The organism is Streptomyces maremycinicus (assembly GCF_001184025.1).
In the GTDB taxonomy this organism is placed as follows: Bacteria; Actinomycetota; Actinomycetes; order Streptomycetales; family Streptomycetaceae; genus Streptomyces; species Streptomyces maremycinicus.
Genome location: NZ_BBYG01000015.1, coordinates 280,650 through 338,320 on the forward strand (window position 1 = coordinate 280,650; position 57,671 = coordinate 338,320).

The following is a 57,671-nucleotide window of genomic DNA, read 5'->3' on the forward strand; positions in this document are numbered from 1 at the left end:
GGTGCTCCCTGGCGCTGCTGGGGCTGCTCGCCGGCGCGGCGACGGCGGTCCTGCTGCCGCCACCGCCCACCGCGGTGACCAAGGTGCTGGTCGCGCATCAGGAGGACCAGCCGAACGACCCCGGAACGCTGATCCGCACCGACGTCGCGCTGCTGCACACCACGCGGATCGCCGGCACGGCCCTGCGGTCCCTCGGGTCCCAGGAGGACCCGGCGGACTTCATGGAGGAGTACGGGGGTGTCGGCCTGACCAACAACCTGCTCCAGATCACGGTGACGGCCGACAGTGACGCGGAAGCGGTGGCCCGCGCCGAGGCGCTGGCCGACGCGTTCGTCGCGGACCATGTCCGGCGGATACAGGCGGCCGCGAACGCCGAGGCCAAGGCGCTGCTCGACCAGCGTGACCGGCTGCGGGACGAACTCGCCGAGGTCGACGGGCAGATCGGGGACGCGTCGACGGAGAGCGGGCCGAAGGCGTCGGCGAACCTGGAGTCGCTCTTCGCCCGCCGGGCCGAACTCACTTCGCGGATAACGGACTTCGGCCAGCGCGCCGCGGAGGCGCGCATCGGCACGCCCCAACTCGTCGCCGGTACACAGATCGTGGACGCTCCGCGCGCGGTGCGGCACTCCGTGCCCAGGACCGCCGCCACCAACGCCGCGATCGGGCTCGTCCTCGGACTGGTGCTCGGGCTCGCGGTGGCCGCGGTCGGCACCGTGGTGGCGGACCGGCCCGTGCTGCGCCGGGAGATCGCGGCGAACCTCGGCGCCTCCGTCATCTCCGAGCTGCCCCTGCGGTCGGCCCGGCTGTGGCGGCGCCGCCGGGTCCGGGCGGCCCGGGAACGGCTCACCGCTTCCCTGGCCCGTACCGTGCGCGGCTCCGCTGATCCGGTGTCGCTGCTGGAACTGGGCTGCGCGCGCGGCGCGAGCAGGATCGCCCTGGACCTCGCCGGGGCGCTGGCGGCGGACGGGCCGGTGGTCGTCGTCGACGGTCTGCCCGGCCGGCAGCTCTCGGGCCGCCGCGCGAAACCGGGAGACCCGACCGTGGTGCGCGGCGAGCAGGCCGCGGCGGCGGTCCAGGAGCGCCGGCTCGGGGTCGGCTCGGTGGCGCCCGGCACGGCCTGGACCGACCTTCAGTACCTCGGCACGCAGACCGTGCTCGTCGTACGGGCCGGACACGGCAGCGCCGCCTGGCTGCACACCGTCGCGCGGCAACTCGCGGACCAGCGCATACCGGTGATCGGTGTGGTGCTGATCGACCCGGATCCGCGGGACCGGACCGACGGCACGCTGTGGGACGGGCTGGACACCGCGCTGCGCGGCCAGAACGAGCGGCTGGCCCGGCACAACGGTGGGGGTACCGCCCACGGCGTTCAGGCAGTGGGGGAAGGCCGGCGACGGGCGGAGCGGCTGCCCATGTGGGCGGCACGGGTCCCGGACAGCGAACAGGAGACGCGCTAGCACATGTGTGGCATCGCAGGCACTTACCGATGGCCGGACGGGAAGGCCGTCACCGACCGGCTCACCGATATCCTCGCGCACCGCGGTCCCGACGGGGCGGGCCGCTACAGCCACTCCGTCGGTGACGGCGAGGTGCACCTCGGGCACCGCCGACTGGCCATCATGGACCTGTCCGACACGGGCGCCCAGCCGATGGTCTCGGACGGCCTCGTCCTGACGTACAACGGCGAGCTGTACAACGCGCCCGAGCTGCGTGCCGAACTGGCCGCCGCCGGGGTGCGCTTCCGCGGCACCTCCGACACCGAGGTGCTGCTGGAGGCCTGGCGGCGCTGGGGCACGGACTGTCTTCCCCGGCTGCGCGGGATGTTCGCCTTCGGGGTGTTCGACGAGCGGACCGGTGAGCTGGTGCTCGTCCGCGACCAGCTGGGCATCAAGCCGCTGTTCCTGCTGCGGCGCGGCGAGGGCCTGGTGTTCGCCTCCGAGCTGAAGGCGCTCGCCGCCGTGACCGGCGGTTCGCTCCAGGTGGACCATGCGGCGCTGGTGGCCTCGCTGCTGTACTACTGGGTGCCCGACTCCCGGTGCGCGTTCCGCGAGGCGGAGAAGCTGCCGCCGGGCAGCTGGCTCCGGTGCCGGCCCGACGGCCGGGTGGAGCGCGGCCGGTTCTGGCACCTGAGGGACGTCGCCGCCGAGGGCCGGGACCGGGCGCTGGCCGGCGAACTGCCGGATGTCGCCGCCGTCGTCGAGGAGTCGACCCGGCACCATCTGCTCTCCGACGTGCCCGTGGCGACGTTCCTGTCCGGCGGGCTGGACTCCAGCTACCTGACCGCGCTGGCGGCCCGCGACCGGCCAGGGATCTCGGCCTACACGATCGGATTCCGCGCCGAGGACGCCCGGTTCGAGGCGATGCCGGACGATCTGCGCTACGCCCGGCAGGTGGCCGAGCGGTTCGGCGTCGACCTCCGGGAGATCGAGATCGCTCCGAACGTACTCGACCTGCTGCCGCAGATGACGTACCACCTGGACGAGCCGATCGGCGACCCCGCCGCGATCAACACGTTCCTGATCTGCCAGGCCGCGCGGGAGGCCGGGGTCAAGGTGATGCTCTCCGGGATGGGCGCCGACGAGCTGTTCGCGGGCTACCGCAAGCACCTGGCCAACCTGCTCGCGCTGCGCTACCAGCGCGTCCCGCGGCCCCTGCGGCGCGGCCTGTCCCGGGCCGTGGACCGGCTGCCGGTCGCCACGGCCCGCCGGGGGTACCGGTCGGTGCGCTTCGCGAAGCGGTTCCTCTCCTTCGCCGACCTGCCGGAGGAGACCGCGTTCCGGCGCAGCTACACCATGTACGACCGGGACGAGCTGCTCGCCCTGATCGATCCGGACCTGGCCGGGACGGTCGACGACGTGCTGACCGAGCACGCGGACGTCTACCACGACAACGACCTCGACGACTTCGTCAACCGCATGTGCCTGGGCGACTCCCGGATGTTCCTGCCGGGCCTCAACCTCGCCTACACCGACCGGTCGAGCATGGCCGCCTCGACCGAGGTGCGGGTGCCGTACGTGGACGTCGAGGTGGTCAAGGCGGCGTTCGCCGTGCCCGGTGACCGCAAGATCGCCGGGCGGCAGGGCAAGGCCGTCCTCAAGGAGGCGGCCGCCTCGGTCCTGCCCAAGGAGATCGTGTACCGGCCCAAGGGCCTGTTCAGTGCCCCCCTGCGCGCCTGGATGAGCCGGGACCTGGCACCGCTGGTCCGCGAGGTGGTGCACGACGGGCTGCTCGTCAGCTCCGGTCTCCTGCGCCGCGACGCGCTGGCCCGCATGGTCGCCGAGGACGCCGCCGGGCAGCGGGACTTCTCCAAACATCTGTGGCACGTGCTGACCCTCGAGTACTGGTACCGCGGCGCGACCACGGGCGCCGCCCAGAACTCTCACTGACGGCGTAGAGACAGCAGAGACTGAGGACTTCGGGTGAAACAGGTTGTTCAGAACTACAAGAGCGGCGAGCTCGCGGTGCTCGACGTGCCGGTGCCGGGGTGCAAGCCGGGCGGTGTGCTGGTCCGCAGCGCCTACTCGCTGATCTCCACCGGCACCGAGTTGATGAAGGTGTCCGAGGCCGGCATGTCGATGCTGGGCAAGGCCCGCTCCCGGCCGGACCAGGTGGCCAAGGTCGTGCAGAGCGTGGCGACCAACGGGGTGCCCGCCACCTATCGCAAGGTGATGGGCAAGCTGGACTCCTACACACCGCTGGGCTACTCGCTGTGCGGGGTGGTCGAGCAGGTCGGCGCCGGGATCGACGATGTGAAGGTCGGCGACCTCGTGGCCTGCGCCGGCAACGAGCACGCGCTGCACGCCGAGCTGAACTGGGTGCCGAAGAACCTGTACGCCCGGGTGCCGGAGGGCCTCGCGCCGCGGCACGCGGCCTTCGGCACCGTCGGTTCGATCGCGATGCAGGGCGTCCGCCAGGGCGAGTCACGGCTCGGCGAGGTGGCGCTGGTCGTCGGCCTCGGGCTGATCGGGCAGCTGGTGGTGCAGCTGCTGACCGCTTCGGGCGTCCGCGTCGTCGGGGTCGACCCCGACCCGGCGCGCTGCGAACTCGCCGAGCGCCTGGGCGCGGCGGCCTGCGCCGACCCCTCCTCCACGGCCGTGGAGACCGCCGTCGCCGAACTCACCGGCGGTCACGGCGTGGACCAGGTGTACCTGGCCGCCGGCGGTGGCAGCAACCAGCCCGTCGAGCTTGCCGCCCGGATGTGCCGGGACCGCGGCCGGGTCGTCGACATCGGCAAATGCCGCCTGGACCTGCCGTGGAACGCGTACTACGAGAAGGAGCTCGACGTCCGGTTCTCCCGTTCGTACGGCCCCGGGCGCTACGACCCGGAGTACGAACTCGAGGGCCGGGACTACCCGATCGGCTACGTGCGCTGGACCGAGCGCCGCAACCTCGCGTGCTTCCTCGACCTCGTCGCCCGCGGCCGCGTCGACGTGGAGCCCCTGATCTCGCACATCGCCGACTTCGACGACGCCGTCGAGACGTACCGGAGCCTGAAGGACGGCGATCTGAAGGCCGTGGCCGTGCTGTTCCGGTACCCCGGACGGACGGTCGAGGCGCAGGCCCCGGAGGCCGTGCCCGAGGTGGCCGTGCCCGAGGTGCGGCGCGGCGACCGAGTGCCCCCGTCGGGCCGGGCCGCCGGAACACCGGTGCGGCTGGCGTTCGTCGGCGCCGGGAACTACGCGACGTCGATGCTGCTGCCGCATCTGGCGCGGCGCGAGGGCGTCGAGCTGTCGACCGTCGTCACCACGACGGCGCTGTCGGCGGCCAACGCGCGGCGCAAGTTCGGCTTCGCCGGGGCGACCACCGATCTCGACGCCGTGCTCGGCGACGACTCCGTGGACGCGGTGTTCGTGGTCACCCGGCACAGCTCGCACGCCGAACTGACCCGCAGGGCGCTGCTGGCCGGCAAGGCGGTCTTCGTCGAGAAGCCGTTGGCGCTGACCGAGGACGAACTCGCCGGGGTGCTCTCCGCGGTGGAGGAATCCGGCAACGACCGGCTCCAGGTCGGCTTCAACCGCCGGTTCGCGCCGCTGCTCCAGGAGGCCAGGCAGCGGTTCGGCGCCCGGACCGGTCCGGCGAGCCTGCGCTACCTGGTCAACGCGGGCCGGCTGGGGCAGGGCAGCTGGTATCTCCAACAGGGCACCGAGGGCTCGCGGTTCGCCGGCGAGGGCGGGCACTTCATCGACACGGCGAGCTGGCTGCTCGACGCCGATCCGGTCTCGGTGTACGCGGTCGCCTCGCCCGGCAACGACGATCTCCAGGTCGTGCTGCGCTACCCGGACGGGTCCACCGCCACCGTCAGCTACGTCACCACCGGCGCGCCCGGCTTCCCCAAGGAGACGTTGGACCTCGTCGCGGACGGCAAGGTGCTGCGGCTCGACGACTTCGTCCGTGCCTCGGTGTACGCCCGCAAGCGGTGGGTGAGTTCGCGGCTGCCCAAGGCCCGGGACAAGGGCCAGGAGGCCCAACTGGCCGCGTTCGTCCGGGCCGTGCGCACCGGTGGCCCGATGCCGGTGCCGCTGGAGTCGCTGGTCGCCACCACGGCGGCCACCCTCGCGGTGCAGGCCGGCCTGGCCGGGGGCGCGCCCGTGACGTTGGCGAGAACGCGATGACGGTGAACGCGGGGAGTCCGGGCTGGTACCTGCGGCGGCTGTCCCGGATGGGACCGCGGGAGATCGGCGGACGGGCGGGCGACGCGGTACGCAGACGGCGGTGGCGGACGGCACGGCCGGACAGCCCCGACGTGACCGGCGCCGGGTTCACCGCGGTCCTGCCCGCGGGGACGGTCGCCGCGGTGCCACCGGACGCCGTGAAGCGTCTGCTCGCCCAGGCCGACCGGCTGATGGCCGGGCACGCCGAGTACTTCGGGGTGGGCCGCGACGATCTGGCCGACCCGGACTGGTGGTTCGACCCGAAGACCGGGCGCCGTGCGCCGTGGGGCTATGCCTTCGACGTGCCGTACCGGGACGAGGACCGGGTCGGTGACATCAAGCAGATCTGGGAACTGTCCCGGCACCAGTACCTCACGGTGCTCGCCGCCGCCTACGCGGTCACCGGTGACGAGCGGTACGCCGAGCGCGTGGCGGAGCACCTGAGGTCCTGGTGGAGGTCCAACGCGCCGCTGCGCGGGGTGCACTGGACCAGTGGCATCGAGCTGGGGATCCGGCTGCTGTCCTGGGTGTGGATCCGCCGGCTGCTCGACGGCTGGCCGGGGGCGGCCGCCCTGTTCGAGGACAACCCGGTGGCGCTGGACCAGATCTGGCACCACCAGCACTGGCTGGCCGCCTTCCCCAGCCGGGGTTCCTCGGCGAACAACCACGTCATCGCCGAGGCCGCCGGGCAGTTCGCCGCGGCCTGCGCGTTCGGATGGTTCCCCGACTCGGCGCGCTGGCGGGCCGACGCGCTGCGGTCGCTGGAGCGGGAGCTGCGCGCCAACACCTTCGACTCCGGCCTCAACCGCGAGCTGGCCACCGAGTACCACGGACTGGTGCTGGAACTCGGCCTGGCCGCCGTGGCCGAGGCGGATGCCGCCGACGTGCCGGTCCCCGCGTCGGTGCGGTCGGTGCTGCTGCGGATGACCGACGCGCTCGCCGCCGTCGTGGACGGCCGGCTGCGGCCCCCGCGCCAGGGGGACTCGGACGACGGGCACGGTCTGGTCGTGGACGGTGCGGGCACCGACCGCTGGGCCTCGCTGCTGGCCACCGGGGATGCCGTGTTCGGCCGGCTCGCCTGGTGGCCCGCGGTGACCGGCTCCGATGTGCGCACCCCGCTGCTGGCCGCGCTCATCCGGCCGTACCCGGGGACGGGAGCAGCCGCGCCGGCCGTGTCGCGCCCCGCAAGCCGGCCGGACCATTTCGCCGACGCGGGCATGACCGTCCTGCGGGGTGCCGGGGAGATCTGGTGCCGCTGCGACGGCGGCCCGCACGGCTTCCTGTCCATCGCCGCGCACGCTCACGCGGACGCGCTGTCGTTGGAGGTCCGGCAGGACGGGGTCGACGTGCTCGCCGACCCGGGGACGTACTGCTACCACGGTCAGCCCGAGTGGCGGCGGTACTTCCGGTCGACCCTCGGCCACAACACCCTGGAACTGGACGGCGGTGACCAGTCCGTCTCCGGCGGTCCGTTCCTGTGGACCCGGCACGCCCGCAGCCGCGTCCTGGTCGCCGACACCCGCGACGCCTCCGACGGGGGCACGGCCCGCTGGTGCGCCGAACACGACGGCTACCAGGGCTCCGTGCATCGCCGCCGGGTGGAACTGTCGTCCGCCGAGCGCGCGTTGACGGTGGTCGACGAGGTGCGCGGCCCGCGCCGGGCCGTGCGCCTGGCGTTCCATCTCGGCCCGGAGGTCACCGCGGAGCTGACGGGGAACCGGGCGGTGCTCAGCTGGACCCGGGACGGTGCGGACCGCGGGGCGGAGCTCGACCTGCCGGGGCAGCTGCGCTGGCGGGCGCACCGCGGGGAGAGCGACCCGCCGCTGGGCTGGTACTCCGCCGGCTTCGGGCGCAAGGAACCCGCCACCACGCTGGTCGGCACCGGCTTCACCGACGGTACGGAGGGGTTCACCACCGTGCTCAGGTTCCGTGGTTAGGGAGGCAGACGCTTGGGGATCAAGTGGCGGCACCGGGTCTGGCAGTCGGCACCGCTGGCGCTGGCCCTGCTGGCGGCGACCGGCTGTGAGAGCACGCCGGGCGCGCGGCCCGAGCCGGCTCCCGCGCCGTCCACGGCCGTGGCCCGGGTGTGCGCCGAGCCCGCGGCCGGCCCGGCGAAGGCGCCGGCGGGTGCGGTGACGGTCGACCCCGCGGTCGCCGGTGATCTGGCCGCGAAGACCAAGAGCAGCCCCCCGAACACCACGTTCTGGCTCCGCCCCGGCAAGCACCGGCTCGACCCGGACCGCTACGCGCAGGTCATCCCCAAGAAGGGGGACACCTACCTCGGCGCGCCGGGTGCGGTGCTCGACGGCCGCAGGACCAACCAGTACGCGTTCGGCGGCACCGCCCCCGACGTGACGATCCGCCACCTGACCGTGCAGGGGTTCGTCGCGCCGCACGACGAGGGGGTGGTCAACCATGACTCGGCCGACGGCTGGGTGATCGACCACGCCACGATCCAGAACAACTCCGGCGCCGGGCTGATGGCGGGGGCCCGCCAGCAGGTCCGCTCGAGCTGTCTGCGCGGCAACGGTCAGTACGGCATGAACGCGTACAAGGGCAACGGCCGGATCAGCGGTCTGGTGGTCGAGGGCAACGAGATCGTGGGCAACAACAGCGACGACTGGGAGCGGCGGCGGCCGGGCTGCGGCTGCACCGGAGGCGTCAAGTTCTGGGCCGTCGACGGCGCCGACATCCGGGGGAACTGGGTGCACGACAACCGCGGAGCCGGGTTGTGGGCGGACACCAACAACAACGACTTCCTCATCGAGGACAACGTGCTGGAGGCCAACGACGGTGCCGCGCTGATCTACGAGACCAGCTACAACGCGGTCGTCCGGAAGAACATCATCCGGCGGAACAACTGGGTCGAGGGCCGCCGGTACGCCGACCGGGGGGACAACTTCCCGTTCGCGACCGTGTACCTGTCCGAGTCCGGCGGCGAACCCCGGGTCCGGGCCCGCACGGACAAGATCGAGATCTACCGCAACGTGCTGGAGAACAACTGGTCCGGGATCACCCTGTGGGAGAACGCCGACCGGTTCTGCAACAGCCCGGCCAACACCTCGTCCGGCGACTGCACGTTGCTCGTGAAGAACACCGACCGCTGCGCGCAGCCGGCGATCGCCACCGCACCGCTCTACGCCGACTGCCGGTGGAAGACCCAGCGGGTGGACATCCACGGCAACCGCTTCGTGCTGGACAAGTCCGTCGTCGACTGCACGGTGAAGTGCGACCGCATGGCGGTGCTGGCCAACTACGGCACCTATCCGGACTGGTCGCCTTACCAGGGCGAGCGGGTGGCCGAGGCGATCACCCGCGAGCAGCACAACCGCTGGCACGACAACGTCTATCTCGGACCGTGGAAGTTCGTCGCCCACGACCCGAGCCGGATACTCGACTCCGGGCAGTGGCAGGGCACGCCGTACCAGCAGGACGCGGGCAGCACCTTCCGCGCACCGGACGGTGGTTGAGATGCGCACGGACCACACGTCGAAGATCGTCGGGACGGTCTGGGGACTGCTGATCCTCAACACGCTCGGCTCCGCCGGGGCGAAGACCATCGTTCCGCTGCCCCGCTCGCTCATCCAGATGGTCACCATGGGCGCGCTGGTCGCCGCGTTCGCGCTGGCGCTCGCGGTCAACCTCCGGCTGCGCGTGCGGGCCAGCGCCTTCCTGTTCCTGCTCACCCTGCTGCTGGTGCCGAGCGTGATCTCCAGCGCGAACCTGGAGTCCGGGTTCGGCGCGCTGTTCCGGTGCGCCCGGCTGGCCCTGTTCATCGGCACGCTGTGGCTGCTCAGCCGCTGGTGGGACGGCGGCCCGACCTTCGTCCGGCACCACATCCGGATGTACTTCCTGGTCCTCGGCTCGGTGGCCGCCGGCGCGGTCATCTCACCGGGCGCCGCCCTGCCCGAGCTGTACGGCGGGCGCTTGGTCGGCGCGTTGTGGCCCCTCACGCCGCCGCAGATCGGACAGTACGCCGCGGTGATCATCGGGCTCACCGTGCTGCTCCTGCTCGGCCGCAGGACCGACCGGGGCAGCGCTGCGGTGGTCGTCGTGCCGTCGCTCGTGCTGCTCGCGCTGACCCATACCAGGACGGCGACGCTCGGCCTGCTCATCGGGCTGGCGCTGGCGATCTGCTCGCTCGTCCTGACCAGCGCCGCCGCCCGCCGGTTCTTCGTCTGGGCGGTGCTGTGCGCCGCCGTGGCCGTGGTGGGGTTCGGCTCCGCGCTCCAGGCGTGGTTCCTGCGCGGCCAGAGCCAGGAGAACTTCTCCAGCCTCACCGGCCGGGCCAAGGTCTGGCACGCCCTGCTGGCGGCACCGCGCACGACCTCGGAGTACCTGTTCGGCGCGGGTCTGGGCGACAAGTCGTTCGGCGGACTGCCGATCGACAACAGCTGGCTGGCCGTCTACCACGAGCAGGGGATGACCGGCGTGGCCCTGGTGGCGGCGATCATCGTCGTGCTGGGCGGTGTCGCGCTGCTGCGGCCGCCGTCGCTGTCGAGGGCCTGCGCGATCTTCCTGATCAGCTACTGCGCGATCGCCTCGTACACCGAGGCCGGGCTGGGCGACGCCTCGCCGTATCTGCTGCATCTGGCCGTGGCCGCCTCGCTGCTGGCGGCGCCTGCCGCGGAGCCGCCCCCGCCGCCGCCCGACGTCGATCGACGCGGCGTCCCGCGAGGGGCCCGAAGTCCGGAGGTGATCTGAGCATGCACGTCCTCGTGGTGCACAACCGCTACGCCTCGGCCCAGCCGAGCGGGGAGAACAAGGTCGTCGACCAGGAGGTGGCGCTGCTGCGCGGGGCCGGCCACCGGGTCGGGCTGTTCGAGCGGCGCAGCGACGACATCGCCGCGCGGTCCCTGCCCGCCAAGGCGGCGATACCGCTCCTGGTGCCGTGGAACCCGGCGGTCCGCACGGAGCTCGCCGCCCGGCTGCGCGCCGAACGGCCGGACGTGGTGCATGTCCACAACGTCTTCCCGCTGCTGTCGCCGGCGGTGCTGGCCGCCTGCGCCGACGCCGGTGTGCCCGCCGTCGCCACGCTGCACAACTACACCCAGGTCTGTCCGCCGGGCACGCTCCAGCGGGACGGCCGGCCGTGCACCGAGTGCGTCGGTTCCACGCCGCTGCCCGCCGTCCGGCACGGCTGCTACCGCGGCTCCCGGCTGGCGACGGTGCCGCTCGCGGTCAGCCTGTCGGTCAACCGGCGGCGGTGGTGGTCCGGCGTGGAGCGGTTCTTCTGCATCTCCGCGGCGCAGCGCGACGTCCTGGTGCGGTCCGGCATGCCGGCCGGGCGGCTGTCGGTGAAGCACAACTTCGTGCCCGACCCGGACGTCCGCCGGACGGGCACCGGCGAGCATGTGCTCTATCTCGGCAGGCTCGCCGAGGCCAAGGGCGTACGGCTGCTCATGGCCACGTGGGACGAACTCGCCGCCGGCGGCGGGGTGGGCGTCCCGCTCGTGATCGCCGGCACGGGACCGCTGGAGGCGGAGGTGACCGCCTGGGCGGCGGGCCGGGACGACGTGCGCTACGTCGGCCTGTGTGACACGGCGGAGTGCCAGAAGGCCATCGCGGGGTCGGTCGCCGTGGTGGCTCCCTCGACCTGGCTGGAGGCGTTCGGTCTGGTGGTCGTGGAGGCGATGGCGGCCGGGGTCCCGGTCGTCGCCGCAGGTCACGGCGCCTTCGTCGAACTCGTCGAGGACGGGGTGACCGGGCTGCTGCACCGGCCGGGCGAGGCCGCCTCGCTCGCGTCCTGTCTGCGCCGGATCACGGCCGGGCCGGACCACAACCGGGAGATGGGCCTGGCGGCCCGGATCCGTTACGAACAGGGTTTCAGCCCGTCCGTCGGGCTGGAGCGTCTGGTGGAGGGGTACCGCACCGCGATCGCGGGACGGTACGGCGGCGGGGACAGCCCGTCGCCGGCAGGGGAGCAGAGTACTGGCTCGCGGCAGGGACACCTGCGCGAGCGGGATGGGGGGAACACGAGATGACACGATGCCGACTGTGCGGCTCGGCGGCGCTGGTGAGCGTCGTCGACCTGGGGGCGACCCCGCCGTGCGAGAGCTTTCTCGCCGCGGACCGACTGGACGAGCCGGAGCCGGCGTACCCGCTGCACCTGCGGGTCTGCACCGACTGCTGGCTCGCGCAGATCCCTCCGCTCATCACGCCGGAGGAGACCTTCAAGGAGTACGCGTACTTCTCCTCCTACTCCACCTCCTGGGTGGAGCACGCACGGACGTTCGTCACCGACGCCGTGGAGCGGGTGGGTCTGGGCACCGACGCCTTCGTGGTGGAGGTGGCGAGCAACGACGGGTACCTGCTGCGGCATGTGGTGGACCGGGGGATCCGCTGCCTCGGCATCGAGCCGTCGGTGAACGTCGGCGCCGCGGCCCGGGACGCGGGGGTGCCCACGCTCACGGAGTTCCTGAGCCCGGAAACGGGCTCGGCCGTCCGCGCCGAGCACGGCCCGGCGGACCTGGTCGTGGCCAACAACGTGTACGCGCACATCCCCGACGTCATCGGGTTCACCCAGGGGCTGCGCGCCCTGGTCGCCGACGACGGCTGGGTCTCCATCGAGGTGCAGCACCTGCTGACCCTGATCGAGGAGAACCAGTACGACACGATCTACCACGAGCACTTCCAGTACTACACGGTCGCGTCCGCGGCCCGGGCGCTGGCGAGCGGCGGACTCACGCTCGTGGACGTCGAGTTGCTGCCCACGCACGGCGGGTCGATCCGGCTGTGGGCCCGGCCGGCCGAGGTGGCCGGCGAGCCGGCCCGGCGGGTGGCCGACGTGCTGGACCGGGAGAAGGCCGCCGGGCTCCAGGAACTGTCCGGCTACACCGAGTTCTCCGCCCGGGTGGCCAAGGTCCGCCGGGACCTGCTGAAGTTCCTCATCGAGGCGGCCGAACGCGGCGAGACCGTCGTCGGCTACGGCGCCCCCGGCAAGGGCAACACCCTGCTCAACCACTGCGGCATCCGGCCCGACCTGCTCCCGTACACGGTCGACCGCAACCCCTACAAGCACGGCAGGTTCACCCCGGGCACCCGCATCCCGATCCTGTCGCCCGAGCGGATCGCCGCCGACGAACCGGACTACGTCCTCGTCCTGCCGTGGAACCTGCGGGCCGAACTGGTCGAGCAGCTGTCCTTCGTGCACGCCTGGGGCGGCCGACTGGTCTTTCCCATACCGGAACTGAGCATTGTCGAGGTCAAGGCATGAAGGTCGTTCTGTTCTGCGGCGGCTACGGGATGCGGATGCGCAACGGCGCCTCCGACGACGTGCCCAAGCCGATGGCGATGGTCGGCCCGAGACCGCTGATCTGGCATGTCATGCGCTACTACGCGCACTTCGGGCACACCGAGTTCGTCCTGTGCCTCGGCTACGGGGCGCACCACATCAAGGAGTTCTTCCTCAGCTACGAGGAGACGACGTCCAACGACTTCGTGCTGCGGGGCGGCCGGACGGAGCTGCTGTCCACCGACATCTCGGACTGGACGATCACGTTCGTGCAGACCGGCATCGAGTCACCGATCGGGGAGCGGCTGCGCCGGGTGCGGCACCACCTGGACGGCGACGAGATGTTCCTCGCCAACTACGCCGACGTGCTCACCGACGCCCCGCTGCCGGAGATGATCGACCGGTTCGCCCGTCGCGACGCCGGGGCGTCGATGATGGTGGTGCCGCCGCAGTCCTCGTTCCACTGCGTCGACCTGGGCGAGGACGGCCTGGTGGGGGGCATCACCGCGGTGAGCGACATGCCGCTGTGGGAGAACGGCGGCTATTTCGTGCTCCGCCAGGAGATCTTCGACCACATCCCGGAGAACGGGGACCTGGTCGCCGACGGCTGCGCCCGACTGGCCAAGGAGGGACGGCTGGTGGCGCATCAGCACCGCGGCTTCTGGAAGCCGACCGACACCGTGAAGGAGCGGGCCGCGCTGGACGAGGCCTACGCCCGGGGCGACCGCCCGTGGGCCGTGTGGGAGCACGGCGTCGGCGTGGGTCCGGGCGCGACCGGCAGCCGGGACGGCTCGGGAGCGCGGGCGTGATCCGGATCGGGGCCGGGCGTCTGGACCGGATCGTCGCCGTGGGCGCGCACTGCGACGACATCGCCATCGGCGCCGGCGGCACCCTGCTGACGCTGTGCCTCGCGCGGCCGGGTGTCCGCGTCGACGCGCTGGTGCTCTCCGGCGGCGGCGGCGACCGGGAGCAGGAGGAGCGGGCCGCGCTCGCCGCCTTCTGCCCGGGCGCCGACCTGCGGCTGACCGTGCACAAGCTGCCGGACGGCCGGCTGCCCGCGCACTGGGAGGAGGCCAAGGCCGCGGTCGAGGAGCTGCGCGCGGAGACCGAGCCCGACCTGGTCCTCGCCCCGCGCACCGACGACGCGCACCAGGATCACCGCGGCCTGGCGCGGCTGATGCCCACCGCGTTCCGCGACCACCTCGTGCTCGGCTACGAGATCGTCAAGTGGGACGGCGATCTCGGCCGTCCGTCGGCGTACCAGCCGCTGTCGCCGGAGATCGCCGAACAGAAGGTGCGGCTGCTCCAGGAGCACTATCCCTCGCAGCGGCACCGGCCCTGGTACGACCGGGAGGCCTTCCTCGGGCTGGCCCGGATCCGCGGTATCGAATGCCACGCGCGCTACGCCGAGGCGTTCGCCGTCACCAAACTCACTCTCGACCTGGGGGAATGAACCTTGCGCGTACTGCTGACCGGGCACCAGGGCTACCTGGGCACCGTCATGGCCCCCGTCCTCACCGCCGCCGGGCACGAGGTCGTCGGGCTCGACGCCGGCCTGTTCGCCGACTGCGTCCTCGGCCCGGCGCCCGCGGACCCGCGGGGGCACCGGGTCGACCTGCGTGACATCACGGCCGAGCACGTGGCCGGGGTGGACGCCGTGATCCACCTGGCCGCGCTGTCCAACGACCCGCTGGGATCGCTGGCGCCGGAACTCACCTACGACATCAACCACCACGCGTCCGTGCGGCTGGCCCGGCTGGCCCGCGACGCCGGAGTGCGGCGCTTCCTGTACGCGTCGACGTGCTCGGTGTACGGCGCCTCCGGTGGTGACGACCTGGTGGCCGAGGACGCGCCGCTGCGCCCGGTGACGCCCTACGCGGAGTCCAAGGTGCGGGTCGAGGACGACCTGCACGCGCTCTGCGACGGCGACTTCAGCCCGGTGTACCTGCGCAACGCCACCGCCTTCGGCTACTCCCCCCGGCTGCGCGCCGACATCGTGCTGAACAACCTGGTGGGCCACGCCCTCCTGTCCGGCGAGGTCCTGGTGCTGTCCGACGGCACCCCTTGGCGCCCGCTGGTGCACGCCGCCGACATCGCCCGGGCCTTCGCGGCCGCGCTGACCGCGCCGCGGGCAGCGGTGCACGACCGGGCGTTCAACATCGGCAGCGAGTTCAACAACGTCACGGTCGCCGAGATCGCCGACCAGGTCGCCGAGGCGGTGTCCGGCGCCAAGGTGGTGATCACCGGGGAGAACGGCGCCGATCCGCGGTCCTACCGGGTGGACTTCTCCCGGTTCCGCGCCGCGGTGCCCGGCTTCGACTGCGAGTGGACGGTGAAGCGGGGCGCGCTCGAACTCGCCGACGCCTACCGCGCGCACGGGCTGACGCGGGAGGACTTCGAGCGGCGCTTCACCCGGCTGGCCGTGCTGCGCGCGGCGTCCGAGGCCGGTGCCGTCGACGACACACTGCGGTGGCGCCGGTGACCACGGTGGGCGAGGAGATGTACGCGCTGGTGGAGCGGTTGTACCCGCTGTGCCGGAGCATCACCGGCGACGGGGTGCGCGCCACCCTGGCGATCGTCGACGAGTACCTCCCGCTCCAGGTGCACGAGGTGCCGACCGGGACCCAGGTGCTCGACTGGACGGTGCCGCAGGAGTGGAACATCCGGGACGCGTACATCGCGGACTCCGCGGGCCGCCGGGTGGTCGACTTCACCGCGTCCAGCCTGCACGTGCTCGGCTACAGCGTGCCGGTGTCGGCGACCATGCCGCTGGCCGAGCTGCGCGAACACCTGCACACCCTGCCGGACCACCCGGCCTGGGTGCCCTACCGCACCAGCTACTACCGGCCGGAATGGGGGTTCTGCCTGGCCCAGGAGACCCTGGACGCGCTGCCGGACGGCGAGTACGAGGTGCGAATCGACTCCACGCTCGCCGACGGCCACCTCACCTACGCCGAGCACGTGGTCCCCGGGCAGGTCGCCGACGAGGTGATCGTCTCCAGCCACGTCTGCCATCCGTCGCTGGCCAACGACAACCTGGCCGGCATCGCGGTGGCGACGTTCCTGGCCCGGGCACTGGCCGAGCGGACGCCGTACCACACCTACCGGTTCATCTTCGCGCCCGGCACCATCGGGGCGATCACCTGGCTGGCCCGCAACGCGGAGCGGATCGACCGGGTCAAGCACGGGCTGGTGCTGGCCTGCGCGGGCGACTCCGGCCGGCTCACGTACAAACAGAGCAGGCGCGGCGACGCCGAGATCGACCGGGTGCTGCGGCACGTGCTGGCCGCCTCCGGACGCCCGCACCACATCAAGGAGTTCACCCCGTACGGCTACGACGAGCGGCAGTTCTGCTCACCCGGGTTCGATCTCGGCGTGGGCTCGCTCAGCCGGACCCCGTACGCCGGCTACCCCGAGTACCACACCTCGGCGGACGACCTGGACTTCGTCTCCCCGGAGGCGATGGCGGACACACTCGCCCTGTGCGACGAGGCGTTCGCCGTCCTCGACGGCAACCGGCGGTACGTCAACCTCAGTCCCTACGGCGAACCGCAACTGGGGCGGCGCGGGTTGTACGACTCGCTCGGCGGCCGCAGCGACGCCAAGGAGGCCCAGCTGGCCATGCTGTGGGTGCTCAGCCTCTCCGACGGCGAGCACGGTCTGCTGGACGTCGCCGAGCGGTCCGGGCTGCCGTTCGACACCGTCGCGGCCGCGGCCGGCGCCCTGCACGGCGCCGGGCTGATCAAGGCATGACGCCGATGACCACCGAGGGGGAGAAGACGAAGACGCCGCCCGGATCGGCCCGGCGGGCCCTGGTCGGCCGGCTGTCCTGGGGCCTGGCCGACCAGGCGGCCTCCAGCGTGAGCAACTTCGTGGTGGGCATCTATGTGGCCCGCTCGCTGGGGGTGACCGCGTTCGGCGTGTTCAGCCTCGCCTGGGTCACGTACGGCGTGGTGCTCAACGTCTCCCGCGGGCTGGCCACCGACCCGCTCGTGGTGCGCTTCAGCGGCGTGCCGGACGCGTCCTGGCGCGGGGCGGTGACCCGGTCGACGGGGACCGCGCTGGGCGTCGGCACGGCCCTCGGCACGGTGTGTCTGGTGGCCGGGCTCGGCCTCGGCGGCCGCGTGGGGCCCGCGTTCGCCGCCCTCGGCGTCGTGCTGCCGGGACTGCTGCTCCAGGACGCCTGGCGGTTCTCGTTCTTCGCCGCCGGCGCCGGGCGCAAGGCGTTCGTCAACGACGTCGTGTGGGGTGCCGCGCTCGTCCCGGCGATGGTGGTGGCGGCCCGCGTGGACAGCGTGGCCGCGTTCGTGCTCGCCTGGGGCGCGTCCGCCACGGTGGCGGCGGCGTACGGTTACGTGCAGTCCGGCATCCTGCCCCGGCCGGCCGAGGCGCGCGGATGGCTCCGCGAACAGCGCGACCTCGGCTACCGGTACCTGGTCGAGAACGTCAGTCTCAGTGGCGCGAGCCAGCTGCGGGCGTACGGGCTCGGCGCGATCGTCGGCGTCGGCGCGGTCGGCGCGGTACGGGGCGCCGAGCTGCTGCTGGGCCCGTTCCTCGCGGTGCTCATGGGGCTTTCGCTGGTCACCGTCCCGGAGGCGGCACGGGTGCTGCGGCAGGCCCCGCAGCGGCTCGGGAAGTTCTGCCTCCTGCTCGGCGGTGGGCAGGCGGCCGGCGCGCTGCTCTGGGGCGGGACCCTGCTGCTGATGCCGGGCCGGGTCGGCGAGCTGGTGCTCGGCGACGTCTGGGCCGCCGCCTCCGAACTCATCGTTCCGATCACCCTCGGCGTCGCGGGCGCGGGCCTCGGCACCGGAGCGGCGGCCGGGCTGCGCGCGCTCGGCGCGGCCCGGCGCAGCCTGCGCTGCCAGCTGTTCGCCTCCGCCTGCTACGTCGGCGGCGGACTCGGCGGGGCGGCGGCCGCCGGCACGGTCGGCTCGGCCTGGGGCGTCGCCGCCGCGACCGTCGGCGGCTCCGCCGTGTGGTGGCTCCAGCTGCGGTCCGCCCTGCGCGAGCGCGACCGCCATCCCATCCCCGAAGTGAGGACCTCATGACCGACCGCCCCAGGCTGAGCATCGGCCTGCCCGTGTACAACGGCGAGGAGTACCTGGCCGAGTCGTTCGACGCGCTGCTCGGCCAGACCTACGAGGACTTCGAGCTGGTCGTCTCCGACAACGCCTCGACCGACGGAACCCAGGAGATCTGCCGCGAGTACGCCGCGCGGGACTCGCGCATCCGGTACCTGCGGCTGCCCCGGAACATCGGCGCCGCGCCGAACCACAACCACGTGTTCACCGAGTGCCGGGGCGAGCTGTTCAAGTGGGCCTCGCACGACGACCTGTACGCCCGGGACCTGCTGCGGCGCTGCGTGGAGGCGCTGGACGAACGGCCGGACGTCGTCCTCGCGCACAGCGGCCAGGCGGTCATCGACGGCGACGGCCGGGTGAAGGTCCCGTACGAGTACGGGCTCGCCACCGACTCACCCGACGCACCGGAGCGCTTCCGCAGCCTGCTGTTCGAGCCCGGTGGCGACGACTTCTACGGGGTGATGCGGGCCGACATGCTGCGCCGGGTGAAGCCGCACGACAGCTACCACCACGCGGACCGCACGTTCGTCGCCGAGATCACCCTGCACGGGCCCTTCCACCAGGTGCCGGAGCTGCTGTACTTCCGCCGCGACCACCCCACCCGCGCCGAGCGGGCGAACCCTTCCAAGCGCTCCCGGTGCGTCAACCTGGACCCGCGCCGGGCGGGCCCGCTGCACCCGACGCCCCGGCTGCTCGCCGAGTACGTCTGGGGTTTCGTCTCGGCGATCCGGCGGGCGCCGCTGTCCCCGGCCGACCGGCGCGCGTGCTACGGCCACCTGGCCGCGTGGATGACCAGCCGGGTCCGCCCGGGCGCCGGCGAGCGGATCGAGGACCGCGCGCCGGTCGACCCCGGCCTGCTCACGGTCTCGGTCGACGCCCTCGTCGCCGGCCGCGAGGGGAGACGGGCATGACGTCCGGAGACGGATCTCCGGTGCGGGTGGGGCTGTTCGGCCTGCTCGGCTCCGGCAATCTCGGCAACGACGGATCGCTCGAGGCCGTCCTCGGCCACCTTCGCGCCCAGCACCCCGAGGCGGTCGTGGACGCACTGTGCGGCGGCCCCGAGTCGGTGACGACCCGGTTCGGCATCCCCGCGACGCGGCTGCACTGGTACCGCGGCGAGTACCGGACCGCGTCACGGGCGGGCGCGATCGCGGGGAAGGGACTGGGCAAACTCGTCGACGTCTTCCGCACCGCCGCCTGGGTGCGCCGCCACGACCTGGTGATCGTGCCGGGCATGGGTGTCCTGGAGGCCACGCTGCCCCTGCGGCCCTGGGGCTTTCCGTACTCCCTGTTCCTGCTCTGCGCGAGCGGCCGGCTGCTGCGCACCCGGGTGGCGCTGGTCGGCGTCGGCGCCGCGCCGATCGCCGACCCGCCGACCCGGGCCCTGGTGCGCTGGTCGGCGCGGCTGGCCGCGTACCGGTCGTACCGGGACGCGCAGTCCCGCGACGCGATGCGGGCGATGGGCGTGGACACCGGGCGCGACGAGGTGCACCCGGACCTCGCGTTCGCCCTGCCGGCACCACCGGCGAGCGCGCCCCGGGACCCGTCGGCCCCGCCGGGCCCGGTCTGCGTCGGCGTCATGGACTTCCACGGCGGCAACGACGATCGTGCCCGGGCCGACGAGATACACCGGCGCTATCTCGACGGGACGATCCGGTTCGTCCGCACGCTGGTCGCGCAAGGCCGTCCCGTCCGGCTGCTCACCGGCGACGACTGCGACGACGCGGTGGTCGCCGCGATCCTCGACGCGGTGGGCTCGCCGCTGGTCACCGCTGCCGAAGCGGCGTCGCTGGCCGACCTGATGAAGGAGATGGCGGCGGCCGACACCGTGGTGGCGACCCGGTACCACAACCTGGTCTGCGCGCTGCGGACCGGTACACCGGTGCTCGCTCTCTCCTACGCGGCGAAGAGCGACGCGCTGATGACGGAGATGGGCCTCGGCGCGTACTGCCACCCGGCGCGTGAGGTCGACGCCGACCGACTGCTCGAGCAGTTCCGTGCGTTGGAGAAGCACGCGGGCGACGTGCGCCGGACGCTCACCGAGCGGAATCTGGCCGCCGCCCGGCAACTCGACCACCAGTTCCGCTCCTTGACCGCGGCCCTGTTCCCGGCCGCCGACCCCACCCCCGGCTCACGGAAGGCGTCATGAAGGCGATCGAAGTCCCCGAGATCACCGGCACGTACCTGTTCGAACCGACGCCCTACGCCGACGAACGCGGCTTCTTCTGCCGCACGTTCGACGCCGACGTGGTCCGCTCGGTGGGCATCGACCCGGACGCCTTCGTCCAGGACAGCCTGTCCCGCTCGGTCCGGGGCGTGCTGCGCGGCCTGCACCTGCGCTCGGGCGCGGGGGAGGCCAAACTGGTGCGGTGCTCGTACGGGCGGATCTTCGACGTCGTGGTGGATCTGCGGCCGGACTCCCCCACGTTCCGCAACGTGGTCTCCTTCGAGCTGTCCGGCGCGACACAGGTGACCCTGTACATCCCGGCGGGGTGCGCGCACGGCTTCCAGGCCCTGAGCGAGACCGCCGACACCTCCTACCGGATCGACCGCCCGCACGACCCGGCCGAGGACGTGACGATCGCCTTCGACGACCCCGAGCTCGCCGTTCCCTGGCCGCTCCCGGTCACCTCGATGTCCCAGCGGGACCGGGAGGCGCCGAGCCTCGCCGAGGTCCTGAAGCGCCGGGAAACGTGAAGAGACGCGAAGAGAGTTGAGGTCGGCGTGGACACCCAACACACCGCAGAGTTCCACCTGCCCCGGTCGCGGACGGCGAACGAGCGGTTGCACGCCCTGGTCCCCGGGGGCGCGCACACCTACGCGAAGGGCGACGACCAGTACCCCGAGGACCTGGCGCCGGTCATCAGTCACGGCCGGGGCGCCCATGTGTGGGACCTCGACGGAAACCGCTACATCGAGTACGGCTCGGGCCTGCGGTCGGTCAGTCTCGGCCACGCCCACCCACGGGTGACCGAGGCGGTGCGGCGCGAACTCGACCGCGGCAGCAACTTCGTCCGGCCGTCCGTCGTGGAGCTCGACGCCGCGGAACGCTTCCTGGCCACGGTGCCGACCGCCGAGATGGTGAAGTTCGCGAAGAACGGCTCCGACGCCACCACCGCCGCGGTGCGCCTCGCCCGCGCGGTCACCGGGCGCCCGCGGGTGGCGATCTGCGCCGACCATCCGTTCTTCTCCGTCGACGACTGGTTCATCGGCACCACGCCGATGTCCGCCGGCATTCCGGCGGCGACCACCGAGCTGACCGTGGGGTTCCCCTACGGTGACCTGGCCGCCACGGAGGAGGTGCTCACCCGGTACCAGGACGAGGTCGCCTGTCTGATCCTCGAACCCGCCGGCCACACCGAGCCGCCGCCCGGGTACCTCGCCGGTCTGCGCGCGCTGGCCGACCGGCACGGCTGCGTCCTGGTCTTCGACGAGATGATCACCGGCTTCCGCTGGTCCGAGGCGGGTGCCCAGGGCCTGTACGGCGTCGTCCCCGACCTCTCCACGTTCGGCAAGGCGCTGGGCAACGGTTTCGCGGTCTCCGCGCTGGCCGGGCGGCGCGAGCTGATGGAGCGGGGCGGGCTGCGGCACTCCGGCGACCGGGTGTTCCTGCTGTCCACCACGCACGGCGCGGAGACGCACTCCCTGGCGGCCGCGATGGCCGTGCAGACCGTCTACGCCGAGGAGGGCGTCACCGCGCGGCTGCACGCCCTCGGCGAGCGGCTGGCCGCCGGTGTCCGCGAGGCCGCGGCCGGTATGGGCGTCGGCGACCACGTCCTCGTCCGGGGGCGGGCGAGCAACCTGGTCTTCGCCACCCTCGACGAGAACCGGCAGCCGTCGCAGCCGTACCGCACCCTGTTCCTGCGGCAGCTCCTCGCGGGCGGGGTGCTGGCCCCGTCGTTCGTGGTGAGCAGCGCGCTCGGCGACGCCGACATCGATCGCACCGTCGACGTGGTGGCCGAGGCATGCGCGGTGTACCGCAAGGCACTGGACTCCGGCGATCCCACCCCCTGGCTGGCCGGCCGGCCGGTGAAGCCCGTGTTCCGCCGCCTGGCATGAGGTGACGTGACGCCACATGGCGTGACGTCAGCGCTCCCGCCGGACGGCTTCGGCCGTCCGGTCGGGCCGACGGTCTGCCCGGCGGTCGGCGCGGCGGTCGTTCAGCCGGTCGGCCGTCCGGTCGGTCAGCCACGCGGTCGCCGGTACCACCGCCAGCGCGGTGCACCAGCCGCCGAGGACGTCGGTCGGGTAGTGGGCGCCCAGGGCCACCTGCGCCCAGCCCATGGCGGCGCCTGCCATCAGCGCCGCGGCGAGCACGAGTGACGTTCCGGCCGTGCCGCCGAGGCCCAGCCGGCCGGTCGCGAGCAGCGCCACCGCGACGGCGAGCGCGGTGGCGAAGGCGGTGTGCCCACTCGGGTAGGACAGGTTCCCGTCGTGGATGGTGCGCCCCACCAGGGACTTGAGCAGCGTCGCCGTCCCCACGGTCAGGCCCGCGCCGACGACCACGAGCACCGCCGCGCGTGGACCGCGCAGCAGCAGACAGCCCGTCACGGCGGCCCCGACCAGCAGCACCGCTCCCCCGGGCTCCCCCAGGAAGTCCGTGGCCAGGGCGATGTGCCGCCACGGCGACCCGACACCGTACAGCGCCTCCCCGACCCGCGCGTCCGCCGTGCCGGGCTCGCTGTCGCCGGCGAACAGGATCCCGAGCACGACGACGACCAGGGCGGCGAGGACCGCGGTCAGCCCGAGCGGGCCGCGCAGCGGCGGGGGCAGCGCCGCGGGCGCCGCGCGGCAGGTCGGCCCACGGCGCTCCGCCGTGTCCGGCGGACGGTGTTCCGCGTCCTGGCTTCCCGAGGCGGCGTGCAGGTGGACCCCCCTCGTCCGGCCGGTGAGCAGCCATGCGTCAGCGGCTTCCTTCGGGCTTCGTTCGCCACCCTAACCAACAACGCGCTCGCGCAGTACGGGGCCTCCGGCTCGGCGCCCCGTGCGGCCGGGACGACGGCCGGCAGGACGGCGGGGCGAACGCGGCACGACGGCCGGGGCGAACGCGGCACGACGGCCGGGCCACGACGGCACGACGGCCGGGGCGGCGGCCCTGTCGGCGACCGGGGCTCGGTCTCGTACACCGACCGGGGGCTCCGGCCCGGACGGCGAGCGGGGCTCCGGTCGGAGGGGCACACCCAGGTGTCGTCCCCTCCCCGTCGTGCTGGTGCGCCGTCACCATCTGTGGTTACCTGGCGTCATGACCGTGCTTGTGACCCGCCGCCACGTGGACTACGTGCGTGTCACCACCACGGGTTGTTCCGCCGCGAGCTGACGCCCCGCTCCGGTATCCGAACCACCCCCGCACCCTCGCCCTCGCACCGCACTGCCTCCGTTCTGCCCCCTTCCGGTCCGGGCAGCGGCGGCGCGGTCGCTCCGGGCATTCCGCACGCCCCGCACAAGGGAGAGCCATGAGCCAGCCGATCGACTCCGTCACCGCCGGCCACACCCCCGAGGACGCACCCGCCGGACCCGACACCTCGGCCTGGTCGTTCGAGACCAAGCAGATCCACGCCGGAGCGGCGCCGGATCCGACGACCGGGGCGCGGGCGGTGCCGATCTACCAGACGACCTCGTTCGTCTTCCGCGACACCCAGCACGCCGCCGACCTGTTCTCGCTCGCCGAACCGGGCAACATCTACACCCGTATCCACAACCCGACCCAGGACGTCTTCGAACAGCGGATCGCCGCGCTGGAAGGCGGCGTCGCCGCGGTGGCCCTCGCCTCCGGGCAGGCCGCGGAGACCCTCGCCATCCTGACGCTGGCGAGCGCGGGCGACCACATCGTCTCCAGTACGTCCCTGTACGGCGGCACCTACAACCTCTTCCGGCACACCTTGCCCAGGTTCGGCGTCGAGGTGTCCTTCGTCGACGACCCGGACGACGTCGAGGCCTGGCGGGCGGCGATCCGGCCGAACACGAAGGCCCTGTTCGCCGAGACGCTCGGCAATCCGCGCGGCAATGTGCTCGACGTACGGGCGGTGGCCGACGTGGCGCACACGGCGGGTGTGCCGCTGATCGTGGACAACACCGTACCGACCCCGTATCTGCTGCGGCCCGTCGAGCACGGCGCCGACATCGTCGTCCACTCCGCGACCAAGTTCCTCGGCGGGCACGGCACGACCATCGCCGGCGTGGTCGTCGACGGCGGCACCTTCGACTTCGGCGCGCACGCCGACCGCTTCCCCGACTTCAGCGAGCCGGACCCCAGTTACCACGGTCTGCGGTACTGGCCCGCGCTCGGACCGGGAGCCTTCGCGGTCAAGCTGCGGGTCCAGCTGCTCCGCGACCTCGGCCCCGCCCTCTCCCCGCACTCGGCCTTCCTCCTCCTCCAGGGCGTGGAGACGCTCAGCCTGCGCATCGAGCGGCACTCCGCCAACGCCCAGGCCCTGGCCGAGTGGCTGGAACGGCGCGACGAGGTCGCCGCCGTCCACTACCCGGGCCTGGAGTCCAACCGCTGGTACGAGGCGGGGCAGCGCTATCTGCCGCGCGGCGCGGGCGCCGTCCTGGCCTTCGAGCTGCGCGACGGGGTCGAGGCCGGCAAGCGGTTCGTCGACGGTGTCGAACTGTTCAGCCATCTCGCCAACATCGGCGACGTCCGCAGCCTCATCATCCATCCGGCGTCCACCACCCACAGCCAGCTGGACGAAGCCCAGTTGACGGCGACCGGCACCTCTCCCGGCCTGGTCCGCCTGTCGGTCGGCATCGAGAACCTCGCCGATCTGAAGGCGGACCTCGAAGCCGGTTTCCGCGCCGCGAAGGGCGCGTCCTGAACGCCGTACCGACGACCTCCCAGGTCCCCCTCCCGCCGGCCTCCGGGGCCTGGCGGGAGGGGGACCCCCCGGGGCGCCGCCGATGGCAGGTGCGGGAGAAGCCGCTGCCCCTGGAGGCGGGAGGTGAACTGCCCGGTGTGCGGCTGGCGTTCGAGACCTGGGGGCGGCTCGCGCCGGACGGCTCCAACGCCGTGCTGGTGCTGCACGCCCTGACCGGCGACAGCCATGCCGCCGGGCCCGCCGGACCCGGGCACCCCACCACCGGCTGGTGGGACGGGCTCATCGGGCCGGGTCTGGCCCTGGACACGGACCGCTGGTTCGTCGTCGCCCCCAATGTGCTCGGCGGCTGTCAGGGCAGCACCGGACCGTCGTCGACGCGGCCCGACGGGCGGTACTGGGGCGGTGCGTTCCCCGCACTGACGCAGCGCGACCAGGTCGCCGCGGAAGCCGGCCTGGCCGACGCGCTCGGCATCGACCGGTGGGCCCTGGTGATCGGCGGCTCCATGGGCGGAATGCGGGCCGTGGAGTGGGCCGTGTCCCGCCCCGAGCGCACGGGCGCACTGCTCCTGCTCGCCACCACGGCGGCGGCGAGCGCGGAGCAGATCGCCTGGGCCGACATCCAGCTCCATGCCGTCCGTGACGACCCGCACTGGCGCGGCGGCGACTACCACGACACGGGCCGGGGGCCGGACGCGGGACTCGGTCTGGCCCGCCGCATCGCCCACGTCACCTACCGCAGCGAGCCGGAGCTGCACGTCCGCTTCGGCCGCGCGCCCCAGGGCGCGGAGGACCCCTTGAACGGCGGCCGCTACCAGGTCGGTTCCTATCTCGACCACCACGCCGCCAAGCTGGTGCGCCGCTTCGACGCGGGCAGCTATGTCGTGCTGGCCGACGCCATGAACACGCACGACATCGGCCGCGGCCGGGGCGGTACGCGCGCCGCGCTGCGCCGTGTGTCCGCCAGGACGCTGGTCGCCGGAGTGAGCTCGGACCGTCTCTATCCCCTGGCCCAGCAGGCGGAGCTGGCCGCGGGCATCGCGCACGCGGATCGGCTGCGGGTGATCGAGTCCCCCCACGGCCACGACGGTTTCCTCATCGAGGTGGAGCAGGTCGCCGCGCTCGTGCGTGAACTCATGGGCCAGTGAGGGCCGTCCCGACTCCCGGCGCGTGACTTTCGCGACTGTCAAGGCTGTTGACGGCTGTTCGCGTCTGTCGCGGAGGGGCACGTCGAGGGGCACGTCTTGCCCCTGACGCGTACGTCAGGGGTTAGCGTCTGCGCGCCGTCGGCCGGTCCGGGCCGGCCGGCCCCGTCCGCGCGCCCGCCTTCGTACCCGCAAGAGGAGCCGACATGGCCGTCGTCCCGCCCGCCACGACCCGCGAGATCCTGCTGAGCGCCCCGCCCGACGGGCTGCCGGGGCCCGAGCACTTCACGATCACGCGGAAGCCGGTGCCCGTCCCCGGTCCCGGCCAAGTCGTCGTGCGCAACCGCTACTTCCTCGTCTTCCCCGGCCTGCGCACGCTGATCGGCGGCCAGGCCGACGGCGTGCCGCTGCCCCGTATCCACGTCGGTGACGCGCTGTTCGGCCCCGCGGTCGGGGAGGTCGTCGCGGCCGGTCCCGGCGGCCCGTTGCGCCCGGGGGACACGGTCATCCATCTGCTCGGGTGGCGCGAGCACGCGCTGGTGGCGGCGGCCGACTGCGCCGTGCTGGACGATGTGCTGCCCGACCCGGTGGCTCATCTGTCGTCCGGGTCGGCCGCCTACGGGGCACTGACCCGGCTCGCCGGAGTCCGCCCCGGCGACACCGTGTTCGTCACCGGCGCGGCGGGAGCCGTGGGGACGTTGGCGGGTCCCGTCGCGCGGCTGCTGGGCGCCGGGCGGGTCATCGGGAGCACCCGGTCGCCGGAGAAGGCCGAGCGGCTGCGGGCCGAACTGGGCTACGACGCGGTCGTGGTCCCGGGATCCGGGCCGATCGACGGGCAACTGGCGACGGCGGCGCCGGACGGCGTCGACGTGGTGCTGGACAACGTCGGCGGGGAGACGCTGGCCGCCGCCGTGCGCGCCGCGCGCCGGGGTGCCCGCTGCGCACTGGTCGGCGCGCTGTCGGGACAGTTGTCACCCGCTCGCGACGGTGGCAGCGCGCCCGCGGAGATCGACACGTTCCGGCTCGTCAACCAGGGCATCTCGCTGTCCGGTTACCGCGGCGCGGACCATCCCGAGGTCACGGCGGAATGGCACGGGCGCTTCGGGGACTGGCTGCGCTCCGGTGAGATCACCTTCCCTCAGGTGCGGATCCCGGGCATGGACGACGCGCCCCGGGCGTTGCAGGAACTGTTCGAGGGGCGGCACTTCGGGACCGTCGTCGTGGAGTTGCCGCCGTCGTGAGGCGTCGTCGCGCGCGGACGCGGCGGCCGGGACCGGGAGCGTGAGGTCGGACATGCGGATCGGAGACGCGGCGGCAGCCGCCGGGACCACCCCGCGGGCACTGCGGTTCTACGAGGAACGGGGCCTCCTTCCACCGCCGAGGCGCACCGCCACCGGGCAGCGTGAGTACGGGCCGGACGAGGTGGCGAGAGTGCGCGTCATCCGTGAACTGCTGGCGCTCGGGCTCACCGTCGAGGACCTGCGCGGTTTCGCCGACCGGATCGGCCTGCTGGTGGCGGATCCGCGGCGGCGCTGCGGCGACCCCGGCGCGGGCGGCCCGGGCGCCGGGGTCGTCGACCGCAGGATCGCGGCCCTCGACGCCGAGATCGCCCGTCTGAGCCGGTTGCGCGCCGGGCTGTCCCTGCTCACCTACGGACGTCCCTGACGATCACCCGGGGACGTAGGGCGCCGAGTCGCCCTTCCGTCGGGGGACGTCTCACGGAGTCGCCTCCCGCAGTGCGTCGGAGACGGACTTCACGCCGCCGTGCGCGGTGAGGCCGCCGTCGACGGGGATCTCGGCGCCGGTGATGAAGGAGGCCTCGTCGGACAGCAGGAAGACCACGAGCGGGGCGACCTCGTGCGCGGTGCCGGTGCGGCCCAGCGGTGTCTCGCGGACGTTCGCCTCGCGGAACGCGGGTGCGGCGGAGGCGGTCATCTCGGTCTCGATGAAGCCGGGGTGGATCGTGTTCACGCGGATGCCGCGCGGGCCGAGCTCCGTCGCGGCACTCTTCGACAGACCGCGCAGGGCCCATTTGCTGGCCGTGTAGACGACCGGGTAGTGGCCGGTGAGGGCGGCGGAGGAACCGACGTTGACGATGGAGGAACCCGGCGGCATCAGCGGGGCCAGGTGCTGGATGCCCAGCAGCGGCCCGGTGACGTTGACGGCGTGGACGCGGGCGAAGTCCTCGGGCCGTACGTCGCCGACGCGGGCGCGCCAGGTGATGCCGGCGTTGTTGACCAGCCCGTGCACCTCGCCGTACGACTCCCGCAGGAGCGCGGCCAGTTCGGCCCAGTCGTCCTCGCGGGTGACGTCGAGGCGCCGGCATCCGTCCGCCGGGCGGGCGTCGGTGGCGACGACCCGGGCGCCCTCCCGGGCCAGGGCCGCGGCCTCCGCCGCGCCCTGGCCGCGGGCCGCGCCGGTGACGACCACGACCTTGCCCGTGAGCCGGCCCCGGTGCGCGGCGGTCACGGGCGCTCCCGGGTGCGGCGGCGGGCGGTGGGGAGCGGGACCGGGTCGGTGCCCGCGACCACCGTGTTGGAGACGGTGCCGATGCCCTCCACGGTGAGGGTGACCGTGTCGCCGGGCTTCAGCGGCGGCGGCGACTGCTCCGCGCGCACGCCCCACAGCTCCGCCAGGCAGCCGCCGTTGCCGCAGGTGCCGGAACCGAGCACGTCGCCGGGTCGGACGACGGTGCCCCGGGAGGCGTAGGCGACCATCTCCTCGAAGGTCCAGCTCATGTTGGAGAGCAGGTCCGTGCCGACGGTCTCGCCGTTGACGGAGGCGGTGAGCGCCAGGCGCAGGAAGCCGTCGGCGTCCCGGTACGGTTCCAGCTCGTCCGCGGTGACCAGGTACGGCCCGAGGGTGGCGGCCGTGTCCTTGCCCTTGCAGGGGCCGAGGTTGACCCGCATCTCGCGGGACTGGAGGTCGCGCGCGGACCAGTCGTTGAGGATCGTGTAGCCGACGATGTGGTCGCGGGCCTGTTCCGGGGTGAGGTCGCGGCCCTCGCGGCCGATGACGGCTGCCACCTCGAGCTCGAAGTCGAGCACCCCGGAGCCGGGCGGCACGGGCACCTCGTCGTCCGGGCCGATCACGGAGTAGGGGTTGGTGAAGTAGAAGGTCGGCGCGTCGTACCAGGCGTCGGGCACCCCGCCGGAGCCGTCGATCGAGCGCCGTACGCCCTCGACGTGTTCCTCGAAGGTGACGAAGTCTCGCAGGGTCGCCGGCTGCACGGGCGCCAGGAGCCGGACGTCGGCGAGCGGGACGGCCGGGCCCGTCGGGTGTCCCCCGCGGGCGGCCTCCCACGGGGTGACGCCGTCCGGGAGGTGGCGTACGGCGGCGCCTTCGACCAGGCCGTGGCGGCGGCGGCCCCGGTGGAGATAGGTGGCTATGCGCATGTGTCCCTCACACCGGCGGGGCGACGAAGACGCCGCGGTCGACGTCGTTGAAGGACTCCTTGGCGACGAGTTCGTTCATGGGGTTGGCGGTGCCCCACTGGTCGGCGATCTCGGGCCGGGAGAAGTCGTAGACGTGCGGGTGCCAGGTGTCCTCGTCCAGCAGTTCCAGCTCCGTCGTGTACTCCACGGTGTTGCCCTGCGGGTCCAGGAAGTAGGTGAAGGTGTTGTCCCCGGCCGTGTGCCGGCCCGGACCCCAGAGCTTGCGGGCCCCCGAGCGGATCACCCGGCCGGAGCCGCGCAGGTACTCGTCGATCCCGCGCATCTCGAACGACACGTGGTGCAGGGAGGTGTGCGGGCCCTTGGCGATCGCCATGGAGTGGTGCTGGTTGCTGATCCGCATGAAGTGCATGGCCTCCCCCATCCGGGGGTGCATGAGGGTGTCGGAGAGCGCGAAGCCGAGGTGGCGCTCGTACCACTCCCGGGTGCGGTTCAGGTCGGGGGAGTTGAGGACGACGTGCGAGAGCTTGACCGGGATGGCCTCCTTCTCCTCGATCCTGCGGTGCCGGCGCACCTCGACGTCGGCGGAGACCTCGACGGTGCGGCCGTCGACGTCGAAGAAGCGGAAGCCGTAGCCGCCGCCCGGGGTGTCGACCTTGCCCGGCCGCGAGACCAGCCGGACGCCTCCGGCGAGGAGCCGCTCGGCGAGGGTGTCCACGTCCGCCGTGTTCGCCGCGCCGTAGGAGACCAGGTCGAGGCGCTTCTCCTCGGCCTTGCGCAGCCGTACGACGTACTGTTCGGGGCTGCCCTCGGCGGCCAGGAAGGAGATCCCGGAGTCCTCGGCGACCTTGGTCAGGCCCCAGACACCGGCGTAGAAGTCGAGTTGCCTGTCGTAGTCGGGCACGGCGAGGTCGACGTGCCGCAGGTGGGTGAGCAGACGCATGGGGGTCAGTCCTTCCGGAGGAGGGCGGCGGCGTTGCCGCCTCGTACGGCGTGGAAGTCGGCGTCGGGCAGCCGGGCCGCGCGCAGTGCGCCGACGGGGTCCTCGGTGCCCATGTCGAAGGGGAAGTCCGAGCCGAGGAGCACGCGGTCGGCGCCGACGGCGCGGACCAGCTCCCGCAGGACGTGCGGGTCGTGGACCAGTGAGTCGAAGTAGAGCCGCTGGAGGTAGCTGCTGGGCGGACGGGCGCAGCCCGCTCCCGCGTCGGCGCGGGTCGACCAGGCGTGGTCGGAGCGTCCGATGTGGGTGGGCAGGTAGCCGCCGCCGTGGGCGGCGATCAGCTTCAGGCCGGGGTGCCGGTCGAGCACCCCGGAGAAGATCAGGTGGGAGAGGGCGACGGCGTTCTCGGTGGGCTGGCCGACGGTGTTGGACAGGTACCAGCGGTCAAGGCGCTCGTCGAGCGTGCAGCCGAAGGGATGCAGGAAGAGGACCGCGCCCGTCTCCTCCGCTCGCGCCCAGAAGGGTTCGTAGGCGGGGTCGGAGAGTTCCCGGCCCGGGGCGTGGGAGGAGATCTCCACACCCGACAGGCCCTGTTCCAGGGCGTGTTCGAGGGCGCGTACGGCCAGGTCCGGGTGCTGGAGGGGGACGAGTCCCAGTCCACGCAGCCGGTCCGGTGCGGCCGAACAGTGCGCGGCCGTGGCCTCGTTGGCCAGTCGGTACACCTTGTCGGCAGTCTTCTCGTCGGCCCAGTAGTGGTAGTGCGAGGGCGAGGGGCTGACCAGCTGGACGTCCACGCCCTGCGCGTCCATGGCGGCCAGCCGCACGGTGACGTTGGTCAGCCGCGGGACGCGCTCGCGGACCATGGGCCCGCTGACGGCCAGCGAGGCGGGTCCGTTGCGCCGGGCGTCCAGTTCCCTGGCCGCGGCCAGACCGGGGAGCCCGGCGACGAGGGCGTCGACCTCGGGGAGCAGGACGTGGGCGTGCACGTCGACGGTCGGCGTCGCGGGCGCGGTCACGGCAGTTCCTTGAGCATCGTCATCGTCCGGCCGATCAGGCCGGGGACGTCGGCGTCGCGGACACCGTCCAGCTGCCACTGCCCGAGCTGCACGGACGCCTCGACGACGGCCCGTACCCGGGGGATGCGGCGCTCGTGGTACCGCTGGAGCAGTGCGTCGTCCCAGTCGTGGCCGGCGGTGAGGAGCCCGGCGAGGACGGAGGCGTCCTCCAGGGACATGGCGGCGCCCTGCGCGAGGGTGGGCGGGCAGCAGTGCGCGGCGTCGCCGATCAGCACCACCCGGCCGCGGTGCCAGGAGCCCTCGACGAGCAGTCGGTCGAACCAGGTGTAGTTGACCTTCGACGGGTCCGTGAGGTGGGGGGTGATGTCGGCCCAGTGGCCGCCGTACCCCTGGGTGAGGCGGCGCATCTCGTCGGCGTACGTCGCCGGGTCGATGGTGGCGCGGTCGCGGCACGCCTCGACGACGTAGGCGTAGATGCTGTCCGGACCGGTCGGGCAGTAGCCGGCGATGTACGCCGGGCCGCCGTAGGCGAGGTCGGTGCGGACCAGGCCCGCGGGGCGCGGGGCGCTGGTGCGCCAGATGGCCATGCCGGTCGGCTCGGGTTTCGCCGTGATGCCGATGGCGGCCCGGGTCGCGGAGTTGAGCCCGTCGGCGGCGATCACCAGGTCGTAGCGGGCGGTGGTGCCGTCGCTGAAGCGCGCCGAGACGCCCTCGGCGTCCTGGTCCAGGGTCTCGGCGGTGGTGCCGAGGCGGACCCGGGCGCCACTGGCCCGGACGGCGTCGATGAGGATCCGCTGGAGCCGGGGCCGCTGCATGCCCAGGGTGGCGGGCAGGTCGTCGCCGCCGGTGCGGAGGTCCTCGGCCTCGTGGAGGAGGGTGCCGTCGGGGGCGATGACGCCCAGTGAGCCGAAGGCCCAGCCGAAGGACTCGACCTCGTCCCAGACGCCGAGTTCGCGCAGCACGCGCAGGGCGTTGCCCTGGAGGGTGATGCCGGAGCCGGTGGTGGCGTTCCAGTCCGGCTTGGCCTCGATCAGGTCCACGGTGAGGCCGGCGCGGCGCAGCAGAACGGTCACGGCGTTGCCCGCGGCACCGCCGCCGATGACGAGGACCGTGCGGGGTGGGGTCATGGGAACCTCCCTTGTCACGCGGGCTACTTGACCGCGACCGGGTTGACGGGTGAGCCGACGGCTCCGGTGATGGGCAGGGGTGCGGCGGTGAGCCAGAACGCGTAGCGGCCGTCCGCGGCGCAGTCGGCGGCGAGCGCGTCGAGGTCCCACATCTCCCCGATGAGCAGGCCCATGTTGGGGATGGCGACCTGGTGCAGGGGCTGGAAGGCCGCGTCGAACTCGTTCGGCCGTACCTCGAAGCCCCAGGTGTCGGTGGCGATCGCGGCGATCTCGGTGCGGTGCAGCCAGCCGGCCGTGGTGAAGGACAGGCCGGGCGAGTCGCCGCCCGCGTAGTCGCCCCAGCCCTCGCGCCGGGCCCGGGTCAGCCGGCCGGTGCGTACGACGACGATGTCCCCGCGGCCCACCGCCACGCCGTGCGCGTCGGCGGTCGCGGTCAGGTGCTCCTCGGTGATGGCGAACCCGTCGGGCAGTTCGCCTTCCGTGCCGATGACCCGGCCGACGTCGAGGAGGACCCCGCGCCCGGCGACGTACGGCGCCATGTGCTCGATGCCGGTGACGAGGTCGCCGTCGGAGGTGACGACCTTCTCGGCGGGCCGTCCGTTCCAGGCTTTGCCGTGGTCGAAGATGTGGCCGAGGCCGTCCCACTGGGTGGAGCACTGGAGCGGCATCGCGATCACGTCGTCGGCGCCGCCGATGCCGTGCGGGAAGCCCTGGTTGCCGAGGGCGGCGTCGGTACCGGTGTCGAGCATGGTGTGCACCGGGTTGGTGCGCCGCCGCCAGCCCTTCTGCGGGCCGTTCATGTCGAAGGACTGCGCGAGCGAGAAGCTGACACCCCGGCGGACCAGTGCGGCGCCTTCGCGGCGCTTCGCCTCGTCGAGGAAGTTCAGGGTGCCCAGCACGTCGTCCTCGCCCCAACGACCCCAGTTGGAGAAGGACTCGGCGGCTTCGGCGATCGCGCCCTCGGGGTCGCGGCGGTCCGGGTTCACGCGGTCTCCGCGATACAGCGGGTGCGCTGGGCACCGAGTCCGGTGATCGAGCCGTCCATGACGTCGCCGTCGCGCAGCAGTCGCCCCCAGTGCATGCCGTTGCCCGCGGGGGAACCCGTCAGCACCAGGTCGCCGGGCAGGAGCCGGGAGGCCTGCGAGGCGTACGACACCAGCCGGGCGATGCCGAAGAGCATGTCCTCGGTGGACTCGTCCTGCATGGTCTCGCCGTTCAGCTTCAGGGTGACCCGCAGATCGCCCGGGTCGGCGACCGAGGCGGCCGGCACGATCCAGGGGCCGAGGGGGGTGAAGCCGGGGGCGTTCTTGCTGCGCAGCCAGTCCGTGCCGATGGCCTTCATGTCCCGGCGGAAGACGGTGGCGCGGTCGGTGAGGTCGTTGGCGATCGTGTACCCGGCGATGTGCGCCAGGGCCCGCGATGCGGGCACCCGGTAGGCCGGCCTGCCGATGACGACCGCCAACTCCAGTTCCCAGTCGGGCTGTTCGGCCCAGGAGGGCAGGACGACGTCGTCGTAGGGACCGGTGATCGCGCTCGGCAGACCGAGGAACACGTACGGCAGGTCCTCGGCGGCCCGCCGGTCCATGATCTCGGCGATCTCCGCCCGGGCAACCTCCGGGGTCCGCGGGTCGTCGGGCGCGCGGTGGGCGACCTCCAGGTCGATCACATGCTGCCGGTAGTTGGCGCCGGACTGGAAGACCTGGCGGGGCTCGACCGGGGCGTGCACCCGCAGGCCGTCGAGCGGCCGCCAGGCGTCGGCGGTCTCGGCGGTGCCGACGGCAGCCGTGGTGCCGACGGTGCCGTCCGCCGCCAGGGCCTCCAGGCGCGGCAGCACCTCGTCCCAGCGCTCGAGGAGCCGCCGGGTCGTCAGCGCGGGGTCGTGAAAGGCGGTACGAAGGTCCAGCACCCGTCCCTCGGGGATCACGAGAGCGGGGAAAGATGCCTGGTCGGGGGCTGAGAGGGTGCCGAGGGCGAAGGGTCCGGAGAAGGACGCGGAAGGGGTTCGGTGTTTCACTGACATGTCCTCCTGATGACGATGCGACTAATCTGGCCCCACCTCCCGTAATCTGGGAAATCGATTCTTTGGATATCGATCATCCATCGTGTGGATATCGCCGCATGGAGCGGCCTCGCTGCGGAGGCGTTGTGTACCTGTCCGGCCTCGACCTCAACCTCGTGCTGTCCCTGCGGGCCCTGCTGGAGGAACGCAACGTCACCCGCGCGGGGCAGCGCATCGGGCTCAGTCAGCCCGCGATGAGCGCGGCCCTGGCCCGACTGCGCCGCCACTTCGACGACGAGCTGCTGTCCCGCGTCGGCGGCCAGTACGAACTCACCGCCCTCGGACGCGCGCTGCTCGACCGCACCGCCACCGCCTGCGACCTGCTGGAGCGGGTGTTCAGCAGCCGGGCCGAGTTCGTCCCCGGCAGCGAGGAGCACGAGTTCACCCTGCTCTCCTCCGACTACGCCGTCGCCGTGTTCGGCGCCGAGCTCGCCCGGCGGGTGCACGCCGAGGCGCCCGGGGTACAGCTGCGCTTCCAGCGGCCGCCGACCGAGGTGACGGAGGAGACGGCGGCACTGCTCAGCACCGCCGACGGGCTGCTGATGCCGCACGGCGTCATCAGCGGGTTCCCCACCGTGGAGCTGTTCACCGACGGCTGGGCCTTCCTCGTCGCCGACACCAACGACGAGGTCGGCGACCGGCTGACCATGGACGACCTGGCCCGGCTGCCCTGGGTCACCTACCAGCGCACCTACGACGCCCCCGCGGCCCGCCAGTTGAGCATGCTGGGCATCGAACCCCGCGTCGAGGTCTCCGTCGACAGCTTCCAGGTGCTGCCGTTCCTGGTGGCCGGCACCCGCCGGATCGCCCTGGTGCAGCAGCGGCTGGCCGAGCAGTTGCGCGGGGTGGCGGCGGTGCGTGTCCTGGCGGCGCCGTACGAGGTGGTCCCCCTCCAGGAAGCCCTGTGGTGGCATCCGGTCCACACCCACGACGCGGCCCATATGTGGCTGCGGGAGACGGCGGCCCGCGTGGGCGCGGAGCTGAGCGCGCCCACATCCGCGCCCGCGTCCGGGACCCGGGCCGCATCCAGGGCGTGAATGATCCACATCCTCGATCCCGATCGGGCGAGGGGTAGGCAGGGCCCGCGCGGTGCCCCATAGTCGTCTCCACCCGACACCGGAGCCGCCCCACCGACCGCTGCCGGGGCGGTACGGCCCCCGGCGAGCCGACCGGTGAGCCGACCCGACCCGCGCGGTCGTCACGGCAGCGCCCGGCGCGGGTGTGCCGGTGTACCGGCGCCACCGGTGCGCCGCACTCCTGCCACGCGCCCGGCGTTCCGGCCCCGCTCGGGGTGCCGGGCCCGCGCCGGGTTCCGGACCCCCGGGTTCGGACCCCCGGATTCCGGGCCCGCCCGGGTTCCGGGTGTCCGCTCCGGGACGGCCGCGTCCTCGTCCCCCTTCCGCTACGCCAGGTGGAGTTCCCGCATGCCCGCACCCGTGCCCCCGCTCCCGTCCCCGCCGCTCGCCGGCACCGCCACGGCCATCGGCACCGCCGAGGACACGCCGTCCGAGCCGCCCGTGTCCGGAGCCGGCCACCGGCTCCGCATCACCTTGCTGATGGCGGGCAGTTGTCTGCCCATCCTGGGCGCCGTGCTCATCGCGCCCGTGCTGCCCCGGATGCGGGACCACTTCGCCGGCACACCCGGCGTCGAGGCCCTGGTCCCCATGGCGCTGACGATCCCGGCCCTGTCCCTGGCGCTGCTGGCGCCCTTCGCCGGCATCGTCGTCGACCGGCTCGGCCGCAAGCGCCTCCTGGTGATCGCCACCGTGCTCTACGCCTTCGTCGGCACCGCCCCGCTGTGGCTGGACTCCCTCGGCGCCGTCGTCGCCAGCCGCGCCCTCGTCGGAGTCGTCGAGGCCGCCATCATGACCTGCTGCACCACCCTGATCGGCGACTACTACTCCGGTCGGCAGCGTGACCGTTATCTGGCCATGCAGACGATGTGCGCCTCGATCTCCGCGACGGCCTTCTTCGTCCTGGGCGGCGTGGCGGGATCGGCCGGCTGGCGCACACCGTTCTGGGCCTACGCCGTCAGCCTGCTCCTCGCCCCCGCCATGGCCGCCTTCCTGCCCCGCCCCCGACCGGCCGACCTGACCGCCGCACCCGCCGACCTGACCGCCGCACCCTCCCCCGCCGCACCCGCCGACGCGGCCGGCGTCCCCTCCCCCGCCGTGCCCCGCGACACGGTGCGGGGCGGGCGTTCCTTCCCCTGGCGGCCGCTGGCCGGGACCTGCGCGCTCACCGTCTTCGGCGCCGTCCTCTTCTACACCGTCCAGGTGGAGATGGCCTTCCTCCTCGACGACATGGGGGTGACCGACCCCGGCACGATCGGGCTGGCCATCGCCGCCTCCAGCCTCGCGACCGTGATCGGCGCGGTCGTCTTCACCCGGCTCGGCCGCGCCCCGGACGCCTGGCTGCCGGCCGTCTTCGCCCTGTGCGCCCTGGGGTTCGCCGTGATCTGGCTGGCCCCCGGCCCGGTCGTCCTGACCGTCGGCGCGATGATCAACTGCTTCGGCGGCGGCATCATGCTGCCGAGCCTGCTGACCCTCGCCCTGTCGAAGCTGGACTACGCCGACCGCGGCCGCGGCACCGGGCTGTGGACGGGTTCCTTCTTCATCGGCCAGTTCGTCTGCCCGCTCGTGGTCCTCGCGCTGACCGCGGCGGTCGGCAGCCTGGCGGGAGCGCTGGGCGTGCTCGCCCTCGCGGGAGCCGTCGGGGCGCTCGGACTGGCCCTGGCCGCCCGCCGACGGGTGCCCCTCACCGCGAGGTGAACCGGGTCGGGCGGGGGCGCGGCACGGGAGGTCGCGTACGGCGCCGCGGGGTCGTCGCGGCAGTGCGCGACGACCCCTCCGGCACCGTCGGCCGGTCGGCTCTCCTGACCGGGAACCGCCGTCAGCCCCCGGTCACCAGGTCCTTGAGCGCGATGTTGAGCTCCAGGACGTTCACCCGGGGCTCGCCCAGGAAGCCGAGGGTGCGTCCCTCGGTGTGCTCGTCGACCAGCTTCCGGACCCGGGCGACGGACAGGCCGTTCTTCTCGGCGACCCGGTGGACCTGGATCTCCGCGTACCGCGGGGAGATGTCCGGGTCCAGTCCGGAGCCGGAGGAGGTGACGGCGTCGGCGGGCACGTCGGCGGGGCTGACCCGGTGGCCGGGCGTCGAGTTGTCCTTGACGACGGCGGCCTTGGCGGCCGTCACCCAGTCGATGAGGTCCTTGTCGTCGGCGGCGCGGTTGGTTGCGCCGGAGAGGATGAGCTCGTACCGGGTGTTGACGCTGTTGGTGCCGAGGCCGTTGGCCGGGCGGCCCTGGAACCACTTCAGGTCGGGCTCCGGGGTCTCCTGCCCCTTCTTCAGCGGCAGGTTGTACGACTGTCCGATCAACGACGAGCCGACGACCTTGCCGTCCGACTCGATCTCCGAGCCGTTCGCGTTGCCGGGGAAGACGCTTTGGGCGATGCCGGTGACGGCCAGCGGGTAGATCACGCCCGTCACCACCGTCAGCACCAGCAGCGCGCGCAGCCCGGCCCACAGCAACCGGGCGGAATGGGATACCGAGTTGTTCATGGTGTTCAGCCGATCCCGGGGATGAGGGAGAGGAGCAGGTCGATGAGCTTGATGCCGACGAAGGGCGCGACCAGACCGCCGACGCCGTAGACCGTCAGGTTGCGGCGGAGCATCCTGTCCGCGCTCATCGGCCGGTACCGCACGCCCCGCAGGGACAGCGGGACCAGGGCGATGATGATCAGCGCGTTGAAGACGACCGCCGACAGGATGGCGGAGTCCGGTGAGGACAGACCCATGATGTTGAGCCGGTCCAGGCCCGGATACACGGCCGCGAACAGCGCCGGGATGATCGCGAAGTACTTCGCGACGTCGTTGGCGAGGGAGAACGTCGTCAACGCGCCCCAGGTGATGAGCAGTTGCTTGCCGATCTCGACGATCTCGATGAGCTTGGTCGGGTCGGAGTCGAGGTCGACCATGTTGCCGGCCTCCTTCGCGGCCGACGTGCCCGTGTTCATCGCCACGCCTACGTCGGCCTGGGCCAGCGCGGGGGCGTCGTTGGTGCCGTCGCCGGTCATCGCGACGAGCTTGCCGCCGGCCTGCTCCCGCTTGATGAGCGCCATCTTGTCCTCGGGGGTGGCCTCCGCGAGGAAGTCGTCGACCCCGGCCTCCTCGGCGATGGCCTTCGCCGTGAGCGGGTTGTCGCCCGTGATCATGACGGTCTTGATGCCCATCCGGCGCAGTTCCTCGAACCGCTCGCGCATGCCGTCCTTGACGACGTCCTTGAGGTGGATGACGCCGAGCACGCGGGCACCGTCGGCGTCCTCGACCGCGACCAGCAGCGGTGTGCCGCCCGCGCCGGCTATCCGGTCGGAGAGCGCGCCCGCGTCCTCGGACGCCGTGCCGCCCCGCTCCCGGACCCAGGCGAGGACCGACCCGGCCGCGCCCTTGCGGATCCTGCGGCCGTCGACGTCCACGCCCGACATCCGGGTCTGGGCGGTGAAGGCGATCCACTCGGCGCCGGACAGCTCGCCCTGCCGGCGCTCCCGCAGCCCGTACCGCTCCTTCGCCAGGACGACGACGGAGCGGCCCTCCGGCGTCTCGTCGGCCAGCGACGACAGCTGGGCGGCGTCGGCGAGTTCGGCCTCCGTGGTGCCGCGCACCGGCACGAACTCGGCGGCCCGGCGGTTGCCGAGGGTGATGGTGCCGGTCTTGTCGAGCAGCAGGGTCGAGACGTCGCCCGCGGCCTCCACGGCCCGGCCGGACATGGCCAGGACGTTGCGCTGCACCAGCCGGTCCATGCCAGCGATGCCGATCGCCGACAGCAGCGCGCCGATCGTGGTGGGGATGAGACAGACCAGCAGCGCCACGAGTACGACCATCGTCGGACGCGTGCCCGCGTAGCCGGCGAACGGCGGCAGCGTGGCGACCGCAAGCAGGAAGGCGATCGTGAGGGAGGCGAGCAGGATGTTCAGCGCGATCTCGTTGGGCGTCCGCTGCCGGGCCGCGCCCTCGACCAGGTTGATCATCCGGTCGATGAAGGTCTCGCCCGGCTTCGTGGTGATCCGGACGACGATCCGGTCGGAGAGGACCTTCGTGCCGCCGGTGACGGCGCTGCGGTCACCGCCCGACTCCCGGATGACGGGAGCCGATTCACCGGTGATCGCCGACTCGTCGACGCTCGCGACGCCCTCGACGACGTCACCGTCACCCGGGACGACATCGCCGGCCTCGCAGACGACCAGGTCACCGATACGCAGTGCGGTGCCGGGCACCCGCTCCTCGCGGTCCCCCACGAGCCGCCGGGCGACGGTGCCGGTCCTGGCCTTGCGCAGGGTGTCGGCCTGGGCCTTGCCCCGGCCCTCGGCGACCGCCTCCGCGAGGTTGGCGAAGACCACGGTCAGCCACAGCCAGGCGCTGATGGTCCAGCCGAACCGGTCGCCCGGGTCCTTGACGGAGAAGACGGTGGTGAGCAGGGAGCCGACCCACACCACGAACATCACGGGCGACTTGACCATCACCCGCGGATCGAGCTTGCGGAAGGCGTCCGGCAACGCCCCGAGGAGCTGCCGGGGGTCGAACAGGCCCGCGGCGGCACGGCCCTGGGCCTGGTGACCGGTCGGCGCGTCCCGGTGGGGCGCCCGGGTCGGGGCGGCTGTGGACATCGTGTCCTCTTGCTTGGTCGCGTCGGTCGTCATGACGCCAGCCCTTCGGCGAGCGGTCCCAGCGCGAGTGCCGGGAAGTAGGTCAGGCCGGTGATGATCAGGATCGCTCCCACCAACAGGCCCGTGAACAGCGGTTTCTCGGTGCGCAGGGTGCCGGACGTCGCCGGGACCGGCCGCTGCTCGGCGAGCGAGCCGGCCAGCGCCAGCACGAACACCATCGGCAGGAAACGGCCGAGGAGCATCGCCACGCCCAGGGTGCTGTTGAACCACTGCGTGTCGGCGTTCAGCCCGGCGAAGGCCGAGCCGTTGTTGTTGGACGCCGAGGTGTAGGCGTAGAGGATCTCGGAGAAGCCGTGCGCGCCGGAGTTGGTCATCGAGTCGCCCGGAGTGGGCAGCGCCATCGCCGCGGCGGTGAGGACGAGCACCAGGGCCGGGGTGATCAGGATGTAGCAGGCCGCGAACTTGATCTCGCGGGTGCCGATCTTCCTGCCCAGGTACTCGGGCGTGCGGCCGACCATGAGGCCGGCGACGAACACCGCGATGACCGCCATGACCAGCATGCCGTAGAGGCCTGAGCCGGTGCCGCCGGGCGCGATCTCGCCCAGCATCATGCCGAGCAGGGTGATGCCGCCGCCGAGGCCGGTGAAGGAGGAGTGGAAGGAGTCCACCGCGCCGGTCGAGGTGAGCGTCGTCGACACCGCGAAGAGGGACGAGGAACCGACCCCGAAGCGGAGCTCCTTGCCCTCCATCGCACCCCCGGCGAGCTGGAGCGCCGGACCGTGGTGGGCGAACTCGGTCCACATCATCAGGGCGACGAAAGCGGCCCAGACGGTGGCCATGGTCGCGAGGATCGCGTACCCCTGCCGGACCGAGCCGACCATGATGCCGAAGGTGCGGGTCAGCGCGACCGGGACGACCAGCAGCAGGAAGATCTCGAAGAGGTTCGTGAACGGGGTCGGGTTCTCGAAGGGGTGGGCGGAGTTGGCGTTGAAGTAGCCGCCGCCGTTGGTGCCCAGCTCCTTGATGGCCTCCTGCGAGGCGACCGCACCGCCGTTCCACTGCTGCGAGTCGCCGAGGAACTGGCCGACCTCGTGGATGCCGGAGAAGTTCTGGATCGCGCCGCAGGCGACCAGCACGATCGCGGCGACGGCCGCGCCCGGCACCAGGATCCGGACGGTGCCGCGGACCAGGTCGGACCAGAAGTTGCCGAGCTCACCGGTCCGCGAGCGGGCGAACCCCCGCACCAGCGCCACCGCGACGGCGATCCCGACGGCCGCGGAGACGAAGTTCTGCACGGCCAGACCGGCCGTCTGCACGACGTGGCCCATGGCCTGCTCGCCGTAGTACGACTGCCAGTTGGTGTTGGTGACGAAGGAGGCGGCGGTGTTGAACGCCTGGTCCGGGTCGATCGACTTGAAGCCCAGCGACAGCGGCAGCACGCCCTGGAGGCGCTGGAGCAGATACAGGAAGAGGACGCCGGCCGCCGAGAAGGCCAGCACCGCTCGCAGATAGGCGGGCCAGCGCATCTCGGTGTCCGGGTCGGCACCGATGCCCCGGTAGATCCACCTCTCGACGCGCCAGTGCCGGCCGGAGGAGTAGACCCGGGCCATGTAGCCGCCGAGAGGGATGTAGGCGAGCGCGAGCGCCGCCACGAGGGCCAGCATCTGGAGTATGCCGGCGAGTACGGGACCCATGGCCGCTCAGAACCTCTCCGGGAAGATCAGGGCGAGGATCAGATAGCCCAGGAGGGCGACGGCCACGACGAGGCCGACGGTGTTCTCGGCGGTCACAGCTTGGTCACCCCCCTGGCGACGAGGGCCACCAGCGCGAAGACCGCGACCGTGGTGACGACGAAGGCCAGATCGGCCATCGCGAACTCCTTGAAGGGTTCGGACGAGATTCGGACAGGTCGAGACAACACCGTCCGTGGCCGGGAACGGCCGTCGTTGACGCTTCCCTGACGGGGACGCCCACGCCTTTGACGCGGCCCTTACGGGCGACGGCCGGCGGTGGGGTCCTCAGCGGGCCGGGACCGGGTCAGGAGAGCTCCTGCTCGGCCCAGATGATCTTTCCGTCGGCCGTGTACCGGACGCCCCACCGGTGGGCGAGCTGCGCCACCAGGAAGAGGCCGCGGCCCCCCTCGTCCGTGACCCGGGCGTGCCGCAACCGCGGGGCCGTACTGCTGGCGTCGGAGACCTCGCAGGTCAGGCGGGCGTCGAGGATCAGCCGCAGCCGGATCGGCGGCGTGGCGTAGCGCACGGCGTTGGTGACGAGCTCGCTCACGATGAGCTCGGACATCATGGCGAGATCGCCCAGCCCCCAGGCCTCCACCTGCCGGGTGGCGCGGGCCCGGATGTCGGCGACGGCGGCCGGGTCCACCGGCACCTCCCAGGACACGACGTGGTCGGCGCCGAGGGCGTGGGTGCGCGCCAGGAGCAGGGCGACGTCGTCGGGCCGGGGCACGGGCACGAGCCGGCGCACCGCCGAGGTGCACAGGGTCTCCAGGTCGGCGTCGGAGCGGGCCAGCACCTCGCCGAGCCGGGTCATGCCCTCCTCGATGTCCCGGCCGCCTCCCTCCACGAGCCCGTCGGTGTAGAGACCGATGAGGCTGTTCTCGGCCAGCTCGATCTCGGTGGACTCGAACGCCATGCCGCCGAGTCCCAGCGGCGGACCGGGCGGGGGCTCCGGGAACGTGACCTGCCCGTCGGGGCCGACGACGACGGGCGGCGGGTGACCGGCCCTGGCCATCGTGCACCGCCGGGTGACCGGATCGTAGACGGCGTACAGGCAGGTGGCCCCCAGGAAGGCGGTGGCGCCCTGGTGGGCGGCCCCTTCGTCGGCCCGGTCCGCGCCGGTCCGTTCCGCGCTCAGCCGGATCACGAGGTCGTCGAGGTGGGCCAGCAGCTCGTCGGGGGGCAGCTCCATGTCGGCGAGGGTCTGTACCGCGGTGCGCAGCCGGCCCATGGTCGCCGCGGCGGCGATGCCGTGCCCCACCACGTCGCCGACGACGAGGGCCACCCGGGCCCCGGACAGCGGGATGACGTCGAACCAGTCGCCGCCCACCCCGTCCGTGGGGTCCGCCGGCAGATAGGAGGAGGCCAGCTCCAGTGCCGTTCCGCCCGCCAGGGCGTGCGGCAGCAGGCTGCGCTGAAGGGTGACGGCCGCCGTGTGTTCCCGGGTGTAGCGGCGGGCGTTGTCGACGCACAGCGCCGCCCGCGCCACCAGCTCCCGGGCCAGCAGGACGTCGTCGGACCGGAACGACACGGGGTTGACGGACCGGACGAAGGTGGCGAGGCCCAGCGCGGTGTTGCGCGCCCGCATCGGCACGGAGATGAGCGAGTGCAGGCCGAACTCGCGGATGCTCACGATCCGTTCGGGCTGTTCGGTGTTCCAGAGGTCGTCGCCGGGGTCGAGCACGGGGATGAGGATCGGCTCGCCGTCGATGAGCAGGCCTGCGTCGTGCGGCGGCGGAAGGAAGTCGACCCGGTCGCCGATCCGGGCCACGGCCTCGGGGCAGCCCTCGCGCACCGAGGCCATCCCGGCGCGCCGCATCACCGGCCGCGCGGGCGCGGGTCCCGCGTCGGTCAGCCAGGCCCCGTGGCCCTCGGTGCTGAGCACCGGCTCCAGGAGGTCGACGATGACGAAGTCCGCGAATCCGGGGACGGTGAAGTCGGCGAGCTCCTGGGCCGTGCGCATCACGTCCAAGGTGGTGCCGACACGCGTCCCGGCCTCGTTGACCAGCGACAGGAGCCGGCGGGCGTGCCACCGCTCGGTGACGTCCTGGACCATGTAGCAGACCCCGGTGACGGAGTCGTCGTCACCCAGCAGCGGGAAGAACGACGTGGAGTAGGCGTGCCGGCGGTGCGGATCGGCCCAGCTCCAACCCAGGTACTCGTAGTCGGTGACCGGGACCCCGGTCTCCAGCACCTTGCGCATCAGTGACTCGATGGCCACCGCCTGGAGTCCGGGCAGCAGATCGCTCAGCCGGCGCCCCAGGCGCTGATCGCGGGGCACCCCGCCGAAGCGCTCCAGCGTGTCGTTCAGCCACACATAGCGCAGCTCCAGGTCCATCACGGCCATCCCGACCGGGGAACGGGTCAGGAACCCGTCGAGGACGGACTGGCCGACCGCCCACTGCTCGCTCCGTCGGCGCGCCGAGAGCAGGAAGCACTCGTCGTCGCCGATCCGGAAGGCGGCGGAGACCCGCAGATCGACGTCGACGGCGCGGCCGTCGCGGTGCCGTACGGAGATGACACCGCTCCACCCCATCCCGCCCCGGCAGCGCGTCGCGACCGCGGCCACCCGTGCCGGATCCCGGTCCATCGCCACCAGCTTCGCGGCCGGGTGGCCGACGACGTCCGACGCCGGGTGGCCGAGCAGTGCTTCCGCGCCCCGTGTCCAGCCGACGACCAGGCCGGCCGCGGACACGATCGCCGCCGCGTCGGTGGACGCGTCGAGGAGGTCGCGCGGTCCCGCGGGCGTCGGGGCGTCGAATGCTTCTCGCGCAGGTTCCATGGGTTCCCGTCCTCTACACGACCCATGGTGCTGCTTGTCCGCCCGATGCGCACGGCGCCGTCGGCCCGGCCCGCGGGCCCCCGGTTTCCCGCACGCGCAAGCAGAGGCAGCATGGAGGTACAGGAGGAGGCTCCGCGATGACAGCCGAACCCATCGGGTCGGACGGGGACGCGTACCACCCCGACACGCCCGCGCCCACCGGTCTGCTGGACGTGCTGAGCGTGTCCGCGCTGGTCATCGACATCGACGGACGCATCGTGTTCTGGAGCCCCCAGGCGGAGGATCTCTTCGGCTACACCGCGCAGGAGGCCCTCGGCAAGTACGCGGCGCGGCTGCTGATCCACCCCGAGCACCTCCAGTCCGTGGTGCGGCTGTTCGCGGATGTGCTGGAGACCGGCCGGAGCTGGGCCGGTGCCTTCCCCATCCGGCACAAGGACGGCAGCACCCGGCTGATGGAGTTCCGCAACATGCGGCTCCAGGACGATCTCGGGGACGTCTACGCCCTGGGCATCGCCGCCGACCACGATCTGCTCCAGCGCGTCGAGACCGATCTGGCGCTGTGCGAGCGGCTGATCAGCCAGTCGCCGATCGGGCTGGCCCTGCTGGACCCGGACCTGCGCTATCTCCTGGTCAACCCGGCGCTGGAACGCATCGACGGCATCCCCGCCGAGGACCATGTCGGGCGTCGTCTGCGGGAGGCGATGCCCCTTCCCGACATCGACACCATCGAGTCCGCCCTGCGGCAGGTGCTCACGACCGGCACCCCGCTGCTCGACCAGTACCACGTGGGCCGCCCACCGACCGACCCCGATCACGAGCACGCCTGGTCCCTCTCCTTCTACCGTCTGGAGGATCCCGGTGGGCGGGTACTGGGCGCGGCCGCCTCGGTCGTCGACGTCACCGAACGGCACCGGGCCGCCGCGGAGGCCGACCGGGCCCGGCGGCGCCTCGCCCTCATCGCGGAGGCCTCGACCCGGGTCGGCACCTCGCTGGAGGTGGACCGGACCGCGCGGGAGCTGGCCGAGATCGCGGTCCCGCAGCTCGCCGACGTGGTCGCCGTGGACATCCTCGACTCCGCCCTGGCCTGCCGCCGCTCACGCCGGCCGGACAACGGCGCGGAGCTGTTCCGCGCCCTCGCGCTGAAGGCGGCCCACCCGACCGTGGCGCTGCGGGCCGCCGACCCGCCGGGGGACGTCGCCGCCTATGACGGGGACCGTCTGGTCACCCTGTGTGTGCACACCGGCCGGCCGGTGCTGGTGCGGCACGTCGGCGAGCAGGACATCCCGCGGATCGCCCGTGACGCCGAGGGGGCCGCGCTGCTGGCCAGGGCCGGGGTCCACTCGTACCTCGCGGTGCCGCTGATCGCCCACGGGGAGGTGCTCGGCGCCCTCGACCTCAAGCGCACCCGCAATCCGCTGCCGTTCGACGAGGACGACGTCATCCTGGCCGGTGAACTGGCCGGCCGGGCCGCAGTGGCGATCGACAACGCGCGCTGGTTCCAGAGCGTGCGCAACACCGCCCTCACCCTCCAGCGCAGTCTGCTGCCCGACCACGCGCCGCAGCACACCGGTCTGGAACTGGCCTCCCGATACCAGCCCGCCCAGGCGACCAGCGAGGTCGGCGGCGACTGGTACGACGTCATCCCGCTGACCGACGACAAGACCGCGCTGGTCGTCGGGGACGTCATGGGCAACGGCATCGACGCGGCCGCCACCATGGGCCGGCTGCGCACCGCGACCTGCGCCTACGCGGATCTCGACCTCGAGCCCGGCGACGTGCTGCGGCACCTGGACAAGATCACCTGCGACCTGGAGCACTACATCGTGACCTGCCTGTACGCGGTGTACGACCCCCGTACCCGGCAGTGCCGCATCGCGAACGCGGGCCACATGCCGCCCGCGCTGGCCGGTCCCGGCCGTGCTCCGACGCTGCTCGACCTGCCGCCCGGCGCCCCGCTCGGGGTGGGCGGCGTCGATTTCGAGACCACGACGGTCGAGCTCACCCCCGGCGATCTGCTGGTCCTGTACACGGACGGCCTGGTGGAGACCCGTCTGCACCCCATCGACGACCGCCTGGCCGTCCTCCTCAGCTTCCTGGACGAGCCCGGCCGTGCCCTGGAGGAGATCTGCGACCTGCTGCTCCACGGCCTGCGCCACCCCGACGACCACGACGACGTCGCTTTGCTCATCGCGCGGACCCCGTAGCGGGCTCGTCGGCGAGGACCAGCCCCGCGATGTGGGCGGTGACCGTGTCGAGGATGTCGGTCCAGGCGTCCGCGTCGCCGAGCACGAGGTAGTTGAGGGTCAGTCCGTCGGTCATGGCGGCGAGATAGCGGGCCAGCACGGGGACGGGTACGCGCAGCCGGAGGTCCGTGCCGCTGCGGAGCTGCTCGATGAGTTCCGCGTAGGCGTCGCCGTACAACGCGTACTGCCGCCGGGCCAGGTGCTCGAATCCCGGCTCGCGCAGGGCGTACTGGGTGAGTTCGTAGGTCAGCATGTGCTCGTCGGGGTGGGCGCGGACGTGGTCCCAGTACGCCTGGAAGCCGGCCCGGACGGTCTCCTCGAGGGTGGCCCTGGGCCGCAGCGCGTCCTTCACGACGCTCACCGAGTGGTCGGTGAGCGTCGTGATGACGGACTCGACGAGGGCCTGCTTGGAGTCGAAGCAGTAGTGGAAGACGCTCAGGGACACCCCGGCCTCGGCGGCGATGGACCGGGTGGTCGTCCTCGGGACGCCGTCCCGGGCCATCGCTCTGATCGCCGCTTCCGTCAGCTGCAGGCGCCGCTGCGCCGACGGCATCCGTGCCATGTGTGTCCCCCCGTGGCCGACTGCTAGGCGCTGTGGACGCCCACTTCGTACAGCGAGTATCCCCAGTCCGTGCCCCGGTCCAGGCCGTGCACCCGGACCCAGCGGGCGGGGGTGCCGGTGAATCCGGCCGTGTCCAGGCCGCCGTCGCCGGAGGTGGTGGACCACGCGGTCGTCCAGTGGGTGCCGTCGGTGGAGAGTTCGACGCGGTACGACGTGCCGTAGGCGCGCTCCCAGTCGAGGGTGACCCGGGAGACCAGGTGGGTGGATCCCAGGTCGACCTGCCACCACTGGTCGTCGCTCCAGTCGCTGGCCCAGCGGCTGGCGTCGTCGCCGTCCACGGCCCGGCCGGGCCGGTAGCTGGTGAACGGGTTGTACTCGGCCGAACTCGCTGTGGCGGCACGGCCCTCGGCGAGGTTCACCGAGGCCTGGTGGCGCTCGGTGGAGCCCCAGGTGCCGAGGTAGGACTCGGCGCCCCGGAAGAGGTCGTCGACCACGTCCTGGCCGGCGACGAGCCGGATGTCCTCGATCCAGTCGGGGACCAGACCCACCTCGGCGCCGCCGTCGGTGTTGAAGTCGAAGGTGCGGGTGCCGACGGTCTGGCGGTCGATGACGGAGCCGCCGTCGACACTCTTGAAGGGGTAGGTGACCTTGTTCGGGGCGTCGGCCCCGCGCGGGGCGGGGTGGTCGCCGACGCCGTTGAAGTCGGTGCCGAAGCCGTAGCCCACGCCGTACTTCTCACGCAGCGCGTCGGTGCGCCCGGCCTCGGCGCCGAACGCCGCGGAGCCGTGCATGTACTGGGCGACGAAGCCGCCGAGGGAGTAGACCCGCTCGGTCCAGTTCAGGTCCATCCAGCTGTGCGAGGACAGCACGCCGGGGTAGTCCGCTGCCTCGAAGATGTCGAGCACCCGGCCGGTGGCCTTGACGCTCATGTGGTCGATCTCGAGCATCATCTTGCGCTTCATCATGCCGCGTACGGCGTACTCGCCCAGGGCGGTGAGCCCGCGGGTGTTGCACCGGGCGTCCGCGTCGTACGAGGGGACCTCCGTGCCCGCCGGCAGGTCCGCCTCCGCCGCGGAGGCGGCGGTGCCGATCGGGTTGTCGTGCTGCGGCCCGGTGCACTTCTCGGTCTGCCAGAAGGTGCCGGTGGACAGGAACTGGCCGACGTTGATGGCCGTGCCGAGGCCGCCCTCGTCGAAGCGGACGCCGCACAGCGCGTTGTCGAACTTGTGGCACAGGAACATGCTGCGCACGCCCAGCGCGTACAGCTCGTCGAGTCCCTTGTCGACGTCGGCCTGACCGCACTGCGCGATGTCGAGGATCTGCTTGCAGCCGAACGGTTCGGAGGTCTCGACGCCCAGGACGACCGCCAGCTTGCCCTGCTTGATCACCTCGCGCGCCTGGGTGCTGTCCAGGACGATCCGGAACCAGCCCTTGCCGGTGCCGCCGTACATCTTGTCGATGTAGGCCTGGAGGTCGTACGTCAGCTTCGCCTGGAGGCGGATCGACGTCATCTCGTCACAACTGCGGTCCTTGAACGGGTAGACGGAGCAGATCATGCCGTTGGTGACGAGGTCGTTGACGAGTACCCGCTGCCCGCCGCGCCAGGCGCGCTCCACCCAGGCGTAGTAGTTCGCCTGATGGGTCATCGAGTCGTAGGCGGGCCAGTCCTCGAAGCTCGGCCAGCCGACCGGATCGTGCTTGCCGTCGCCGCCGTGGGTGATGTAGTCGAAGAGCGCGAGCGAGCCGTCGGGGTAGTGCTCGGGACAGTCCTTGAGCGCGTCGGCGACCCCGGCCTCGGAGAACACCTTGCCGCAGATGAGCCGGCCGCCGAAGGCCGCGTCGGAGAACAGGTGGTTGTGCGCGTCGACGAACCCGCGCACATCGCCCGCCGCGTCGGTGCCGGTGAACGGCTCGCCGGTGACATCGATCCGGGAGTCGGGGGCCGGCCTGGCCTTCGGTGTCCACCAGTCCGCGCCGGCCGCCGAGCTCGGGGTGGGGCCGAGGGCCGTGGCGAGCACGAGGAGGAGCAGCGAGACGACGGTGATGCCCCGGCGTCTGCGGTACGGGCGTCCGGTCATGGTCACAGCCCACGTCCCTCGGTCGGCGGGAAAGCGCGGTCGACGAGGGCTTTTTGAACGCCCATGAACTTGTCATGACCGGCGCAAGATAGTGGGACGAGGATCGCGAGAGATGCCGACCGAGTCAAGGGTCCGGGACGCTTGACCTGATGGGGGTTCAGCGCGGACGTCCAGACGGAGACCCAGGTTTTGAACACGTTCAAATAAGGAGTAGGGTCCCCTTCGGACAACGAGGGGGTCTTTCGCGTGAAGATCGTGCTACCCGGTGGGACCGGACAGGTGGGGACCGTGCTGCGCCGCGCGCTGACCGCGGCCGGACACGAGGTCGCGGTGCTGAGCAGAAGCCCCGCCGGCCCCGGCGAGATCCTGTGGGACGGCCGCACCCCCGGCCCCTGGACCGAGGTGATCGACGGCAGTGACGTCGTGGTCGGCCTGGCCGGCCGCAGCGTCAGCTGCCGGTACACCCCGGACAACCTGCGGGCGATGATGGACTCACGGGTGGACTCGGCCCGGGTCGTCGGCCGGGCGATCGCCGCGGCGCAGCGGCCGCCGCGGGTCTGGCTCCAGATGAGCACCGCCACCGTCTACGCCCACCGGTTCGACGCCCCCAACGACGAGGCCACCGGCGTGCTCGGCGGAGCCGAGACCGGCGTCCCCGAGTACTGGAGCCGGAGCGTGGACATCGCGACCGCCTGGGAACGGGAGCAGGAGATCGCCGAGACCCCGAACACCCGCAAGGTGGCCCTGCGGGCCGCGATGGTGATGAGCCCCGACCGGGGCGGGGTGTTCGACGTCCTGTCGCGGCTCGCCCGGCTCGGCCTCGGCGGCCCGGTGGCGGGCGGCCGTCAGTACGTGTCCTGGATCCACGACCACGACTTCGTCCGCGCGGTGGAGTTCCTCGTCGGTCGGGACGACCTCGCCGGACCCGTGAACCTGGCCGCGCCGACCCCTCTCCCCCACCGCGCGTTCATGCGCGCGCTGCGCGGCGCGTGGCGGGTCCCGGTCGGCCTGCCCGCGACGAGGTGGATGGCGGAGATCGGCGCGTTCGCCCTGCGCTCGGACACCGAACTGCTCCTCAAGAGCCGGCGCGTGGTCCCCGGCCGGCTGCTCGACGCGGGCTTCGCCTTCGACCACCCCGAGTGGCCGGAGGCCGCCGACGACCTCGTACGACGGGTGCGAGGCCGCTGACGGGCCGCGCGGACGTGCACAGGGGTCACGTCCGCGCGGCTGATCTCGGCAGGCGTCAGCCCGCGGCGCGGACGGCGTCCAGGATCAGGTCCGCGACCGCCTTCGGCTGGGACACCGCGACGGCGTGCGAGGCGCCGTCGATCTCGACGACCGTGGCCCCGGCGCGCTGGGCGCCGAAGCGCTCGACCTCGGGATTGATGGCCTCGTCCGCACCGGCGATCAGCGCCCAGGACGGCTTGGTCTGCCAGGCGGCCGCGGCGGCGGTCTCCTCGAACGCGGCGGCGGCCAGCGGGCGCTGGGAGGCGGCCAGGATCTTGGTGACGCCGGCGGGGAGATCGGCGGCGAACACCGACGGGAAGGCGTCCTCGGCGATGGTGACCTCGACGGCCGGCTCGCCGCCCGGCACCGGGTACGTCCACTGCTTGAGGTTGCTGACCAGCGTGGAGAGCGGGAAGCGGCCCTGGAGCTCGCCGAGGCTCTCGCCCTCCGCCAGCGCGTAGGCGGCGACGTAGACGAGGCCGACCACGTTCTCCGCGGTGCCGGCCACCGTGATGAGGGCGCCGCCGTAGGAGTGGCCGACGAGGATCACGGGGCCGTCGATCTGGGCGACGACGGACGCGACGTACGCCGCGTCGGAGGCGAGACCGCGCAGCGGGTTCGGCGGGGCGATCACGGGGACGCCGTGGCCCTGGAGTTCGGAGATGACGCCGGACCAGCTGGCCGCGTCCGCGAACGCGCCGTGGACCAGGACGACGGTGGGGGTGCTCATGAGGAAAGGTCTCCCGGAGATCAGGCGTGCAGGGCGTCGCGCAGGGTGCCGACGGCGAGCGTGATGGCGGCCTCGGCGGCGTAGGTCGGGCGCAGCGCGTTCAGCATCACGAAGTCGTGGATGATGCCCTGGAAGCGCACCGCGGTGACCGGGACCCCGGCCGCGCGCAGCTTGTTCGCGTAGGCCTCGCCCTCGTCGCGCAGCACGTCGGCCTCGCCGGTGATGACCAGGGCCGGGGGCAGGTCCGCGAGCTGCTCGGTGGTGGCGCGCAGCGGGGACGCGGTGATCTGGGCGCGCTCGGCCTCGTCGGTCGTGTACTGGTCCCAGAACCACTGCATGCCGTCGCGGCGCAGGAAGTAGCCCTCGGCGAACTGGTGGTAGGAGCCCGTGTCGAAGCTCGCGTCGGTGACCGGGTAGAAGAGCACCTGCTGCACCAGCGGGACGCCGCCGCGCTCCTTGGCCATCAGGGTGAGGGCGGCGGTCATGTTGCCGCCGACGGAGTCACCGGCGACGGCGATGCGCGTGGCGTCTAGGCCCTGGGACGCGCCCTCCTCGACGATCCACCGGGCGACCGCGAAGTTCTGCTCGATGGCGACCGGGTAACGGGCCTCGGGCGAGAGGTCGTACTCGGGGAAGACGACCGCGGCCTCGGCACCGACGGCGAGCTCGCGCACCAGCCGGTCGTGGGTGTGGGCGTTGCCGAACACCCAGCCCGCGCCGTGGATGTAGAGGATGACCGGCAGGGTGCCCTCGGCACCGGCCGGCTTGACGATCCGCGCACGGACGCTGCCCGTGGGACCGCCGGAGACGGTGACCCACTCCTCGTCGACCGCGGGCTTGTGGATCTCACCGGACTGGACCTCGTCGACGGCCTTGCGCCCCTCCGCCGGCGGCAGGTCGAAGAGGTACGGCGGGTTGGCGGTCGCCTCGGCGAACGCCGCGGCCTCGGGTTCGAGCACCGGCGTGACCGGCTCGACGACGTCGGACATGACATCTCCTGCTGTATTCGATGTGCGTGGTCTTGCTCCGTCACGCTAATTCCGCCGGGCGGACCGTATGTGTCCACCCGTGCACCGACGCTGTGCTGACAGTGCACAGAAAGCGCTTGAGCGGTGCGCGCGGAATCGAATTCCCCGGGCCGTGCGTGGAAATTCGAGAATACGATCGCGTCACCGATGGTGAACAGCCGGGAAAGCGGGCCGCATTCAGCGGTGAGCGCTTCGCGCGCCACGCCCCGCGGAGTCCCGCCATTCCCGCGGTGACATGCCGTAGGCGGACCGGAAGACCCGGCTGAAGTGCGTCGCGCTGAGGAAACCCCAGCGGGCGGCCACGGCCGCGATGGTCCGGCCACCGCGGCCGTGCCGCAGCAGATCGCGCCGGCACTCCTCCAGGCGGCGGCGCAGAATCCACCGGCCCACGGTGGTGTCCTCGTCCTTGAACAGCTTGTGCAGATAACGCACGGAGATGTGGTGGGCCCGCGCGATGACTTCCGGGGACAGATCCGGGTCGGTCAGGTGCAGTTCGACGTACTCCAGGACCCGCCCCAGTACCGGGGAACGCGCGCCGGAATCGCTGGGTGCCCCGGGCCTGCCGTGGGCCGCGTTCGCTCCCGCCGCTCCGGGCGTCCCCGGTGCCGCGGTGCCCAACTGCTCGGCGGCGAGGGTCGCCAGGAGGTTCACCGCGTTCCAGGCGAGCATCTCGCCGACCGGCGGGCGGGCCTCGGCCGTGGCGCGGGCCAGGTCGGACAGCAGCGGCGACAGCAGGGCGCCGAGCCGGGAGGCCCGGGTGACCGGTGTCGGTGCGAGCCGCCGTACATCGGAGTCCGCCAGGCCCAGCAGGTGGGCCGGGACGAGGAACGTGGTCGCCCGGAACGGCTCGCGGAAGTCGAGCGCGGGCGCGCGGTGGACATCGTAGAAACAGACGTCCCCGGGCGCCAGCCGCAGGCCGGGGCCGTCGAACGGCTCGTCCGCGGCGGGCGGGCAGGCGGCGGCACCGGGCCGGTCGCCGTCCCGCAGGCCGACGAAGAGGTACTCGCCGCCCTCCCGGGCGAGCAGCCGGTGCGCGGGATGCGGCGAGGCCTCGCCCGGCAGCCGGGCGGGTGTGTCCTCGCCGGTCGTGATCTCGACGCCCAGGGGTGTCCGGTAGCCGGACGTGTCGAGGGTGCGGGCGCTGTCACAGGTGCTGGTGCTGGTAGTGGGCATCTTCCGCCGTAGCCTCCGGGGACCGTCCATCACGTCGTTCGGACGGTAGTCCGGCGGATGTGCAAAAAGAGTGACATCGAAGTGACAAGCTCTTCACGGGCCGTGTGCCGGGCTCTCCGTCGCGGCGCGTTCCAGGGCGAAGACCCGCAGCAGGTCATGGAGGGCGTAGCGGCCCGGCGCGGGTTCGTCGAGCACGTGGGCGTCGGCGAGCGCCGCGAGCAGCAGCCGGGCCCGGCGGACCGTCAGCCCGGCGAGCGCGGCGGCCCCGGCCGGGGTGATCTCGGGTCCCGCGTGCCGGGGCAGCAGCCGGAACAGCCGCGCGCTGTCCGGCGCCAGGAGCCGGTAGGAACCGAGGAGGGCCTCGCGGACTGCGTCGAGGGCGTCGAGACCGCCGTCGGCCGCACGCAGTGCGGCGGCCACGGCGGCGAGCGGGAGGTCCGGTCGGCCGACGGCGCGCGCGGCGACGGTGGTCAGCGCCAGGGGCAGCCTGCCGCACCGGGCGACGATCTCTTCGGCGGCCCGGGGCGCGGCGGCCGTCCGCTCCTCCCCGAGCAGCCCGGCCAGCAACGCCGACGCGTCCTCGGCGGACGGCGGCGCGAGGCGGAGCGGCCGCGCACCCGACGCGACCAGGCCGGGCAGCGCGTGGCGGCTGGTGACCAGCGCGAGACAGCCCCGCCCGGTGGGCAGCAGCGGGCTCAGCTGTCCGGTGCCGACGGCGTCGTCGAGCACCACGAGGACGCGCCGACGGGCGAGGAGGGTGCGGTACAGGCCGGTCAGGGCGTCCACCCCGTCCGGCATGCGGGAGGCGGGCACGCCGAGCGCCGCGAGCATCCCGCGCAGCGCCTCGGCCGGCTCCACGGCGGCCCGGGCGGACCGCGCGGGGCCGGCCGGGCCGGAGCCGTGCAGCGCCACGAACAACTGCCCGTCCGGGAAACGGTCGGTGGCCCGGTGCGCCCAGTGCAGCGCGAGAGCGGTCTTGCCGACCCCGGCCATCCCGCCGAGCAGCACGATCCCGCCCGGGCGCGCCGCCCCCGCCAGCCACTCCGACTCGACGGCCCGCCCCACGAAGCAGGCGGGAGCCGACGGCAACTGGGCGGGCCGCACGGCTCCCACGCCGACGCGGCGGACGGTGGTGTCGCCGGTGCGGTGGAGGGTGGTGTCGTCGGTGCGGTGGAGGGTGGTGTCACCGGTGCGGTGGGCTCCCGGAGCCTCAGGGCGGGGTGCTCCGGTGCCGGTTGCTCCGCGCGCGGTGGCTCCGGGGGCAGTGGCTCCGGGGGGAGTTGTTCCGGGGGTGGCTGGGGCGACGGGGGCCGGTATCGGCCGGAGGGGGGCGGCGGGGGTCGGGGTCGGGGAGTGCGGAGAGGGGGTTCGCCGCGTGGTCGGGATCGGTCGGCCGAGGTGGACGACGGGCCCGCTCCTCAGTGGGTGTACGACGTCCTGGCGCAGCACCCGCGTGTGGGCCGCCGCCAGTTCGGTGCCCGGCGTGAGGCCCAGGTCGCGGGCGAGACGGCGACGGACGTCGTCGTACGCGCCCAGCGCCTCCGCCTGGAGCCCGCAGGCGGCCAGGACCAGCACCAGCCTGGCGTGCAGCGGCTCGTCGAGGGGGTCGTGCGCGGTGGCCCGGCGCAGGGCGGGCAGCGCGTCCTCGGCCCGGCCGCACAGCAGCGCCGCGTCGGCCGCGAGCCGTGCCGTCTCGAGGAGTTCCCCCTGGACGGCGGTGAACTGGGCGTGGGCGCGCGCGGACGCCGGGATCCCCATCGCCACCGGGCCACGCCACTCCTCCAGCGCCCGGACGAACTGCCGGGCCGCCGTCTCGGCCCGTCCGGTGGCCGCCGCCCGCTTGCCCTGCCGGGTCAGTTCACGGAAGCGCAGCAGATCGGCCTCGTCGGTCGCCGCCTCGAGGAGGTAGCCGCCGGTACGGCGCGGCAGGCGCCGGCCGGGGGCGCGGGGCGGCAGCCCCGGTTCGAGCAGCCGCCGCAACGCGCCGGCGTACCGCCGGACCACGTTGCGCGCGCTGGCGGGCGGCCGTTGGGCCCACAGCACGTCGACGATCTCGCCCGTCGGCACGAACCGGCCCGCGTGCGCCAGGAGCAGGGCGAGCAGGGCGCGTTGCTGGGGGAAGCCGGGATCGAGCTCCCCGTCCCCGCGCCACACGCGTACCGGGCCCAGCACCTCGAACCGCGTCACCTCATCCACGTCGCCGTCCGGCGGCGTGCGCGGGGCCGAGCCGGGCGTCAGACGGCACCGGCGTGCCCGTCCCGTGCGTTCAGCAGTGCCTCGACCCGCTCGGCGTCGGGGTGGTTCAGGCCCCTGAAGAGGACGAGGGCCTGCTCCCAGGCGGTCCGGGCGCCCTCGTGGTCGCCGGTGGCGCGGTGCGTCTCGCCGACCCGGACCAGGATGTCGGCCTCGAGGTAGGGCACGCCCAGGTCGCGCAGCAGGGTGAGGGCGTTGTGGTAGCCGAGGAGCGCGTGCGGGTGGCGGCCGAGGTGGTGGTGGGCGTAGGCGATGCTGTCCCAGGTGGCGGCCTGTCCGTAGCGGTCGCCGAGTCGCTGGAGCATGGTGAGTGCCTCGAAGCAGTGCGTCAGGGCCTGCCGGTACTCCCCGAGCAGGGCGTGGTACCAGCCGACCGAGTTCAGCACGCCGGCCTGTGCGGCGCGGTCGCCGAGCGTGCGGAACAGGCCGAGGGCGAACTGGTTGTGGCGCAGGGCGCCGGCCAGGTCGCCCCGCTGGTCGCATTCCCAGCCGAGACTGCGGTGGGTGTGGGCGCGACCCGTGTCGTCGCCCAGTTCGGTGAAGAGTTCCAGGGCCCGTTCCAGTCGGGGTACGGACCGGGAGTGCAGGCCGAGCCGGCCCTCCACGCGGGCCAGTCCCCGCAGGCCGCGGGCCTCCAGCGCGGGTTCGGCGAGGCGTCGGGCGGCGTCGAGAGCGGTGCGCTGCACGGCGAACCCGTCGTGCCAGTGACCGCGCCGGTCGAAGAACGGCTCCAGAGACCAGGCCAGCTGACAGGAGAGACGTTCCTGCACGGGCTGCCCGGACGCGGCGGCCGTCTCGACCACGGCGAGCAGCACCGCGTGTTCGGCGCTGAGCCAGGCCAGGGCGCGGTCGTCGTCGGCGAGGGGTTCGGGGTGGACGCCCTCGGGCGCGGGCGGCGGGGGCAGCGGGTCGGCGTTGGGGGCCAGCAGCCGGTCGGCGGCGTGGGCGGTGTGCAGGTAGTGGTGGTACAGCCGCTCCAGGGCCGCCGCCCGGTCGGCCTCGGTGTGCCGCTCGTGGACGAGTTCGCCGGCGTGGGCGCGCACCAGGTCGTGGAAGGCGTAGCGGCCGGGACTGTGCTCGGTGACGAGGTGCAGACCGGTCAGCTCGGCCAGCGGCGGCCTGGCCCGGCGTACGGACAGGCCCGCCAGAGCGGCCGCGGCCGGCAGCGAGAAGTCGGGGCCGGGGTGCAGGGCGAGCAGCCGGAACAGCCGGGCGGCCTCGGCCGAGACCGCGCGCGAGGACCAGGAGAAGACCGTGCCGACGTCCACGGAGGCGTCGGAGCGGGCGAAGGCGTCGAGGCTGCCGTGGGCCTCGCGCAGTTCGGCGGCGACGGCGGCGAGCGGAAAGTGGGGGTGACCGGCGGCGCGGGCGGCGACACAGGCCAGGGCGAGCGGCAGTCCGGCGCACAGCTCGCTGATCTCGTCGGCCGCCCGGGGCTCGGCCGCGACCCGCTCCGCGCCCAGCCGTCGGACCAGGAAGGCCCGCGCCTGGACGGCGTCGAACGGACTCAGGACCAGGGAGTGCGCACCGTGGGCGGCTACCAGCCCCGGCAGTTCGTCGCGGCTGGTGACGAGGGTGAGGCAGCCGGGCGTGCCGGGCAGCAGCGGTACGACCTGCTCGGTGTCCCGCGCGTTGTCCAGGACGACGAGGACCCGGCGCCCGGCGAGCACACTGCGGTAGAGGGCGGCCTGCGCGTCCACCCCGTGCGGGACGCGTTCCGGCGGCACCCCGAGCGCGCCGAG

46 protein-coding genes (2 of these 46 cut by a window edge) are annotated in these 57,671 nt (G+C 73.0%); 25 read left to right on the forward strand and 21 right to left on the reverse strand.

Annotated features, from left to right (window positions below; all coding sequences use genetic code 11):
• The 17 genes in view from AOQ37_RS22010 to AOQ37_RS22090 are tightly spaced (at most 33 nt apart) and all read left to right on the forward strand, a layout consistent with a single transcriptional unit that may run on beyond the window.
• A protein-coding gene (locus tag AOQ37_RS22010; protein WP_062646315.1) for a Wzz/FepE/Etk N-terminal domain-containing protein crosses the window boundary here: on the forward strand, window positions 1-1,457 show its 3' portion. The gene continues 94 nt to the left of window position 1, outside the view; only the last 1,457 of its 1,551 coding nucleotides appear in the window; the start codon falls outside the window, past its left edge; it ends in the stop codon at window positions 1,455-1,457.
• Window positions 1,458-1,460: 3 nt separating this feature from the next.
• On the forward strand, window positions 1,461-3,386 hold the full coding sequence (gene asnB / locus AOQ37_RS22015) for an asparagine synthase (glutamine-hydrolyzing) (protein WP_062646316.1): 1,926 nt from the start codon (window positions 1,461-1,463) through the stop codon (window positions 3,384-3,386).
• A gap of 33 nt (window positions 3,387-3,419) precedes the next feature.
• The gene (locus tag AOQ37_RS22020) at window positions 3,420-5,612 is read left to right on the forward strand and encodes a bi-domain-containing oxidoreductase (RefSeq protein ID WP_062646317.1); all 2,193 of its coding nucleotides are present in this window, start codon (window positions 3,420-3,422) and stop codon (window positions 5,610-5,612) included.
• The gene (locus AOQ37_RS22025; protein WP_062646318.1) at window positions 5,609-7,588 is read left to right on the forward strand and encodes an alginate lyase family protein; all 1,980 of its coding nucleotides are present in this window, start codon (window positions 5,609-5,611) and stop codon (window positions 7,586-7,588) included. The genes AOQ37_RS22020 and AOQ37_RS22025 overlap by 4 nt, the downstream gene beginning before the upstream one ends.
• A gap of 12 nt (window positions 7,589-7,600) precedes the next feature.
• Window positions 7,601-9,121, forward strand: a complete 1,521-nt coding sequence (locus AOQ37_RS22030; RefSeq protein WP_062646319.1) for a right-handed parallel beta-helix repeat-containing protein — start codon at window positions 7,601-7,603, stop codon at window positions 9,119-9,121.
• A 1-nt stretch (window position 9,122) separates the two neighbouring features.
• Window positions 9,123-10,355: a hypothetical protein gene (locus AOQ37_RS22035; protein ID WP_062646320.1), complete on the forward strand. Its 1,233-nt coding sequence runs from the start codon at window positions 9,123-9,125 to the stop codon at window positions 10,353-10,355.
• 2 nt (window positions 10,356-10,357) lie between these two features.
• Window positions 10,358-11,635 carry a glycosyltransferase gene (locus AOQ37_RS22040; protein WP_062646321.1) on the forward strand — a complete coding sequence of 426 codons (1,278 nt, stop codon included), beginning with the start codon at window positions 10,358-10,360 and terminating at the stop codon, window positions 11,633-11,635.
• Window positions 11,632-12,867 carry a class I SAM-dependent methyltransferase gene (locus AOQ37_RS22045; RefSeq protein WP_062646322.1) on the forward strand — a complete coding sequence of 412 codons (1,236 nt, stop codon included), beginning with the start codon at window positions 11,632-11,634 and terminating at the stop codon, window positions 12,865-12,867. The genes AOQ37_RS22040 and AOQ37_RS22045 overlap by 4 nt, the downstream gene beginning before the upstream one ends.
• Entirely contained in the window at window positions 12,864-13,694 is an 831-nt protein-coding gene (locus AOQ37_RS22050) for a glycosyltransferase family protein (RefSeq protein ID WP_062646323.1), read from the forward strand. The genes AOQ37_RS22045 and AOQ37_RS22050 overlap by 4 nt, the downstream gene beginning before the upstream one ends.
• Window positions 13,691-14,338, forward strand: a complete 648-nt coding sequence (locus AOQ37_RS22055) for a PIG-L deacetylase family protein (RefSeq protein WP_062646324.1) — start codon at window positions 13,691-13,693, stop codon at window positions 14,336-14,338. Before AOQ37_RS22050 ends, AOQ37_RS22055 begins: the two co-directional genes overlap by 4 nt.
• 3 nt (window positions 14,339-14,341) lie before the next feature.
• Window positions 14,342-15,367, forward strand: coding sequence for an NAD-dependent epimerase/dehydratase family protein (locus tag AOQ37_RS22060; protein WP_062646325.1), 1,026 nt, complete (start codon window positions 14,342-14,344; stop codon window positions 15,365-15,367).
• On the forward strand, window positions 15,355-16,638 hold the full coding sequence (locus tag AOQ37_RS22065; RefSeq protein WP_062646326.1) for a DUF4910 domain-containing protein: 1,284 nt from the start codon (window positions 15,355-15,357) through the stop codon (window positions 16,636-16,638). Before AOQ37_RS22060 ends, AOQ37_RS22065 begins: the two co-directional genes overlap by 13 nt.
• On the forward strand, window positions 16,635-17,933 hold the full coding sequence (locus AOQ37_RS22070) for an MATE family efflux transporter (RefSeq protein ID WP_374701535.1): 1,299 nt from the start codon (window positions 16,635-16,637) through the stop codon (window positions 17,931-17,933). The genes AOQ37_RS22065 and AOQ37_RS22070 overlap by 4 nt, the downstream gene beginning before the upstream one ends.
• Window positions 17,930-18,877 (forward strand): glycosyltransferase family 2 protein, encoded by a 948-nt coding sequence (locus AOQ37_RS22075; protein WP_062646328.1) that lies wholly within the window; start codon window positions 17,930-17,932, stop codon window positions 18,875-18,877. The genes AOQ37_RS22070 and AOQ37_RS22075 overlap by 4 nt, the downstream gene beginning before the upstream one ends.
• Window positions 18,874-20,115 (forward strand): polysaccharide pyruvyl transferase family protein, encoded by a 1,242-nt coding sequence (locus tag AOQ37_RS22080; RefSeq protein ID WP_062646329.1) that lies wholly within the window; start codon window positions 18,874-18,876, stop codon window positions 20,113-20,115. The genes AOQ37_RS22075 and AOQ37_RS22080 overlap by 4 nt, the downstream gene beginning before the upstream one ends.
• Complete coding sequence (rfbC, locus tag AOQ37_RS22085) at window positions 20,112-20,663, forward strand: dTDP-4-dehydrorhamnose 3,5-epimerase (protein WP_062646330.1); 552 nt, start codon at window positions 20,112-20,114, stop codon at window positions 20,661-20,663. The genes AOQ37_RS22080 and rfbC overlap by 4 nt, the downstream gene beginning before the upstream one ends.
• Window positions 20,664-20,690: 27 nt before the next feature.
• Complete coding sequence (locus tag AOQ37_RS22090; protein WP_062646331.1) at window positions 20,691-22,025, forward strand: glutamate-1-semialdehyde 2,1-aminomutase; 1,335 nt, start codon at window positions 20,691-20,693, stop codon at window positions 22,023-22,025.
• Between the two features lie 27 nt (window positions 22,026-22,052).
• Here AOQ37_RS22090 and AOQ37_RS22095 read toward each other — a convergent pair whose 3' ends face one another.
• Window positions 22,053-22,739, reverse strand: a complete 687-nt coding sequence (locus AOQ37_RS22095; protein WP_062646332.1) for a phosphatase PAP2 family protein — start codon at window positions 22,737-22,739, stop codon at window positions 22,053-22,055.
• 680 nt (window positions 22,740-23,419) lie between these two features.
• On the opposite strand from AOQ37_RS22095, the gene AOQ37_RS22100 reads away from it, so the two are divergent.
• The 4 genes from AOQ37_RS22100 to AOQ37_RS22115 all read left to right on the forward strand — a co-directional run bounded on the left by AOQ37_RS22100 (window position 23,420) and on the right by AOQ37_RS22115 (window position 27,588).
• Window positions 23,420-24,781: a bifunctional o-acetylhomoserine/o-acetylserine sulfhydrylase gene (locus tag AOQ37_RS22100; RefSeq protein ID WP_078890304.1), complete on the forward strand. Its 1,362-nt coding sequence runs from the start codon at window positions 23,420-23,422 to the stop codon at window positions 24,779-24,781.
• The gene (gene metX / locus AOQ37_RS22105) at window positions 24,778-25,926 is read left to right on the forward strand and encodes a homoserine O-acetyltransferase MetX (RefSeq protein WP_078890321.1); all 1,149 of its coding nucleotides are present in this window, start codon (window positions 24,778-24,780) and stop codon (window positions 25,924-25,926) included. The genes AOQ37_RS22100 and metX overlap by 4 nt, the downstream gene beginning before the upstream one ends.
• A gap of 203 nt (window positions 25,927-26,129) precedes the next feature.
• A complete protein-coding gene (locus tag AOQ37_RS22110) occupies window positions 26,130-27,164 on the forward strand; it encodes an MDR family NADP-dependent oxidoreductase (RefSeq protein WP_062646333.1) in 1,035 nt (344 codons plus the stop codon).
• A 52-nt stretch (window positions 27,165-27,216) separates the two neighbouring features.
• On the forward strand, window positions 27,217-27,588 hold the full coding sequence (locus tag AOQ37_RS22115; protein WP_062646334.1) for a MerR family transcriptional regulator: 372 nt from the start codon (window positions 27,217-27,219) through the stop codon (window positions 27,586-27,588).
• Window positions 27,589-27,639: 51 nt separating this feature from the next.
• Here AOQ37_RS22115 and AOQ37_RS22120 read toward each other — a convergent pair whose 3' ends face one another.
• Genes AOQ37_RS22120 through AOQ37_RS22150 form a run of 7 tightly spaced genes read right to left on the reverse strand, consistent with a single transcriptional unit; the run spans window position 27,640 to window position 34,418 of the window.
• On the reverse strand, window positions 27,640-28,392 hold the full coding sequence (locus tag AOQ37_RS22120; RefSeq protein WP_062646335.1) for an SDR family NAD(P)-dependent oxidoreductase: 753 nt from the start codon (window positions 28,390-28,392) through the stop codon (window positions 27,640-27,642).
• Window positions 28,389-29,318, reverse strand: a complete 930-nt coding sequence (locus AOQ37_RS22125; protein WP_062646336.1) for a fumarylacetoacetate hydrolase family protein — start codon at window positions 29,316-29,318, stop codon at window positions 28,389-28,391. Before AOQ37_RS22125 ends, AOQ37_RS22120 begins: the two co-directional genes overlap by 4 nt.
• A gap of 7 nt (window positions 29,319-29,325) precedes the next feature.
• Window positions 29,326-30,258 (reverse strand): VOC family protein, encoded by a 933-nt coding sequence (locus AOQ37_RS22130; RefSeq protein ID WP_062646337.1) that lies wholly within the window; start codon window positions 30,256-30,258, stop codon window positions 29,326-29,328.
• Window positions 30,259-30,263: 5 nt separating this feature from the next.
• Complete coding sequence (locus AOQ37_RS22135; RefSeq protein WP_062646338.1) at window positions 30,264-31,271, reverse strand: amidohydrolase family protein; 1,008 nt, start codon at window positions 31,269-31,271, stop codon at window positions 30,264-30,266.
• Window positions 31,268-32,398: an FAD-dependent oxidoreductase gene (locus AOQ37_RS22140; RefSeq protein ID WP_062646339.1), complete on the reverse strand. Its 1,131-nt coding sequence runs from the start codon at window positions 32,396-32,398 to the stop codon at window positions 31,268-31,270. The genes AOQ37_RS22135 and AOQ37_RS22140 overlap by 4 nt, the downstream gene beginning before the upstream one ends.
• 23 nt (window positions 32,399-32,421) lie before the next feature.
• The gene (locus AOQ37_RS22145) at window positions 32,422-33,384 is read right to left on the reverse strand and encodes a cyclase family protein (RefSeq protein WP_062646340.1); all 963 of its coding nucleotides are present in this window, start codon (window positions 33,382-33,384) and stop codon (window positions 32,422-32,424) included.
• The gene (locus AOQ37_RS22150) at window positions 33,381-34,418 is read right to left on the reverse strand and encodes a fumarylacetoacetate hydrolase family protein (RefSeq protein ID WP_062646341.1); all 1,038 of its coding nucleotides are present in this window, start codon (window positions 34,416-34,418) and stop codon (window positions 33,381-33,383) included. The genes AOQ37_RS22145 and AOQ37_RS22150 overlap by 4 nt, the downstream gene beginning before the upstream one ends.
• A gap of 125 nt (window positions 34,419-34,543) precedes the next feature.
• On the opposite strand from AOQ37_RS22150, the gene AOQ37_RS22155 reads away from it, so the two are divergent.
• Window positions 34,544-35,494, forward strand: coding sequence for a LysR family transcriptional regulator (locus tag AOQ37_RS22155; RefSeq protein WP_062646342.1), 951 nt, complete (start codon window positions 34,544-34,546; stop codon window positions 35,492-35,494).
• 387 nt (window positions 35,495-35,881) lie between these two features.
• Window positions 35,882-37,228, forward strand: a complete 1,347-nt coding sequence (locus AOQ37_RS22160; protein WP_062646343.1) for an MFS transporter — start codon at window positions 35,882-35,884, stop codon at window positions 37,226-37,228.
• 121 nt (window positions 37,229-37,349) lie between these two features.
• On the opposite strand, the gene AOQ37_RS22165 is transcribed toward AOQ37_RS22160, so the two are convergent.
• The 6 genes from AOQ37_RS22165 to AOQ37_RS22185 form a co-directional block, all read right to left on the reverse strand.
• Complete coding sequence (locus tag AOQ37_RS22165) at window positions 37,350-38,018, reverse strand: potassium-transporting ATPase subunit C (protein WP_062646344.1); 669 nt, start codon at window positions 38,016-38,018, stop codon at window positions 37,350-37,352.
• A gap of 5 nt (window positions 38,019-38,023) precedes the next feature.
• Window positions 38,024-40,153, reverse strand: coding sequence for a potassium-transporting ATPase subunit KdpB (gene kdpB, locus AOQ37_RS22170; RefSeq protein ID WP_234436981.1), 2,130 nt, complete (start codon window positions 40,151-40,153; stop codon window positions 38,024-38,026).
• The gene (kdpA, locus tag AOQ37_RS22175) at window positions 40,150-41,814 is read right to left on the reverse strand and encodes a potassium-transporting ATPase subunit KdpA (protein ID WP_062646345.1); all 1,665 of its coding nucleotides are present in this window, start codon (window positions 41,812-41,814) and stop codon (window positions 40,150-40,152) included. Before kdpA ends, kdpB begins: the two co-directional genes overlap by 4 nt.
• Window positions 41,815-41,820: 6 nt before the next feature.
• Window positions 41,821-41,910: a K(+)-transporting ATPase subunit F gene (gene kdpF, locus AOQ37_RS22180; protein ID WP_062646346.1), complete on the reverse strand. Its 90-nt coding sequence runs from the start codon at window positions 41,908-41,910 to the stop codon at window positions 41,821-41,823.
• Window positions 41,907-42,038 (reverse strand): hypothetical protein, encoded by a 132-nt coding sequence (locus tag AOQ37_RS41860; protein ID WP_267888020.1) that lies wholly within the window; start codon window positions 42,036-42,038, stop codon window positions 41,907-41,909. Before AOQ37_RS41860 ends, kdpF begins: the two co-directional genes overlap by 4 nt.
• A gap of 119 nt (window positions 42,039-42,157) precedes the next feature.
• Window positions 42,158-44,635 (reverse strand): SpoIIE family protein phosphatase, encoded by a 2,478-nt coding sequence (locus AOQ37_RS22185; protein WP_062646347.1) that lies wholly within the window; start codon window positions 44,633-44,635, stop codon window positions 42,158-42,160.
• Between the two features lie 137 nt (window positions 44,636-44,772).
• On the opposite strand from AOQ37_RS22185, the gene AOQ37_RS22190 reads away from it, so the two are divergent.
• Window positions 44,773-46,839, forward strand: coding sequence for a SpoIIE family protein phosphatase (locus AOQ37_RS22190; RefSeq protein ID WP_062646348.1), 2,067 nt, complete (start codon window positions 44,773-44,775; stop codon window positions 46,837-46,839).
• On the opposite strand, the gene AOQ37_RS22195 is transcribed toward AOQ37_RS22190, so the two are convergent.
• Together AOQ37_RS22195 and AOQ37_RS22200 are read right to left on the reverse strand one after the other, a co-directional pair.
• On the reverse strand, window positions 46,820-47,440 hold the full coding sequence (locus tag AOQ37_RS22195; RefSeq protein WP_062646349.1) for a TetR/AcrR family transcriptional regulator: 621 nt from the start codon (window positions 47,438-47,440) through the stop codon (window positions 46,820-46,822). The two genes, AOQ37_RS22190 and AOQ37_RS22195, sit on opposite strands and share 20 nt — an antisense overlap.
• Before the next feature lie 23 nt (window positions 47,441-47,463).
• The gene (locus tag AOQ37_RS22200; RefSeq protein WP_062646576.1) at window positions 47,464-49,518 is read right to left on the reverse strand and encodes a galactose-binding domain-containing protein; all 2,055 of its coding nucleotides are present in this window, start codon (window positions 49,516-49,518) and stop codon (window positions 47,464-47,466) included.
• A 246-nt stretch (window positions 49,519-49,764) separates the two neighbouring features.
• Here AOQ37_RS22200 and AOQ37_RS22205 point away from each other — a divergent pair, with 246 nt between their 5' ends.
• Window positions 49,765-50,706, forward strand: coding sequence for a DUF1731 domain-containing protein (locus AOQ37_RS22205; protein ID WP_062646350.1), 942 nt, complete (start codon window positions 49,765-49,767; stop codon window positions 50,704-50,706).
• Between the two features lie 55 nt (window positions 50,707-50,761).
• Here AOQ37_RS22205 and AOQ37_RS22210 read toward each other — a convergent pair whose 3' ends face one another.
• The 5 genes from AOQ37_RS22210 to AOQ37_RS22230 form a co-directional block, all read right to left on the reverse strand.
• Window positions 50,762-51,475: an alpha/beta fold hydrolase gene (locus AOQ37_RS22210; RefSeq protein ID WP_062646351.1), complete on the reverse strand. Its 714-nt coding sequence runs from the start codon at window positions 51,473-51,475 to the stop codon at window positions 50,762-50,764.
• 20 nt (window positions 51,476-51,495) lie between these two features.
• Window positions 51,496-52,464: an alpha/beta hydrolase gene (locus AOQ37_RS22215; RefSeq protein WP_062646352.1), complete on the reverse strand. Its 969-nt coding sequence runs from the start codon at window positions 52,462-52,464 to the stop codon at window positions 51,496-51,498.
• Window positions 52,465-52,680: 216 nt separating this feature from the next.
• Window positions 52,681-53,676: a helix-turn-helix domain-containing protein gene (locus tag AOQ37_RS22220; protein WP_062646353.1), complete on the reverse strand. Its 996-nt coding sequence runs from the start codon at window positions 53,674-53,676 to the stop codon at window positions 52,681-52,683.
• Between the two features lie 93 nt (window positions 53,677-53,769).
• Window positions 53,770-55,872, reverse strand: coding sequence for an AfsR/SARP family transcriptional regulator (locus AOQ37_RS22225; RefSeq protein WP_062646354.1), 2,103 nt, complete (start codon window positions 55,870-55,872; stop codon window positions 53,770-53,772).
• A 38-nt stretch (window positions 55,873-55,910) separates the two neighbouring features.
• Window positions 55,911-57,671, reverse strand: partial view of an AfsR/SARP family transcriptional regulator gene (locus AOQ37_RS22230; RefSeq protein WP_062646355.1) — the 3' portion only. 1,440 nt of this gene lie beyond the right edge of the window; the window shows 1,761 of its 3,201 coding nt (coding positions 1,441-3,201); the start codon falls outside the window, past its right edge; its stop codon occupies window positions 55,911-55,913.

Bases quoted from the DNA above. Each gene is read 5' to 3' on its own strand.
- AOQ37_RS22115 (WP_062646334.1), top strand. From the start codon at position 27,217: ATGCGGATCGGAGACGCGGCGGCAGCCGCCGGGACCACCCCGCGGGCA.
- rfbC (WP_062646330.1), top strand. From the start codon at position 20,112: ATGAAGGCGATCGAAGTCCCCGAGATCACCGGCACGTACCTGTTCGAA.
- kdpB (WP_234436981.1), bottom strand. From the start codon at position 40,153: ATGACGACCGACGCGACCAAGCAAGAGGACACGATGTCCACAGCCGCC.
- AOQ37_RS22210 (WP_062646351.1), bottom strand. From the start codon at position 51,475: ATGAGCACCCCCACCGTCGTCCTGGTCCACGGCGCGTTCGCGGACGCG.
- AOQ37_RS22035 (WP_062646320.1), top strand. From the start codon at position 9,123: ATGCGCACGGACCACACGTCGAAGATCGTCGGGACGGTCTGGGGACTG.
- AOQ37_RS22075 (WP_062646328.1), top strand. From the start codon at position 17,930: ATGACCGACCGCCCCAGGCTGAGCATCGGCCTGCCCGTGTACAACGGC.
- AOQ37_RS22165 (WP_062646344.1), bottom strand. From the start codon at position 38,018: ATGAACAACTCGGTATCCCATTCCGCCCGGTTGCTGTGGGCCGGGCTG.
- AOQ37_RS22160 (WP_062646343.1), top strand. From the start codon at position 35,882: ATGCCCGCACCCGTGCCCCCGCTCCCGTCCCCGCCGCTCGCCGGCACC.
- AOQ37_RS22080 (WP_062646329.1), top strand. From the start codon at position 18,874: ATGACGTCCGGAGACGGATCTCCGGTGCGGGTGGGGCTGTTCGGCCTG.
- AOQ37_RS22070 (WP_374701535.1), top strand. From the start codon at position 16,635: ATGACGCCGATGACCACCGAGGGGGAGAAGACGAAGACGCCGCCCGGA.
- asnB (WP_062646316.1), top strand. From the start codon at position 1,461: ATGTGTGGCATCGCAGGCACTTACCGATGGCCGGACGGGAAGGCCGTC.
- AOQ37_RS22100 (WP_078890304.1), top strand. From the start codon at position 23,420: ATGAGCCAGCCGATCGACTCCGTCACCGCCGGCCACACCCCCGAGGAC.
- AOQ37_RS22150 (WP_062646341.1), bottom strand. From the start codon at position 34,418: ATGTCAGTGAAACACCGAACCCCTTCCGCGTCCTTCTCCGGACCCTTC.
- AOQ37_RS22125 (WP_062646336.1), bottom strand. From the start codon at position 29,318: ATGCGCATAGCCACCTATCTCCACCGGGGCCGCCGCCGCCACGGCCTG.
- AOQ37_RS22110 (WP_062646333.1), top strand. From the start codon at position 26,130: ATGGCCGTCGTCCCGCCCGCCACGACCCGCGAGATCCTGCTGAGCGCC.
- AOQ37_RS22215 (WP_062646352.1), bottom strand. From the start codon at position 52,464: ATGTCCGACGTCGTCGAGCCGGTCACGCCGGTGCTCGAACCCGAGGCC.
- AOQ37_RS22185 (WP_062646347.1), bottom strand. From the start codon at position 44,635: ATGGAACCTGCGCGAGAAGCATTCGACGCCCCGACGCCCGCGGGACCG.
- AOQ37_RS22195 (WP_062646349.1), bottom strand. From the start codon at position 47,440: ATGGCACGGATGCCGTCGGCGCAGCGGCGCCTGCAGCTGACGGAAGCG.
- AOQ37_RS22140 (WP_062646339.1), bottom strand. From the start codon at position 32,398: ATGACCCCACCCCGCACGGTCCTCGTCATCGGCGGCGGTGCCGCGGGC.
- AOQ37_RS22220 (WP_062646353.1), bottom strand. From the start codon at position 53,676: ATGCCCACTACCAGCACCAGCACCTGTGACAGCGCCCGCACCCTCGAC.
- kdpA (WP_062646345.1), bottom strand. From the start codon at position 41,814: ATGGGTCCCGTACTCGCCGGCATACTCCAGATGCTGGCCCTCGTGGCG.
- AOQ37_RS22050 (WP_062646323.1), top strand. From the start codon at position 12,864: ATGAAGGTCGTTCTGTTCTGCGGCGGCTACGGGATGCGGATGCGCAAC.
- AOQ37_RS22045 (WP_062646322.1), top strand. From the start codon at position 11,632: ATGACACGATGCCGACTGTGCGGCTCGGCGGCGCTGGTGAGCGTCGTC.
- AOQ37_RS22040 (WP_062646321.1), top strand. From the start codon at position 10,358: ATGCACGTCCTCGTGGTGCACAACCGCTACGCCTCGGCCCAGCCGAGC.
- AOQ37_RS22130 (WP_062646337.1), bottom strand. From the start codon at position 30,258: ATGCGTCTGCTCACCCACCTGCGGCACGTCGACCTCGCCGTGCCCGAC.
- AOQ37_RS22200 (WP_062646576.1), bottom strand. From the start codon at position 49,518: ATGACCGGACGCCCGTACCGCAGACGCCGGGGCATCACCGTCGTCTCG.
- AOQ37_RS22025 (WP_062646318.1), top strand. From the start codon at position 5,609: ATGACGGTGAACGCGGGGAGTCCGGGCTGGTACCTGCGGCGGCTGTCC.
- AOQ37_RS22190 (WP_062646348.1), top strand. From the start codon at position 44,773: ATGACAGCCGAACCCATCGGGTCGGACGGGGACGCGTACCACCCCGAC.